The organism is Dyadobacter linearis (genome assembly GCF_907165045.1).
In the GTDB taxonomy this organism is placed as follows: domain Bacteria; phylum Bacteroidota; class Bacteroidia; order Cytophagales; family Spirosomataceae; genus Dyadobacter; species Dyadobacter linearis.
Genome location: NZ_CAJRAU010000004.1, coordinates 460414 through 518084 on the forward strand (window position 1 = coordinate 460414; position 57671 = coordinate 518084).

56 protein-coding genes and 1 riboswitch (2 of these 57 only partly in view) are annotated in these 57671 nt (G+C 46.7%); of the genes, 34 read left to right on the forward strand and 22 right to left on the reverse strand.

All coding sequences use genetic code 11. The annotated features are described in order from the left end of the window. Positions 1-859 carry the 3' portion of a S8 family serine peptidase gene (locus KOD92_RS16605; RefSeq protein WP_215234698.1) on the forward strand. 668 nt of this gene lie to the left of the window's left edge, so 859 of the gene's 1527 nt are visible here — the last part of the coding sequence; its start codon lies beyond the left edge, outside the window; the stop codon is at positions 857-859. Here KOD92_RS16605 and KOD92_RS16610 read toward each other — a convergent pair. Continuing rightward, the gene (locus tag KOD92_RS16610) at positions 856-2451 is read right to left on the reverse strand and encodes a Na+/H+ antiporter (protein WP_215234699.1); all 1596 of its coding nucleotides are present in this window, start codon (positions 2449-2451) and stop codon (positions 856-858) included. The genes KOD92_RS16605 and KOD92_RS16610 overlap by 4 nt on opposite strands. 253 nt (positions 2452-2704) lie before the next feature. Here KOD92_RS16610 and KOD92_RS16615 point away from each other — a divergent pair, with 253 nt between their 5' ends. The 5 genes from KOD92_RS16615 to KOD92_RS16635 all read left to right on the forward strand — a co-directional run bounded on the left by KOD92_RS16615 (position 2705) and on the right by KOD92_RS16635 (position 7841). Continuing rightward, a complete protein-coding gene (locus KOD92_RS16615; RefSeq protein ID WP_215234784.1) occupies positions 2705-3964 on the forward strand; it encodes a Gfo/Idh/MocA family protein in 1260 nt (419 codons plus the stop codon). A gap of 53 nt (positions 3965-4017) precedes the next feature. After that, positions 4018-4881, forward strand: a complete 864-nt coding sequence (locus KOD92_RS16620) for a sugar phosphate isomerase/epimerase family protein (protein WP_229254707.1) — start codon at positions 4018-4020, stop codon at positions 4879-4881. Between the two features lie 148 nt (positions 4882-5029). Then, positions 5030-5611: a Crp/Fnr family transcriptional regulator gene (locus KOD92_RS16625; RefSeq protein WP_215234701.1), complete on the forward strand. Its 582-nt coding sequence runs from the start codon at positions 5030-5032 to the stop codon at positions 5609-5611. A gap of 98 nt (positions 5612-5709) precedes the next feature. Further along, a complete protein-coding gene (locus KOD92_RS16630; RefSeq protein ID WP_215234702.1) occupies positions 5710-6360 on the forward strand; it encodes a hypothetical protein in 651 nt (216 codons plus the stop codon). A gap of 11 nt (positions 6361-6371) precedes the next feature. Beyond that, on the forward strand, positions 6372-7841 hold the full coding sequence (locus KOD92_RS16635; RefSeq protein WP_215234703.1) for a T9SS type A sorting domain-containing protein: 1470 nt from the start codon (positions 6372-6374) through the stop codon (positions 7839-7841). A 33-nt stretch (positions 7842-7874) separates the two neighbouring features. On the opposite strand, the gene KOD92_RS16640 is transcribed toward KOD92_RS16635, so the two are convergent. Continuing rightward, positions 7875-8342 (reverse strand): hypothetical protein, encoded by a 468-nt coding sequence (locus tag KOD92_RS16640; RefSeq protein ID WP_215234704.1) that lies wholly within the window; start codon positions 8340-8342, stop codon positions 7875-7877. 135 nt (positions 8343-8477) lie between these two features. Between KOD92_RS16640 and KOD92_RS16645 the strand changes: the two genes are divergently transcribed. From KOD92_RS16645 to KOD92_RS16665, 5 genes are all read left to right on the forward strand, one after another. Beyond that, positions 8478-9713, forward strand: coding sequence for a nucleoside recognition domain-containing protein (locus KOD92_RS16645; RefSeq protein WP_215234705.1), 1236 nt, complete (start codon positions 8478-8480; stop codon positions 9711-9713). Between the two features lie 115 nt (positions 9714-9828). After that, positions 9829-11322: a TolC family protein gene (locus tag KOD92_RS16650; protein ID WP_215234706.1), complete on the forward strand. Its 1494-nt coding sequence runs from the start codon at positions 9829-9831 to the stop codon at positions 11320-11322. 60 nt (positions 11323-11382) lie between these two features. After that, positions 11383-12810 (forward strand): efflux RND transporter periplasmic adaptor subunit, encoded by a 1428-nt coding sequence (locus tag KOD92_RS16655; protein WP_215234707.1) that lies wholly within the window; start codon positions 11383-11385, stop codon positions 12808-12810. A gap of 291 nt (positions 12811-13101) precedes the next feature. After that, the gene (locus KOD92_RS16660; RefSeq protein WP_215234708.1) at positions 13102-14109 is read left to right on the forward strand and encodes an NAD(P)H-dependent glycerol-3-phosphate dehydrogenase; all 1008 of its coding nucleotides are present in this window, start codon (positions 13102-13104) and stop codon (positions 14107-14109) included. Positions 14110-14166: 57 nt separating this feature from the next. Then, positions 14167-15282, forward strand: a complete 1116-nt coding sequence (locus KOD92_RS16665) for a sialidase family protein (protein WP_215234709.1) — start codon at positions 14167-14169, stop codon at positions 15280-15282. Here KOD92_RS16665 and KOD92_RS16670 read toward each other — a convergent pair. Further along, positions 15279-16421: a DEAD/DEAH box helicase gene (locus tag KOD92_RS16670; RefSeq protein ID WP_215234710.1), complete on the reverse strand. Its 1143-nt coding sequence runs from the start codon at positions 16419-16421 to the stop codon at positions 15279-15281. The two genes, KOD92_RS16665 and KOD92_RS16670, sit on opposite strands and share 4 nt — an antisense overlap. Positions 16422-16548: 127 nt before the next feature. On the opposite strand from KOD92_RS16670, the gene KOD92_RS16675 reads away from it, so the two are divergent. From KOD92_RS16675 to fabF, 8 genes are all read left to right on the forward strand, one after another. Further along, a complete protein-coding gene (locus tag KOD92_RS16675; RefSeq protein WP_215234711.1) occupies positions 16549-18141 on the forward strand; it encodes a serine hydrolase domain-containing protein in 1593 nt (530 codons plus the stop codon). A 59-nt stretch (positions 18142-18200) separates the two neighbouring features. Then, positions 18201-18755 (forward strand): DUF2911 domain-containing protein, encoded by a 555-nt coding sequence (locus KOD92_RS16680; protein WP_215234712.1) that lies wholly within the window; start codon positions 18201-18203, stop codon positions 18753-18755. A gap of 61 nt (positions 18756-18816) precedes the next feature. Beyond that, positions 18817-19254, forward strand: coding sequence for a hypothetical protein (locus KOD92_RS16685; RefSeq protein WP_215234713.1), 438 nt, complete (start codon positions 18817-18819; stop codon positions 19252-19254). A 94-nt stretch (positions 19255-19348) separates the two neighbouring features. After that, the gene (locus KOD92_RS16690) at positions 19349-20617 is read left to right on the forward strand and encodes a PQQ-dependent sugar dehydrogenase (RefSeq protein ID WP_215234714.1); all 1269 of its coding nucleotides are present in this window, start codon (positions 19349-19351) and stop codon (positions 20615-20617) included. A 137-nt stretch (positions 20618-20754) separates the two neighbouring features. Continuing rightward, positions 20755-21342: a TetR/AcrR family transcriptional regulator gene (locus tag KOD92_RS16695; protein WP_215234715.1), complete on the forward strand. Its 588-nt coding sequence runs from the start codon at positions 20755-20757 to the stop codon at positions 21340-21342. Between the two features lie 69 nt (positions 21343-21411). After that, entirely contained in the window at positions 21412-22164 is a 753-nt protein-coding gene (locus KOD92_RS16700) for an SDR family oxidoreductase (protein ID WP_215234716.1), read from the forward strand. A 38-nt stretch (positions 22165-22202) separates the two neighbouring features. After that, positions 22203-22436, forward strand: coding sequence for a DUF2798 domain-containing protein (locus KOD92_RS16705; RefSeq protein WP_215234717.1), 234 nt, complete (start codon positions 22203-22205; stop codon positions 22434-22436). A gap of 36 nt (positions 22437-22472) precedes the next feature. Continuing rightward, entirely contained in the window at positions 22473-23729 is a 1257-nt protein-coding gene (gene fabF, locus KOD92_RS16710; RefSeq protein WP_215234718.1) for a beta-ketoacyl-ACP synthase II, read from the forward strand. Here the strand turns inward: fabF and KOD92_RS16715 are convergent. Further along, on the reverse strand, positions 23726-24523 hold the full coding sequence (locus KOD92_RS16715) for an HAD family hydrolase (protein WP_215234719.1): 798 nt from the start codon (positions 24521-24523) through the stop codon (positions 23726-23728). The genes fabF and KOD92_RS16715 overlap by 4 nt on opposite strands. A 193-nt stretch (positions 24524-24716) precedes the next feature. Between KOD92_RS16715 and KOD92_RS16720 the strand changes: the two genes are divergently transcribed. Beyond that, on the forward strand, positions 24717-25616 hold the full coding sequence (locus tag KOD92_RS16720; RefSeq protein ID WP_215234720.1) for an EamA family transporter: 900 nt from the start codon (positions 24717-24719) through the stop codon (positions 25614-25616). Here KOD92_RS16720 and KOD92_RS16725 read toward each other — a convergent pair. Both KOD92_RS16725 and KOD92_RS16730 read right to left on the reverse strand, forming a co-directional pair. After that, positions 25613-26242, reverse strand: a complete 630-nt coding sequence (locus tag KOD92_RS16725; protein WP_215234721.1) for a class I SAM-dependent methyltransferase — start codon at positions 26240-26242, stop codon at positions 25613-25615. The two genes, KOD92_RS16720 and KOD92_RS16725, sit on opposite strands and share 4 nt — an antisense overlap. Positions 26243-26248: 6 nt before the next feature. Next, the gene (locus tag KOD92_RS16730) at positions 26249-27169 is read right to left on the reverse strand and encodes a UbiA family prenyltransferase (RefSeq protein WP_215234722.1); all 921 of its coding nucleotides are present in this window, start codon (positions 27167-27169) and stop codon (positions 26249-26251) included. Positions 27170-27304: 135 nt separating this feature from the next. Here KOD92_RS16730 and KOD92_RS16735 point away from each other — a divergent pair, with 135 nt between their 5' ends. From KOD92_RS16735 to KOD92_RS16750, 4 genes are all read left to right on the forward strand, one after another. Beyond that, positions 27305-28852 (forward strand): M20/M25/M40 family metallo-hydrolase, encoded by a 1548-nt coding sequence (locus KOD92_RS16735; protein ID WP_215234723.1) that lies wholly within the window; start codon positions 27305-27307, stop codon positions 28850-28852. A 67-nt stretch (positions 28853-28919) separates the two neighbouring features. Then, positions 28920-30320: a leucyl aminopeptidase family protein gene (locus KOD92_RS16740; protein ID WP_310589445.1), complete on the forward strand. Its 1401-nt coding sequence runs from the start codon at positions 28920-28922 to the stop codon at positions 30318-30320. A gap of 118 nt (positions 30321-30438) precedes the next feature. After that, positions 30439-31653, forward strand: a complete 1215-nt coding sequence (locus tag KOD92_RS16745; RefSeq protein WP_215234724.1) for an ATP-grasp domain-containing protein — start codon at positions 30439-30441, stop codon at positions 31651-31653. A 149-nt stretch (positions 31654-31802) separates the two neighbouring features. Next, positions 31803-32831, forward strand: coding sequence for a PDDEXK nuclease domain-containing protein (locus tag KOD92_RS16750; RefSeq protein ID WP_215234725.1), 1029 nt, complete (start codon positions 31803-31805; stop codon positions 32829-32831). Positions 32832-32841: 10 nt separating this feature from the next. Here KOD92_RS16750 and KOD92_RS16755 read toward each other — a convergent pair whose 3' ends face one another. Beyond that, positions 32842-34365: a tagaturonate reductase gene (locus KOD92_RS16755; RefSeq protein ID WP_215234726.1), complete on the reverse strand. Its 1524-nt coding sequence runs from the start codon at positions 34363-34365 to the stop codon at positions 32842-32844. A gap of 322 nt (positions 34366-34687) precedes the next feature. Here KOD92_RS16755 and KOD92_RS16760 point away from each other — a divergent pair, with 322 nt between their 5' ends. The 5 genes from KOD92_RS16760 to KOD92_RS16780 are packed head-to-tail and all read left to right on the forward strand — an operon-like array spanning position 34688 to position 38360. Next, positions 34688-35713 carry a LacI family DNA-binding transcriptional regulator gene (locus tag KOD92_RS16760; RefSeq protein WP_215234727.1) on the forward strand — a complete coding sequence of 342 codons (1026 nt, stop codon included), beginning with the start codon at positions 34688-34690 and terminating at the stop codon, positions 35711-35713. A gap of 29 nt (positions 35714-35742) precedes the next feature. Next, positions 35743-36216, forward strand: coding sequence for an NUDIX hydrolase (locus KOD92_RS16765; protein WP_215234728.1), 474 nt, complete (start codon positions 35743-35745; stop codon positions 36214-36216). Positions 36217-36259: 43 nt separating this feature from the next. Next, on the forward strand, positions 36260-37420 hold the full coding sequence (locus KOD92_RS16770; RefSeq protein WP_215234729.1) for a methionine aminotransferase: 1161 nt from the start codon (positions 36260-36262) through the stop codon (positions 37418-37420). 41 nt (positions 37421-37461) lie between these two features. Further along, positions 37462-37896, forward strand: coding sequence for a type II RES/Xre toxin-antitoxin system antitoxin (gene parS / locus KOD92_RS16775; protein WP_215234730.1), 435 nt, complete (start codon positions 37462-37464; stop codon positions 37894-37896). Then, a complete protein-coding gene (locus KOD92_RS16780) occupies positions 37893-38360 on the forward strand; it encodes an RES family NAD+ phosphorylase (RefSeq protein ID WP_215234731.1) in 468 nt (155 codons plus the stop codon). The genes parS and KOD92_RS16780 overlap by 4 nt, the downstream gene beginning before the upstream one ends. Before the next feature lie 3 nt (positions 38361-38363). Here the strand turns inward: KOD92_RS16780 and KOD92_RS16785 are convergent, their stop codons facing one another. Further along, positions 38364-39599: an ABC transporter permease gene (locus KOD92_RS16785; protein ID WP_215234732.1), complete on the reverse strand. Its 1236-nt coding sequence runs from the start codon at positions 39597-39599 to the stop codon at positions 38364-38366. Positions 39600-39737: 138 nt separating this feature from the next. Between KOD92_RS16785 and nadE the strand changes: the two genes are divergently transcribed. Continuing rightward, positions 39738-41798 carry an NAD(+) synthase gene (nadE, locus tag KOD92_RS16790; protein ID WP_215234733.1) on the forward strand — a complete coding sequence of 687 codons (2061 nt, stop codon included), beginning with the start codon at positions 39738-39740 and terminating at the stop codon, positions 41796-41798. Here nadE and KOD92_RS16795 read toward each other — a convergent pair. The 3 genes from KOD92_RS16795 to KOD92_RS16805 are packed head-to-tail and all read right to left on the reverse strand — an operon-like array spanning position 41795 to position 45241. After that, positions 41795-43642, reverse strand: coding sequence for a carboxypeptidase-like regulatory domain-containing protein (locus tag KOD92_RS16795; protein WP_229254708.1), 1848 nt, complete (start codon positions 43640-43642; stop codon positions 41795-41797). The two genes, nadE and KOD92_RS16795, sit on opposite strands and share 4 nt — an antisense overlap. Next, positions 43623-44645 (reverse strand): FecR family protein, encoded by a 1023-nt coding sequence (locus KOD92_RS16800; protein ID WP_215234734.1) that lies wholly within the window; start codon positions 44643-44645, stop codon positions 43623-43625. The genes KOD92_RS16795 and KOD92_RS16800 overlap by 20 nt, the downstream gene beginning before the upstream one ends. Further along, the gene (locus tag KOD92_RS16805; RefSeq protein ID WP_229254709.1) at positions 44642-45241 is read right to left on the reverse strand and encodes an RNA polymerase sigma-70 factor; all 600 of its coding nucleotides are present in this window, start codon (positions 45239-45241) and stop codon (positions 44642-44644) included. The genes KOD92_RS16800 and KOD92_RS16805 overlap by 4 nt, the downstream gene beginning before the upstream one ends. A gap of 247 nt (positions 45242-45488) precedes the next feature. Between KOD92_RS16805 and KOD92_RS16810 the strand changes: the two genes are divergently transcribed. Next, positions 45489-46199, forward strand: a complete 711-nt coding sequence (locus KOD92_RS16810) for a head GIN domain-containing protein (protein ID WP_215234735.1) — start codon at positions 45489-45491, stop codon at positions 46197-46199. Position 46200: 1 nt separating this feature from the next. Here KOD92_RS16810 and KOD92_RS16815 read toward each other — a convergent pair whose 3' ends face one another. The 11 genes from KOD92_RS16815 to fumC all read right to left on the reverse strand — a co-directional run bounded on the left by KOD92_RS16815 (position 46201) and on the right by fumC (position 55436). Further along, positions 46201-46935: a M15 family metallopeptidase gene (locus tag KOD92_RS16815; protein ID WP_229254710.1), complete on the reverse strand. Its 735-nt coding sequence runs from the start codon at positions 46933-46935 to the stop codon at positions 46201-46203. A 42-nt stretch (positions 46936-46977) separates the two neighbouring features. Beyond that, positions 46978-48039: a LiaF transmembrane domain-containing protein gene (locus KOD92_RS16820; protein ID WP_215234736.1), complete on the reverse strand. Its 1062-nt coding sequence runs from the start codon at positions 48037-48039 to the stop codon at positions 46978-46980. A gap of 3 nt (positions 48040-48042) precedes the next feature. Further along, complete coding sequence (locus KOD92_RS16825) at positions 48043-48228, reverse strand: LiaI-LiaF-like domain-containing protein (RefSeq protein ID WP_215234737.1); 186 nt, start codon at positions 48226-48228, stop codon at positions 48043-48045. 48 nt (positions 48229-48276) lie between these two features. Continuing rightward, on the reverse strand, positions 48277-48903 hold the full coding sequence (locus KOD92_RS16830) for a PspC domain-containing protein (protein ID WP_215234738.1): 627 nt from the start codon (positions 48901-48903) through the stop codon (positions 48277-48279). Between the two features lie 137 nt (positions 48904-49040). Then, positions 49041-49664, reverse strand: a complete 624-nt coding sequence (locus KOD92_RS16835; protein WP_215234739.1) for a hypothetical protein — start codon at positions 49662-49664, stop codon at positions 49041-49043. A gap of 25 nt (positions 49665-49689) precedes the next feature. Next, a complete protein-coding gene (locus KOD92_RS16840) occupies positions 49690-49953 on the reverse strand; it encodes a DUF2442 domain-containing protein (RefSeq protein WP_215234740.1) in 264 nt (87 codons plus the stop codon). 108 nt (positions 49954-50061) lie between these two features. Next, on the reverse strand, positions 50062-51204 hold the full coding sequence (locus KOD92_RS16845) for an aldose epimerase family protein (protein ID WP_215234741.1): 1143 nt from the start codon (positions 51202-51204) through the stop codon (positions 50062-50064). Positions 51205-51250: 46 nt separating this feature from the next. Then, entirely contained in the window at positions 51251-52426 is a 1176-nt protein-coding gene (gene galK, locus KOD92_RS16850; RefSeq protein ID WP_215234742.1) for a galactokinase, read from the reverse strand. Positions 52427-52444: 18 nt separating this feature from the next. After that, on the reverse strand, positions 52445-53383 hold the full coding sequence (locus tag KOD92_RS16855; protein ID WP_215234743.1) for a D-2-hydroxyacid dehydrogenase: 939 nt from the start codon (positions 53381-53383) through the stop codon (positions 52445-52447). 66 nt (positions 53384-53449) lie between these two features. Beyond that, positions 53450-53965, reverse strand: coding sequence for a hypothetical protein (locus KOD92_RS16860; RefSeq protein ID WP_215234744.1), 516 nt, complete (start codon positions 53963-53965; stop codon positions 53450-53452). A gap of 70 nt (positions 53966-54035) precedes the next feature. Beyond that, a complete protein-coding gene (fumC, locus tag KOD92_RS16865) occupies positions 54036-55436 on the reverse strand; it encodes a class II fumarate hydratase (RefSeq protein WP_215234745.1) in 1401 nt (466 codons plus the stop codon). A gap of 153 nt (positions 55437-55589) precedes the next feature. Between fumC and KOD92_RS16870 the strand changes: the two genes are divergently transcribed. From KOD92_RS16870 to metE, 3 genes are all read left to right on the forward strand, one after another. Further along, positions 55590-56330 (forward strand): 6-phosphogluconolactonase, encoded by a 741-nt coding sequence (locus tag KOD92_RS16870; RefSeq protein ID WP_215234746.1) that lies wholly within the window; start codon positions 55590-55592, stop codon positions 56328-56330. A gap of 21 nt (positions 56331-56351) precedes the next feature. Further along, positions 56352-56501, forward strand: coding sequence for a hypothetical protein (locus tag KOD92_RS16875; RefSeq protein ID WP_215234747.1), 150 nt, complete (start codon positions 56352-56354; stop codon positions 56499-56501). Positions 56502-56698: 197 nt separating this feature from the next. Further along, positions 56699-56943: riboswitch (cobalamin riboswitch) on the forward strand. 176 nt (positions 56944-57119) lie between these two features. Then, positions 57120-57671, forward strand: the start of a protein-coding gene (gene metE, locus KOD92_RS16880) for a 5-methyltetrahydropteroyltriglutamate--homocysteine S-methyltransferase (RefSeq protein ID WP_215234748.1). The gene runs 1767 nt beyond the window's last position; the window shows 552 of its 2319 coding nt (coding positions 1-552); the start codon lies at positions 57120-57122; its stop codon lies off the right edge, out of view.

Consider the following 57671-nt stretch of genomic DNA (forward strand, 5'->3'; position numbering starts at 1 on the left):
GGCGACCAATGCCAAGTTTTACCTCGCGCGCACCGATTATTCAATGCGTGAATACCGGGGCGAAGAGGATAACTGGATTGCGGCGATGGAATGGATGGACAGTCTGGGTGTGCGACTGATTAACACGTCGCTGGGTTATGCCAAAGGTTTTTCGGATCCAAAAGAAAATTATATTCCTTCCCAAATGGACGGTAAAACGAGCGCAATTACCCGGGCAGCGCAGATCGCTTCTGACAAAAAAGGTATTATGCTGATCGTTTCCGCAGGCAACGAAGGCGATGATAAAAGCTGGGGGATTGTTTCTGCTCCGGCCGATGCAAAAGGTGTATTGTCAGTAGGCGCTACGAATGGAAAGCTCTGGAACAGAATAGGGTACAGCAGTGTAGGTCCTGAGTTTTTGTCTTATGTAAAACCAAATGTGTCCTGCTTTTCCTTGTACGGTACTTCACTTTCGGCGCCGGTGATCACTGGTTTTGCGGCTTGCCTGTTGCAGGCTAACCCCAAACTTACCAACAAAGAGCTGATCTCGCTGATTGAAAAGTCTTCGCATTTATATCCCTACGGAAACAATTTTGTCGGCTATGGTGTGCCGCAGGCTTCCCGCGCGCTGGCATTGGCCAAAGCGCCTTATCTGCCGGATAGTGGAAAATTAGTGAGGGCAAAAGGTAGGTCAATCGATATTGAAGTTGCCAGTGCGGAGCCGGTAGTTGCTATTTACCGGAAAAAGAATGAAAAGGATGTGCTATCGCAGCAAGTTGCAAAGGTACAGAATGGTAAAATTTCGCTGAAACGTCAAAGCGGCGAGCATTTCACGACGATTGATCTCCAAAACAGTGTCATTGAAGTAGCATGGGATTAAGGTGACCTGCGGAGTCTTGCTTCTTCCAGATCCAGTTCCCTTTCTTTATTTTTGATCAATTCATCTGCGCAGGCCCTTTCCCTGCGCAGTTTTGTTATCTCCCCACGCTTCACATCAATAATCTCTAAAAGCATCGTGCGGTACTTCCTGACCGTGCTTTTGGCGGAATCGCTATCGGTATGCAGAAATTTAGAATCTGCCATTTCGATGATCTTTTCATAACGTTCTTTTAATAGTCGGAAGGGTTCGAAATCAGCGATTTCACCGTCGTAGTTAGATTTCATATAGTCAAGGCTGACAGTCGCCAATCTTGAATTCATCATCGCATTCTGTTCCTCCATATTCTCCCCGTCGTCCTCGATTTTAAGCCATTTAATAATAAAAGGAAGACTTAAACCCTGCAAAACGAGCGTAAACAGGATTACTACAAATGTGATGAACAGGAATAGGTCGCGGTGCGGAAATGTGCCGCCGTTGACAGTTAAGGGGACAGCCAATGCAGATGCGAGCGAAACTACCCCACGCATTCCACTCCAGGCTACAATGAACACAGGTTGCCAGCCGGGCCTTCTTTCTTTTTCGCGAATGGATTTAAATAAAACCCTTGGAATATAGGTACTTGGGAATACCCAGATAATACGGATCAGGATCGTAACCACACTGATGATGACCGCATAAGAGATCACTTCGCTCACTGTGTACGCGCCAAGACCAAGCATTACTTCGGGCAACTCCAACCCGATCATGATGAACACAATACCATTTAAAAGGAATATCACTGTTTCCCAAACGTAGTTGGTTTGCATTCTTGACTGGTAGCTGAACAGCTCATGCGCCCGGAAGCTCAGGAACAATCCGCCACTTACCACAGCCAGTACGCCGGAATAATGGTAATGTTCGGCGGCGATGTACATTAGGTAAGGCGAAATGAATGTAAGCGCCGTATCGATGCTGGGTGTAGTTGGGAAAAAGCGGTGGACTACGTACAACACGTGCGCAATCGCGAGTCCGATCAGGATACCCATAATTGCCACCAGCAGAAAATCCACGCCGGCTTTCCATAGTGTAAACTGGCCCGTGGCAACGGTGGCGAGCGCAACGCGGAAAACGATAAGCGAGGAAGCGTCGTTAACCAGACTTTCACCTTCCAGGATCGTAACCACGCGTTTTGGTACTTTCAAACCTTGTAAGACAGAGGTAGCCGCAACTGCGTCGGGCGGGGAAATGATACCGCCTAATACAAATCCCATTGCGAGCGTAAACCCCGGGATTAATGCATGTGAAAGATAAGCGACCGCAGTAGCAGTGAAAACGACCAGACCGATCGAAAGGAGCGAGATCGGTCGCTTGGCTTCCCAGAAATCTTTCCACGAAGTATTCCAGGCGGCACTGTATAAAAGGGGAGGCAGGAAGATCAGGAAAACCCAGTCAGGAGCGAGTTTCAAAACGGGCATTCCAGGAATGAAACTGATTAACAGACCGGCAATTACAAGAAATATCGGGTAAGAAACGCCAATTTTTTGGCTCACCATCGTGAGCATTGCAACTACAAAAAGAAGAGAAATTATAAGGAGTAAATTTTCCTGGACCATATTAAGATATAGAGATTCGGGCGTATAAAAGTATATAATAACGTTGATTTACATATTTAAACTTTTGTGTGTGGTCGAACACGCATTGGGAAATTTTGGTTTTACATTAGCAAAAAAATAACAGATTTGTTTATCTTTATTGCCTTGATATATGTTGAATCAGTGGCAGTATACTTAAAAAGTCTAAATTTTCGGTAATTCTATCACCTAATCCCTAATAACAATGAGTACTTCTCGAAGAGATGTCCTGAAAATGGCGAGCATGGCGCTGGCGGGTAGCACACTACCAACTATTGCCATTTTAAATCCTAACCGCGCGTTTGCGGGTGTGAATGCAGAAACGCTGAAAATTGGTTTGATCGGTTGTGGCGGACGTGGATCTGGCGCTGCAAATCAGGCTTTGAAAGCTGATCCGAACGTAGTTCTTCACGCTGTTGGAGATATTTTTAAAGATAAAATGGATTCTTCACTTGCCAACCTGACCAAAATTCACGGTCCGAAAGTGAAGGTAGAAGAAGGCAACAAATTTATCGGATTTGATGCATATAAAAAGGTTTTGGAATCTGGTGTGGATGTAGTGCTTCTTGCAACTCCTCCTCATTTCCGTCCGGAGCATTTGACAGCGGCTATCAATGCAGGCAAGCACGTATTCTGCGAAAAACCGGTGGCAGTAGACGCGCCGGGTGTTCGTAAAGTTCTTGACGCAGCTAAATTGGCGAAACAGAAAAATGTTTCGTTGATGTCAGGCTTCTGCTGGCGCTACCACGAGCCAAAGCGTGCGAGCTTTGGGAAAATCCTCGACGGCGCGGTAGGTGATATTTCTGCTATTTACAATACTTACGATACAGGTACATTATGGTCTTTCCCACGCGTACAAGGCTGGACAGACGCGGAATATGTACTGCGTAACTGGACTTACTATACCTGGCTTGCGGGTGACCATATTGTAGAACAGGCTGTGCACAGTATCGATATGATGTCGTGGGCAATGGGTGGAAAACTGCCGGTCTCTGCGGTAGGTACAGGCGGTCGCCAGGTGCGGACTGACTCTCTGTTCGGTAACATCTTCGACCACTTTTCAGTAGTTTACGATTATGACAATGGTGTGAAAGGGTTCCACCATTCAAGACAACAGGCTAACTGCGAAAACAGCTACCTCGTTGAAACGATCGGAACGAAAGGCCGCGCGATGGTGAACTGTGCACGTAACGTACACGAAATCACAGGAGCAAATCCGTGGAAATATGAAGGTGCACAGAACGATATGTATCAGACTGAGCATAATGAATTGTTCGCATCTATCAGAAGCGGCAAACTGATCAACGACGGCGAGTTCATGGCGCACAGCACATTGATCGCTATCATGGGAAGAATGGCTTCCTACACTGGCAAGCGTGTTACCTGGGACGAAGCGATGAACTCATCTGAAAAGCTGGGTCCTGACACTTACAGCTTTGATATGAAACCTCCGGTAGTTGAGGTAGCAAAACCAGGTATCACTGCATTCTCCTGATCTCCATGCAGCGTAGAGAATTTATAAAAAGTGCGGCCATAGCAACATCAGCTATGGCCGTTACTTCATCTGTGGTGTCCGGTGCGACATTGCAGACTGCACCTTTGGCCAAACCAATGATCAAGAAAAGCTTGAAATGGGGTATGGTTAAGGAAGATTTGTCGGTGATGGACAAATTCAAACTGCTGAAAGACCTTGGTTACGACGGCGTGGAGCTTGACTCTCCCGACGACAAGATCACGATGAAGGAGATCCTGGAAGCCCGAGACAAAACGGGACTGGAACTCCCGGGAACGGTTAATTCCATGCATTGGAAACTGCCCCTTTCGGATCCGGATCCTAAAAAGCGGGAGGAATGTGTGAAGTCGATTGAAAAGGCGTTGATCGATACCAAAGCAATGGGCGGCACCACGGTACTGGTCGTGCCGGGTGTTGTGAATGCAACTACCACTTATGCAGAAGCTTACGAGCGCTCCCAAAAAGAAATCAGAAAGCTGCTTCCGGTAGCTGAAAAGACGGGCGTGAAAATCGCATTTGAAAACGTTTGGAACCAGTTCCTGATCAGTCCGCTCGAAGCTGCGCGCTTCGTGGACGAATTCAAGCACCCGATGGTAGGCTGGTATTTCGACGTGGGCAATGTGCTGCGTTACGGCTGGCCGGTTTCATGGATCGAGGCGCTCGACAAGCGCATATTGAAGCTAGATCTGAAAGAATTCAGTTTCAAGAAACAAAATGACCTCGGTCTCTGGAAAGGCTTCGACGTGGAATTCATGGAAGGCGACTGCAACTGGGCCGAAGTGAACAAAGCACTGACCAAGATCGGTTACTCAGGCTGGGCATCCGCAGAAGTTTCCGGCGGCGACCGGAAGCGTTTGCTGACGATCCGCGAGAAAATGGATGAAGTTTTCAAAGCTTGATTTACAGATATTACTAATAGTATATTAGCCCGGAATATTCCGGGCTTTTTTTGTTTGTTTCTGAATACAAAAGTTAAGGTTTGTAGTATAAAAAAGCGGTGCAAAATTTTCATCTTGCATCGTTAAACCTTACCTCACACTATCATAAATGTACCCTGAATTCTTATCTCCCATCAAGGGCGTTCTGCCCATCAGCGATCAGGTTTTTACGCAATTTTCGCTTCGTTTAAAACTTCTGAAAGTTCAGAAAGGACAACTTTTGTTATCAGATGAAGAGATCTGTGATAAGTTATGGTTTGTAAAAGCCGGACTTGTCAGAGGTTACCAGTTGACCGATGATGGTTTCGGCAACTCTATCGAGTCAACGGAGTGGTTTGCTAAGGAGCTTGATTTCATTTATTCGGCCGACAGTTTCATCAATCAGGTTCCGGCCGGGGAATGCATTGAGGCATTGGAATGCTGTACCCTTATTTACATTACCCGCACAGACCTGTACCAACTTTACGCCAACCACCCCGAGATCTGCTGTTTTGGCAGGATCATTGCCGAGCGATCCTGGCAGGCGCACAAGGAATTGCTGCGCGATATGCGCCTGCTATCGGCCTCACAAAAGCTCGAAGCGTTCCGGCAGCGTTCAAAAGACCTCTTCAACCGCGTCCCCCAAAAGCATATCGCCTCCTATCTCGGCATTTCCGAAAACTACGTCAGCAAGCTCCGGGCAAAGCGCTGATTTTCTGGGTTTTTGCAGGTTGAAAGCTGGGTTTTTGTAGGATATCGACTGATCAATTATTGGTTGATTTGCATTATCAACTTAATGCAAATTAATCCATGAAAAAAACACTTCTTCTCGCATTCTTGACGATCTGCTGGTTGGGGCCCAACGCTTTCGGTCAGCAAACGACAAAGCCGCCAGAGAAAGCGGGCGATGCGAAACTGCCTTTCAAATGGGATCTAACGCTCCATTTAGTCCCTCACCTTTTGAATGGACACGTGGGATTTATGGTCAGATACTCGCCTAACCAAAAGGGAGCATTCAGGATGGCTATTGACAATATTGAGTTCGGAAAAATAAGGGTCACCCAGTACACCGGCACCATAGATGGTCCTCGCCTGGATACAGTTCTTGTCGCAAATATAAAATATGGCTATGGTCAGCAGCGGATAGGTTATGAAGTTCATTTCAATTCAGACCGGCACCAATTGTATTCTGGGGTGGATCTTGGTTTCGCATATAACTATGAAAGACACAACCCTGGCCTCGCCTATTCGGCCAGAAAATATAAATTTTCTGCACATCCATTCGTGGGCGTAAAGTATAGATTACTCAATCGCCTTTCTCTTTCGGCCGAACTGGGGGGCGCATTGAAATACAAACGCCATAGTCTGATCGCCCATAATAGAGATATTATCTCAAAGGATGAGCTGTGGGCATTTACAATGGATTCAATTCACTTGCTAAACATTTCGTATCACTTTTAACAACTACAATTATGAGCGCTTTATCACTTGCTAAGATCCTGCTTGTCAGCAGTTGTGTTTTTTTTCAGACAGTTGTTATGGGGCAAACTGTCAATATTAATTGCGGTCCAAATGGCTGCAATAGTGCATTGCCTGATCAAACAGCGTATAATTATGTCGCCAAAATTTCTAGTTTTGGAAATTGTAGCACGGGTGATTTTTGCAAGTTTAAGTGGGAGGTAACGAACGGAACTATCACTCAAACTAATTCAAGTACCTATGAGGGTGACGGATACATAGCTATTGATGTAAAGTGGCACAATGTGAATGGCAATGGCATAATCAAAGTAACAACTGCTAAGCCAGCAAGTACCGATGATAAATGCGAGACTTGCCCAGTAGGTTTGACGGTGACAAAAACGATCCCGATCAAATACCTCGGCACACCTGGCAATATCAAAATCAATGGCGTCGCCTATACAGGAAGTCACCAGTTCAGCTGCGGTACTGCGCCGATTACGGTTTCCGTAACCCCGGCCACTAATGCTACAAATTATGCCTGGACTTGTCCGGCAGGCTGGGTTAAAAGTGGTAGTGGAGCTTCAATTACGTTAACGCCCACCAAAAATACTGGCGGCACCATTAAAGTTGTTGCTTCGCGCGGCGATGTTTTGAATCTTGAAACAGTCTCGCAACTTACTATCACCAGACCGCTTCCAACCAAACCTGTCATCAATTCGGGAGATATCCTGCTTTGCAATCCTAAAACCATTACCGCCTCTGCAATCAATGCCAGCTCCTATAATTGGGTAACAACAGGAGGGATTACTGCTAATTCCGGGAATACCAATACGGCTCAAATCACTGGGGTATCCAGCGGAACTGTGAAGGTATCAGCGACGTCTGCTGTATGCGGGGTTACTTCGGCTTTTAGTAACACGATCAATGTAAAACGTAGCGCGCCACTTGCGGCAGCATTGCTGGTAACTGAAAATGGCGGCGGCTCGCCGGATTTTATGTGTAATGGATCCGGCGTTTCGCTTCATGCGGAAACTGCCGAGCCCGGTACAATTTTCAGTTCCTGGGTGAGCAGCGATCCGGCTAATACGATTCTGAATTTCAATGGCGGCTCGGCCTATTTCAATTCGTACGTAAACAGTTGCTATGGTGTGACTGTCGTTGCCAGCAACTGCTTTGGTTCTGTGCAAAAAGGCATTACTATCTGTGTTGATAATTGCATTAAGCCAACGCCTACTCCTGACATTTATCCGAACCCGGCCAGCGACTACATTGATATTGCATTGGACGAGCGTGACTCGGTTGAAATTCCTGAGCGTATTAAAATAGTCAGCGAAGTCGGATCCAGGGAGCTGAAATCTGTAAATGTAGTAACCGACGGAATGCTACGGCTCAACGTATCTGATTTGCCGCGCGGCGTTTATCAGGTCTTATTTATTTACAGGAACATCGAATCAAAAAATGCCCGTATTGTATTAGAGTAGCGATCAGGAAATCAGCAAAACCCAACGTTTCCATTATTTCTTTACCTTATAGCGCGTTCGCGCGTAGTGCCGGATCGTTGAGATTTTCAGTTGTCCGTCCTCGATCTTGACCAGCTTATATTCCTTGAATTCTCCTTTTTTATCCAGAAAACCAATAATGCAGGATTGCTCTTCCTTTCCTTTCTGAATTTCCACTTTCGGCTCAATACCAAAATTCGGTATCTTCAATGCATCTTCCGCTTCCAGTTCCTTATACTTCATTTTGATCAGGTAATCGAAGGTAGATTTGGTTTCGTACACTTCTACTGAAAACCGCCAGTCGTTTAAAGGATCCTTTACTTTCTCGCTGAAACTCGCCACCGGGCCGGTTTCCACTTCATTTCTTTCCAGCGCAATCGTGTCATTTACAACTATGTTCGATTGATCGCCCGTGTCATTTGCATCATTTTGCCCTTTGCATGCGAACAGTATTACCAGGACAAACAGGTAACAATATTTCATTTGAAAGTAAGGTTTGGTTTGAGATCAGTTCCAGCTTTGCAATATACTTTTGTTATTTGCATTAAATGCAATATTTTCCTTCCCGCATTGTAAACAAATCATGATCAATCCTGCTCCCTTTTCCCGATTCAGACTATGGCGTTGAACTATATTTTCGTAGGTTTTTTTGTCATCGCCTTTGTAATCGCCTTTCTAAAATTTGTGCTGACCGGGGATGTGCAGACATTCAAGGAGATAACCGAAGGAATGCTTAAAATGGCCGAAGTGGCGGTAATGGATATCGCATTGCCGCTGACGGGTGTTATGACATTCTTTCTTGGAATACTGAATGTGGGTGAAAAAGCAGGTATTATCAACCGGCTCGCCCGGATAATCGGTCCGTTTTTCAACAAGCTTTTCCCCGAAGTACCCAAAGATCACCCCGCGCACGGGCAGATGATCATGAATTTCTCCGCCAATTTTCTAGGTCTGGATAATGCAGCTACGCCGTTTGGTTTACGCGCGATGCAAAGTTTGCAGGACCTGAACCCCAGCAAGGATACCGCTTCCAATGCACAGATCATGTTTCTGGTTTTGCATACTTCCGGTTTACAGATCATCCCGCTGTCCATTATCGCGCAAAGGGCGATCCTGGGTGCCGAAAGTCCCTCCGATGTTTTTATTCCCTGTGTGGTAGGTACCTACATTACTACGGTGGTGGCGATGATAATCACCGCGAGCTGGCAGCGGATCAACCTTTTTAACAGGACTATTATGCTCTGGCTGGGCAGTATCACGGCACTTTTGGCGCTACTGCTCTGGTACCTGTCCGGGTTGCCAAAAGAACAGATCGAAACGATTTCCATTTTCGTCGGCAATTCTGTGTTGCTGGCGGTGATAGCGGGTTTTTTAGGTATTGCTTTGTATAAAAAGATCAATGTGTTCGAATCGTTTATCGACGGGGCGAAAGCCGGATTTACGACTACGGTCACTATTATTCCCTATCTCGTCGGGCTGCTCGTGGCGATCAGCGCATTCCGGGCCTGCGGGGCGATGGATTATCTGATCGATGGTTTGAAATACCTGTTTGCATTGACGGGCATGAACACTGATTTTACAGACGCACTGCCGGTCGCATTGATGAAACCACTGAGCGGGAGCGGCGCGCGGGCTTTAATGATCGACGCAATGAAGGAATTTGGCCCCGATTCATTTGTCGGCAGACTGGTATGTATTTTCCAGGGCTCGGCCGATACAACGCTTTATATTGTAGCACTTTATTTCGGTTCGGTAGGTATCAAGAATACGAGATATGCGATCGTAGCTGGGCTGATTGCTGACTTTGTGGGGGTTCTCGCGGGAATCTGGCTTGGATACTTATTTTTTCACTGATTTTGCTTCATTTTCAGCATGACCCTTTTACCCCTGTTATGCAACCGTCCGTATAAAATGGATGGTTGTTTTTTAGCCTAAACACTAATATTGATCAACTAACTCTGGACGGCCCATGTTAAAATCGTTACAAAAATCCGCACTATCACTTCTTCTAATTTGTGCGATTGTTCCAGTAGAAGCCACTTTTGCGCAAAAGGATGTGAACCAGCCTGCTAACACCTATTCGCTCGAAGATTGTATCCGCATTGCGCTCGAAACAAACCCGCAGATCAAGCAATCCGAGCTGACTGTTCAATCCAACAACAATATTTACCAGCAGTCCAAGTGGCAGCGGTGGCCGAGTATCAGCTTTAGCGCTGGCCAGGGGTTTAGTTTCGGTAGAAATATTGACCCTTTTACCAACCAGTTCGTACAGCAGAATATCAGCTCCAATAACTACCAGCTAGGTGGTCAGATCACGCTTTTCAACGGTTTTCAAATTAAGAATAATATCAAATTCAACGACGCCAATTACCAGGCAAGTGCGAAAGACCTTGACGCAGCCAGAAACGATATTATGCTCAATGTGGCGCTCTCGTATTTGCAGGTGATCACCAATCAGGAGCTGATCGAGGTGGCGCAGTTGCAGGTGAATGCATCTCAATTGCAGGTTGATCGCACCGCCAAACTGGTTGAGGCTGGAACACTGGCAGAAAGCAACCTGCTCGATCTGAAAGCGCAACTCGCCAACGATGAACTGACTTTGGTAAATGCTCAGAACAACCTGGAAACCGCTAAACTCAACCTGAAACAATACATGAATATTTCCGGCAGCGAGGATATCAATGTGGTTAAAATAGAAGTGAAAGACCCTACATTGCAAGCTTACGACGCTACGATCCAGGAGATTTATGAAACAGCATTAAACAATCTTCCCCAGATGCGCGCAGCCAATATGCGCATTGAAGCGGCCAAAACGAATGTGGAACTGGCCCGCGGCGCCGGAATGCCTTCCCTTACATTAAGCGGCGGTGTTTACACTACGTTTTCAAGTGCGGCGCCCAAAGAGCGTTTCGTCTCCGATGGTTCCGGGGAGTCAATCACCGAGGTAGTGTCGCCTACTGATTACATCCTTTATAATGAGGAACAACTGCCGATTGTACAGAAAGTACGCACGCCAAACGGTTCGCTGCGGACTTTCGGTTACCTGGATCAGCTTAACTTTAACAGGAACTCAGCACTTAACCTGAATCTGACAATACCCATTTTCTCCAATTTCAGGGTGAAATACAATATCGCAAATGCGAAAATTCAGCAGAAAACTTACGAATACCAGGCACAGCAGGTACAGCTTACAATCCGCAAAAATGTGGAACAGGCTTATATTGATATGACAAATGCGGCCAAGCGGTATTCGGCAACTGCGAATCAGGTGCAGGCTTTGGCGGAAACTTTCAGGGTGTCGCAGGTGCGTTTCGATGTGGGGGCGATCAATTCTGTGGAATTCAATATTGCCAAAGCCAATCTCGACCGGGCCAACGGAAATCTGGTCCAGACCAAATATGACTACGTTTTCAGGACCAAGATCCTCGATTTCTACATGAACCGACCGCTTTCAGATTTTTGATAAAAACATTACCCTCTGTCCTATTTCAATAAACAATCATTAATTGTAACCCCAAATTGTATGGCACGTAAATCTTCGAAACGAATCTGGTGGATTACAGCAGGTCTTGTATTACTTCTCATCGCCGGTTTGTTTGGAGCGAAACAGGCGGGCTACATAGGCAAGCCGAAAACCACGGAGGTTGAATATGCAACTGTGGGAAAAACGGATATTATCGAAAGGGTAACTGCGTCCGGCAAAGTACAGCCCGAGGTGGAGGTAAAGCTGAGCCCCGATGTATCCGGTGAAATTATCAGTCTGAATGTAGCTGAGGGCGATTCAGTTTCCAAAGGTCAGTTACTCTTGAAGATCCGCCCTGACAATTATGAATCACTCATGGCGCGCGCCCAGGCTTCGGTTAACTCGAGTAAAGCAAATTATGAGCAGACCAAAGCGATGGTAGCGCAGGCAGAAGCGAGACTGGTGCAAGCAAAAGCCAATTTTGACAGAAATAAAAAACTTTACAACGACAAAGTAATCTCGGCCGCAGATTTCGAACAATTTTCCTCCACTTATGGCGTAGCCCAGCAGGAACTTGAATCAGCGAAGGCGAACGTATCGGCGGCGCTATACAATATCAAAAGTGCCGAGGCAGGTATGCGCGACGCAGCCGAAAACCTTAGGAAAACGAGCATATTCGCTCCTGTTAGCGGTATTATCTCGCTGCTGAATGTGGAAGCCGGCGAGCGCGTGGTAGGTACTTCGCAAATGGCCGGTACCGAAATGATGCGCATTGCCAACCTGGCCAATATGGAAGTGCGGGTGAATGTTAATGAAAACGATATTGTGCGGGTTTCACTTGGCGACACCGCTGAAATCGATGTGGACGCTTACAGCTCGTCCGGGCGCAAGTTCAAGGGTATTGTGAAGGAAATTGCAAATACAGCAGCCGGGCTGGCTTCTTCCTCGGCTTCCGGGTCGTCGCTATCCAGCACTTCTGCGGATGCAGTGACGGAATTTGAAGTGAAGGTGAAGATATTGAATGAATCTTTCAGTGATTTGATGTCGTCGCGTTCGAAAAAATCCTATCCCTTCAAGCCGGGTATGACAGCTTCGGTTGATATTATCACCGACCGTAAGAACGGCGTTGTTTCGGTTCCGATCGCGGCTGTGACGACACGTAGTAACACACCTCCCGCAGCCCAGCCGGAAGGTCCGCCGCAGGAAAATGCGGAGTCGGAAGAAGATGATAAAAAGCCTAAGAAGGAAGTGGCTATCAAAGAGGTTGTTTTCGTGGATGTGAACGGAAAGGCGGAGTCGAGAGAAGTGAAAACGGGTATCAGCGATTTTGAAAACATCGAGATTCTTTCCGGCCTGAAACCTGGCGACAAGATCATTTCCGGACCTTACATTGCCGTGTCTAAAAATCTAAATAATGGCGACCTGGTAGAAAAAAAGAAGGAAGATGTGAAAAAAGACGAAAAAAAATCAAATGAAAACGCAAACTGATACGTTGTAAAAAAGTAATAAGTTCGATTTAGTTTAGGTTAAAAAGGAAAATCCTTGCGGCTTTGCTGCAAGGATTTTTTATGCTTAAACACTGAGGTTGTAAGTAAGATGTTAGAAATCAGCGGTTTATTTGATTTCGTCTTAAAAGCTTCGAAAGCCTCTGCAAATGCTCCGCCGAAAGCTCCGCAAAAACAATAGCCCCATTTTTGTAGTTTCTGTCAAAAACTTCTCATTTTTGAAACCGGCCCTGAACGTGATATTTCGGGCCAATTGGTTTAGAACATTTTCTGCATGAGTTTTTTAAATGGAACAAAAATAGCCGTAATAGGCGGCGGCAGCTGGGCAACTGCGCTGATCAAGATATTGTGCGAACAAAACAATGTACAGATCCGCTGGTGGCTCCGCAATCAGAAAGATATTGAGCACATCCGCAAGTACCACCACAATCCGAGCTACCTCAGCGACGTGGTATTACAGCCGAAAAAAATCAAAGTTTTCGAGAAAACGACCGACGCCGTAAAAGGAGCAGATTATGTGATCCTGGCTGTTCCCGCGGCATTTATAGAAGAAGCTTTGCAAGATCTTTCCGTCAAACATTTACAGGGAAAAAGGATTGTGTCTGCAATTAAGGGAATGATCCCGGGGCAGAATATCCTGATCACCGACTGGGCTTCCGAAAGATTTGGTATCGAACTGAAAGATACCTGTGTGATCGCCGGCCCCTGCCACGCCGAGGAAGTGGCGCTCGAAAAACAGTCTTACCTTTCCATTGCCTCCACCGAATGCCCGGCAGCGGAGGATTTTGCCAAATTAATGACCTGCCGCTACGTAGCCGCCAATCCGCTCGACGATCTGTACGGGGTGGAATATGCCGCGATCATGAAAAATATCATTGCATTGGCCTGCGGTATCACACACGGTTTGGGTTATGGAGACAATTTCCAGGCTGTACTTGTATCGAATGCAATGCAGGAAATCGGAAACCTCGTTACTGCGCTTGATAAACGCGAGCGGAACCTCAGTTCTTCTGCCTATCTCGGAGACCTGCTCGTAACTGCCTATTCGCAATTCAGCCGGAACAGGCTGTTTGGAAATATGATCGGGCGCGGATATAGTGTGAAGGTGGCGCAGCTGGAAATGAAAATGATCGCGGAGGGATATTATGCTACCAAAAGTATCTACGAAATCAACAAATTATATCACGTCAACCTGCCGATCACGCACGCCGTTTACAGGATCCTGTACGAAGAGCAGGCGCCGGGAATGGTAATGGACGATTTGAAGAAAGTGTTGAAGTAATAGCCCGTTTCCTTCGCAAAAAGGTATTTTCCAAACATCGTATCCTAAAACTATAATATGCGTATTACAAAAAATCTCTCTGCCGGACTGGCAGCGTCGCTTTTAGCCGGTACTATATTTCTCACTTCCTGCAACTCAAAAACTTCGGAAACGGCGATGGAAGAAGTGGCCGATTCGCTGTCATCGGATAAAGAATTCGTCTTTGGCGACGACCGCCCGTTCCCGCAATGTCACGCATCGACATTGGTCCGCCTGGACGATGGCCAGTTCCTGATCGCGTGGTTTGGCGGCACCGAGGAAAAGAACCCGGATGTGGGTATCTGGTTGTCAAAAGGCAGGCCTGGCAAATGGAGTACGCCCGTGGAAGTTGCTAAGATCCGGGAAGACGCACACTGGAATCCAGTCCTGCAAAAAACGGCGGACGGGAAAGTTATCCTGTATTTCAAAGTGGGCAAAGAGATCGCGCATTGGGAAACGTGGGTGAAAACATCTACCGACAATGGGAATACCTGGTCGGAAGCTTACGAGCTTGTGAAAGGAGATAAGGGTGGAAGAGGCCCGGTTAAAAATAAATTGATAGAACTCTCAAATGGCGACTGGCTGGCCGGTTCTTCGAATGAAATAAATCGGTGGGAGGTATTTGTGGACAGAAGTACGGACAAAGGTAAAACCTGGAAAGAAAGTCCCTATTTCAAGATCGATACAATGCAAATCAAAGGAAAAGGCGCCATTCAGCCCACGCTTTGGGAATCTGAACCTGGAAACGTTCATATGCTTGTGCGTACAACCGGAGGCGTGATCGCACGCAGCGATTCAAAAGATTATGGCAAAACCTGGTCTGAGATCAAAAAAACCGATCTGCCAAACCCGAACAGCGGCATTGATCTGGCTAAACTCACGGACGGAACATTGGTACTTGCCTACAATCCCGATAACGAAAACTGGGGCTCGCGCTCACCGCTTTCGCTGATCATGTCCTATGATAATGGAAAGAACTGGACCGATAAACTGGATATTGCTACCGGCAAAAAAGAGGATGAATATTCTTACCCGGCGATTGTCAGCTTCGGCGATTCTGTGGCAGTTACTTATACCTATAACCGCCAGAAAATCGCATTCTGGTCAGGTAGTAAAAAGGAAATTGTGGAGCTTGCTAAAAAGGGCAAAAACTAGTAGCCCATCAGTTCCAGATCGTAAGATTCGAACATTTCGACTTGCTTACCCATTTTTTTCTGGATGATCTTAAAATGGTGCACATCTTCGGGGCAGATCAGCGAAATCGCCTGTCCCGAAGCTTCGGCCCGCCCGGTCCGCCCGATCCTGTGTACATAATCCTTGGGCGAGCGCGGCAGCTCGAAATTGATCACGTAAGGCAGAAATTGAATATCAATACCCCGCGCCACCAGATCAGTTGCTACCAGCACCGTTAGTTTTCCCGATTTAAACTTATTCAAAGCCTCGGTCCGCGCACCCTGGCTTTTTTTGCTGTGCATCGCCATCGCCTGAATGCCATTTTTGTTTAGCTTTTCAACCAGATTGTCGGCAGTTCTCGTGGCGGAAACGAAGACCAATACCTGCTGCATTTCCTGTGTTTTGATCAGATATCTCAACAAAGGCCCGCGGCGGTCGGGATCGACGAAATAGGCGGTTTGTTTGATCTGGTCAATATGCTGCTCTTCCTCTTCAATCTCAATACGGACCGGATCTTTAAGCTGCGTTTTGTTGATCTGGTCGATTTCGTCGCCGAGTGTCGCAGAAAAGAGAATGCTCTGCCTGTTTTTGGGCAAAAGGAAAAAGATATCCTTCATTTCCTCCGCAAAGCCCAGGTTCAGCATTTTATCTGCTTCATCCAAAACCAGGATCTGAGTTTGAGAGATATTGAGCGCCTTGTATGAAAGCAGATCCAGTAATCTTCCCGGCGTGGCTACCAATATCTCAACTCCTTGCAGGCCAATCATTTGAGGGTTGATAGAAACGCCGCCATAAACCGCCATCGTTTTCACCTTACGAGGTAACCTCTCTCCAAAAGTCTGAAAAACAACACCTACCTGAACCGCGAGCTCTCTTGTGGGTACCAGGATCAATGCTGAAATGTGCCGGTTTGCCGCAGCTGGTTTATTTTGAAACAATTCCAGAATAGGCAAAACAAAACTGGCTGTCTTTCCCGAACCCGTTTTCGCAATGCCCAAAACATCATTTCCTTTCAATATGGCAGGAATTGCAGCCTCCTGAATAGGGTAAGGTTGAGTATAATTCTGTTCAGCAATGGTTTTTAGTAATGGTTCAGACAAGCCAAGAGATTCGAAAGACATAAGGTTTCAGCCGGTTAATCGGATTTTTTAGAAAGAGGGCAAAGATACCATTACCTGTAAACAAATTGGTCAAAACGTCTGGCCTTCGCCTGATACAGCACATTACGAACATTTTTCTCCTTATAATATGTCTTACAATCGCCGGGAGTTTTTACAGCAATTAGGATTTGGGGCCCTGCAACTGGGCGTATTGAGTGCAATACCTGCATCCTCCTGGGCGGCAGCGCCTTCTTACGGTCAGCTGGTGAGAAGTTCTCCGGAAACTCAGGGGATTTCCGCCAAAGGAATACTTGATTTTGTAAATGCGGTGGAAGCCGAAAAATTGAATCTGCACAGTTTAATGGTATTGCGGCAGGGAAAAGTGGTGGCCGAAGGGTGGTGGGCACCTTATAATCCTGATTTGCGGCACACTTTATATTCGCTGAGTAAAAGCTTCACATCCACCGCGATCGGACTGGCTGTGGCCGAAGGAAAATTGAAGGTGGACGATAAGGTAGTCTCCTTTTTCCCGGAAGATAAACCCGCTACGATCAGCGCCAATCTGGCTGCAATGCGGGTGAAAGACTTGCTCACAATGTCGACCGGGCACGATAAGGATACGACGGGATCGGTTCGCGGGGGCGATAGCAAGAACTGGGTGAAGTCATTTCTGGCGCTGCCGGTCGAGCACGAGCCGGGGACTTTCTTTGTGTATAACAGCGGCGCTACCTATATGCTTTCTGCCATTATCCAGAAACTCACGGGGCAAACGCTTCTGGAATATCTCAAACCCAGATTATTCGATCCGCTGGTGATCGAGGGAATGGATTGGGAAGTGGACCCGAACGGGATCAATACCGGTGGCTGGGGATTAAGGTTGAAGACGGAAGATATTGCCAAGTTTGGCCAGTTATATCTTCAGAAGGGCGAGTGGAATGGAAAGCAGTTGCTTCCTGCAGCCTGGGTTGAAGAAGCTACCCGCTCGCATATTCAATCCAAAGGCGGCTCGCGGCCAAAGGAGGAAAATGACTGGCTGCAAGGTTACGGCTATCAGTTCTGGCGGTGCCGGAATGACGCTTACCGCGGCGACGGGGCTTACGGGCAGTATTGCATCGTGCTTCCGAGAGAAGATATGGTCGTTGCGATTACGAGTGAAACCGGCAATATGCAGGCGATCCTGGATCACGTATGGAACCACATATTGAAATCGGTAAAAAGTACCCGCGTTCCTTCCGATAAAGAGGAGGTGGCGCAGTTGCAGAAAAAGTTGACTACCCTCGCATTGCCCCTTACCGCCGGTAAGCCAGCCGCCGACCTGGCAGCAAAGCTGAAAGAGAAAAGTTATACTATTGCTGACAATAGCCTGAATATCAAGAAAGTATCCTTTGATTTTGACAAAGGCTGGTGTCTTTTCCGATTACAGGATGATAAGGGTGAGCATTTAATGGTGAACGGACTTGGCAACTGGAAAGTAGGGCTGACAGATCTTTCAACCATGCCATTGAAACTGGTACTGACGCCGGTACCAGGCGAGAAAAGGACGAAGGTAGCCTGTAACGGAGCATGGGTCGACGACAGTACATTTGAAATGACCTGGCGGTTTATAGAAACGGCGCATTACGAAACGGTGCAATGCAAATTTGAAGGAGATAATGTACAGATCGAGTTCAAAAGAAGCCTGGCGATTCTCGGAAATACCAAAGATGCGCGGCCGGTTTTAAAAGGAAAAGCTTCGGCCTGACCTGCGTATATTTCACATTGCTTGAAAACAAACTTTTATCCAAATCAAAAATCCATTTTATGAAAAAGAACATTTTCCTGTCCCTGTTGCTGGTTATGATTGCCTTTGCGTCGCAAGCGCAGAAATTCAAAGGATTAGATAAAAGCCCGCGCGATGTTGCCTACTTCCCGGATGGATTTGCCCACGATCGGAAAGACGGCGATAAGGCGCTTGTGAAAGTCTCTTACAGCCGCCCGGCGCTGAAAGGCCGCGAGGTATTTGGCAAGCTGGAACCTTTCGGCAAAGTGTGGCGGGTAGGCGCGGATGAAGCAACCGAGATTAAATTCTATCAGGATGCCACATTCGGCGGTAAGAAAGTGAAAGCTGGTACCTATTCGCTGTTTGCGATTCCCAATGCGAAAGAGTGGACACTGATCCTGAGCTCGGACGTGGATTACTGGGGAGCTTATAAGTACAAGGAAGCGAACGATGTAGCGCGCGTAACTGTGCCGGTAAAATCAGCTGAGGCACCGATTGAAAATTTCTCCATTGTATTTGAAAAATCATCCGACACAGCAGCGAAGATGTTCCTGGGCTGGGACAAGACGATCGTTGAAGTGCCGGTCACATTCTGATCCCGGAATGTTGGCATAGTTCTTTGTCGTTAGCTAGCAGTTAACAAAGCGAAAAGGAACGATGGAAGACATAAATGATGATATTCAGGCGTTTTTTGAGGGGTATGAAAAGCGTTTTGAAGAAGGCCTGGCCGGACAGGCAGTAGCTGAGGATACAGCCAGGGTTTTCGCTGATTTTTTTGTGGAAGCCAGTCCGGTAGGTATTTCAGGCGGAAAAAACGACGCGCAGTTTCTCGAAGCTGTCCCGAAAGGTTACGAATTCTACCGCTCGATCGGGATTACTAAAATGGAGATCCGGCAGATCGATATTACGGAACTGAACGAGATGCATTACCTCGTCGACGTGCGGTGGGAATCCTTTTATGAAAAGGACGGGAGTGAAGATTCGATGGAGTTTAGTGTGATTTATTTTTTGCAAAACAGAAAAAGCGAACTCAAAATCTTCGCATACATTACCGGCGACGAGCAGGCTGTATTAAAGGAGAGAGGGTTGGTATAGCATATAGCTGGCGGTTACTGGCATTATTATTGCAAAAGCAGGTTGAGGTCGAAAGACTTTGACCTGTTTTTTTTTGCTTTAACCAAAACCAAATATGAACACCAACAAACTCGCCCTACTGTGCCTGCTTGCCGGATTTTCCGTAGTCGGATGCAACAGCAAGGTAAGCGAAAAGGAAAAAGAGGAGGCCCAACAACAAGGCCCCGATTCCGTCGCAACCCAGACCGATAAACTCACCTTACCAGCTCCGTTTGTGACCGAATCGGTAGAAAACCGGCCCGAGGAAGCTGGCTGGCCGGAAGGGAAAATGCCCACAGCGCCCGCAGGATTCACGGTGACCAAGTTTGCAGACAAGCTGGATAGCCCGAGGTGGACTTACATTGCGCCGAACGGAGACATTTTTGTAGCCGAATCTGCGACCAAGAAAAGTGCCGACAGGATCACATTATTGCGCGACGTGAACAAAGATGGTAAGCCTGAAATGCGTGAGATTTTCATGGAAAAACTGAATAAGCCGCTGGGAATGTTGGTGTTAAACAACTTTTTCTATGTTGCTAATACCGACGGGCTATACAGATATCCTTACAAACCGGGCGAAACCAAAATTACCAGCAAAGGTGAGAAGATAGTCGAATTGCCGGCTGGCGGATATAACAACCACTGGACGAGGAATTTGCTTGCAAATGCGGATGGTTCTAAAATCTATATTTCAGTTGGTTCTGCCAGTAATGTTGCTGATCACGGGATGGACGAGGAAAAACGACGGGCTAATATCCTGGAAGTGAATCCGGACGGAAGTGGCGAGCGGGTATATGCAAGCGGACTGCGAAATCCGGTCGGAATGGATTGGGCGCCGGGTACCAAAACACTTTGGACTGCGGTGAACGAAAGAGACAAGCTGGGCGACGAGCTCGTGCCTGACTATATTACAAGTGTGAAGGAAGGCGGATTTTACGGTTGGCCTTATGCATATTTTGGTCAAAATGAAGATCCGAGAAGAAAAGGAGAAAATCCTGCACTAGTTGCAAAAACGATCGTTCCGGATGTTCCGGTGGGGTCGCATACCGCTTCGCTGGGATTGGCTTTTTATGACAAGACCAAGTTTCCAGCGAAATATCAAAATGGTGCATTTGTAGGCCAGCACGGTTCGTGGAACCGTTCGGCGCTCTCGGGATATAAGGTAATGTTTGTTCCTTTCAAAAACGGAAAACCTGCCGGCAAACCAGAGGATTTTCTGACTGGTTTTGTCGAAAGTGAAAAGAAAGTATATGGTCGCCCGGTGGGAGTGACGATAATGGACGACGGTTCTATGCTGGTAAACGATGATACCGGCGGCACGATCTGGCGTGTTGCTGCTCAGTAAGCCGTTAATTATTGAAATAGAAAGTGACCTGGTCGATTGATCAGGCCACTTTTTTTTGTTTACGCAAAATAAATAACTGCGAATGTTTGCAAAAATATACCGGTCGGTATATTTTTGCGTTGTCAATACAAAACGAAATGAGCAAGGCAGAACGTACGCGACAATTTATCATCGAAAAAACGGCACCGATCTTCAATGTGAAAGGGTATGCCGGTACCTCGCTGAACGATATGATCAGCGCGACGGGGCTTACAAAAGGCAGTATTTACGGAAATTTTGAGAATAAAGATGAAGTTGCGCTGGCGGCATTTGAGCATAATCTGAAATGCATGTTTACGGCGGTACGTGTGGAAATGGACAAGAAATCTACCGCCCGGGAAAAATTGCTTGTGTATGTCGACATTTACGAAAACTTCCTGCATCACCCATTCCCGGCAGGCGGCTGTCCGATCCTTAATACCTCCACCGAAGCCGACGATACCCACCCAAGGCTGCGCGAAAAAGCATCTGATGCGATCACAAGCTGGAAAAACGCCATTTCTGGATTGATTAAAAAAGGGATTGTCGACAATGAATTCAGCAGTCATATTGACCCGGAAGAAACCGCGATCTCGATCATTGCATTGATTGAAGGCGGAATAATGATCGGCAAAGTGACAGGTAAGCTGAATTACAGGAAAGCGATCATGAAGGCTGTGCAGAAAATGATTAACGATTTAGAGTAAAAAATTTTAACCAGAAATATACCGATCGGTATATAATTAATTTTAAACGAAACTAATTTTAAAACAGAAATGAAAACTACAGGAAATACCATACTGATCACAGGCGGAAGTGCAGGAATCGGATTTGAGATCGCAAAAGCTTTCTCGGAACTTAATAATCAGGTAATTATCACAGGTCGAGACAAAGACCGGCTGGCCAATGCGGCGGCGAAACTTGAAAATGTGACAGGTATCGTCTCTGATGTCACCAACCCCGCAGATGTAGAGCAACTCGTATCCAGACTTCAAACCGAATTCCCGCAGCTGAATGTGGTGATCAATAATGCCGGGAAAGCGGCTTATTATGATCTGGACGAAGGAAAAGACCCGGCACAAATCGCCGAAGACGAAATGCTGACCAATTATTTGTCGGTCATCGGCCTGAACGATGCTTTGTTGCCACAACTGAAAAAAGCCGGAGAAGCGGCTATCGTGAATGTTTCGAGTATCGCTGCATTGGTACCGAACCACATTATCCCCACTTACGGTGCAAGCAAGGCAGCTTTGCATTCGTATACCCAGTCGCTGCGTATTTCGCTTGCCAAAAGCAGCTCGGTTCAGGTATTTGAATTGATTCCTCCGCTGGTTAATACGGATTTTTCGCAGGAAATAGGCGGCGCAAATGGTATTCCGCCAAAAGTGGTTGCTGACGAATTAGTAAATGCGTTTGAGACTAATACACTCGAAGTGCGGGTAGGGCAAACCGCTCAATTGTTCGAGCTGTTTCTCAGTTCTCCGGCTGAGGCACTGAGAGCGATGAATCCGGGCGTGACCGTATTCTGATCTGATCCGCCGGAAGACGCAATTTAAATGCATTAAAAATGAGACAGAAAATCGCATTTGCACTGATCATGGGAATCATTACAACGGGCATAATTTCCTTCACTTTGATTTCCATAAATATTGGATTTGTTGCCAATTTTTTGGTGATTTGGCTGAAATCTTGGAGCATGGCCTACCTCGTGGTGATACCCGCGATACTGATCGTCGGTCCGCAGGTGCAGAAGCTGGTGGCGACTATGTTTAAAGATGCAGTGACTGAGGAAGTTGACTAATTGCTTCCGGAGTCTGAGAAACCGTTAAAGATTTTTATGAAAAGAGTTGTTGTTACAGGAATGGGAGTCATTTCTCCCCTGGGGAATTCGGTAGATGAATTCTGGGAAAATATCGTGAATGGTAAAAGCGGTGCTGCCACCATTACTAAGAAGGATGTATCCAAGTTTAAGACGCAGTTCGGATGTGAAGTGAACAATTTCAATCCGGAAGAATTTATTGACAAAAAAGAACTGAAAAAGTACGATCTGCATACCCAGTACGCGATTGCGGCTTCGGATATGGCGATCAAAGACGCAGGGTTGGATTTTGCAACGATGGACATTACCGACCGTTACGACGCAGGTGTGATCTGGGCGACGGGAAATGGCGGAATGGGTACTTTCGAAGATCAGCTGATGGAATTCCATGCTTCCGACGGCGTGCCTCGTTTCAGCCCGTTCTTTATTCCTAAAATGATCGTGGATATTGCAGCAGGTGTGATTTCGATCCGCCATAAACTGCACGGTCCTAATTATTGCACCGTGTCAGCCTGCGCGTCTTCAAACACTGCATTGATAGCAGCATTTGATACGATCAGAATGGACAAGGCGAAAATAATGGTTGCAGGAGGCTCTGAGGCTGCTATTATCTATTCCGCATTGGGCGGTTTCGGCGCAGCGCAGGCACTTTCTAAAAGAAACGACGATCCGGCGACAGCCTCGCGGCCATTCGATAAAACGCGTGATGGATTCGTGATGGGCGAAGGCGCAGGAGCATTGATCCTGGAAGATTACGACTTCGCAGTAGCAAGAGGCGCGAAAATTTACGCCGAAATTGTCGGTGGCGGAATGGCGGCCGATGCGTATCACCTTACCGGCACACCTCCCGACGGAATGGGCGCGGCTTTGGGAATGAGAAAAGCATTGAAAGAAGCGGGTATCACGCCAGACAAGATCGATTATGTAAATGCGCACGCCACTTCGACAGGTCTGGGCGATATGAGCGAGCTGAATGCGATCAAATCCGTTTTCGGCGATCATACCGTGGCGATCAGCGCTACAAAATCGATGACCGGCCACTTACTAGGTGCTGCTGGTGCGATTGAAAGTATTGTGTGTGCACTGGCTGTCAAAAATGACATGATTCCGGGCACGATCAATACCAGAGAACTGGACGAAAATGTGCCGGAAGGATTGAATATCATTCTAGGAGATTCAGTGAACCAGACGATCAACTACGCGCTGAACAATACTTTCGGTTTCGGAGGTCACACAGCGACGTCTATTTTCAAGAAATATACCGAAGAGAATTAATCCGTTAATTCGGAGAGAACCTCAACTACCCCGTTTTCATCGTTGCTTTTGGCGATGAAACGGGCTATTTTTTTGATATCCGGGTGTGCATTCGCCATTGCGTAGGAATAATGTGCCTTTTCCAGCATTTCCAGGTCGTTCAGATAGTCTCCGAAAACCATCGTTTGCTCGGGTGTGACATTAAATTTTTCCTGTAAAACCTCCATGGCGCGACCCTTATTCGCTTTTTTATCCGAAATATCCAGCCAGATCGGCCCGGAAACTTTCACCTGTAAATCGTCCTCAAACTTTTTATAGTACGGGTAACTGTTCACCTCTGAGCCAGCCAGGTCGCAGAGCGTAAATTTCAGGAATTTGTCGTCTTCGATCGCAAGCAGGTCTTCTACCACTTCATATCTCTCAAAATAGAGTTTTAAGTGGTTGATAAACTCAGGCTCGTCGCTTTCCACATACGCTTTCTTTTTTCCGCAAATAATAGGGTAGGTATTCGGGATAGTCCGGCCGATCGTAATCAGTTCACGCACAATATCCTGCTCAATGGGCTGAATATGAATTTCTTCATCCTGAAAAACCACATAACTGCCATTTTCGGCGGCGAAAATTACCTGATCTTTGATCCGGGCAAGTGTTTTCGCGAGATTGAAATACTGGCGGCCGCTCGCTGCGACGAATACGATTCCGTGGTCTTTTATTTTCTGGAAAACGGGGTAAAAGGATTCGTGTACTTCGTGTTTTGAGTTCAAAAGCGTACCGTCCATGTCGGTAGCAATCAGCCTGATATCGGAAAAATTCATACTGGTTTTTATAAATACTTACATTAATGAAGGCAAATGTACCTTCTTAGGTTCCAGCGAAACGCGTTTTTTAGCGTAACCAGCAGAAAATGCCGGTCACTAAGTCTCCCAAATGCAGCCCGCAAATTTCAGCCGAAGCGAAACCCGCACCGATCTTTTACTGTTGGTTGACTATCCAAGTGACTTCAATAGCATGAAATTTTCAAAATATTACCTCGCCGCATTCATTTCATTTATGATCTGGGGGTTTTTTAGTCTGGCACTCAAACCGTTATCTGCCTACGCTTCGCTCGACATTTTGTTTTACAGGGTATTTCTCTGCGCCGTGATCATGTCGGTGATCTGCCTGTTTTTCAGGAAGCGGGTTTTAAGGGAGAATGTCAGGTTGTTAAAAGCATTACCCGCAAGGCAGCGGAACCGGGCCATTTTACTGACCTTATCGGGAGGTATCCTGCTCACAGCCAACTGGTTTTTCTTTATTTACGTGATGAACCATATCAGTATCAAGGCCGCGTCTTTCGCCTACCTGGTCTGCCCGATTATGACGACCGTGATCGCGTATTTTGTATTGCATGAAAAGCTCAGCAAGTGGCAGTGGACAGCGGTTGCAATAAGTGTTTTCAGTTGTATGTTATTGTCTTTTAATAACATAGCCGATATTGCTTACAGCATGATCGTGGCGGCTTCGTATGCTTTTTACCTGGTGAGTCAGCGGAAGAATGTGGGTTTGGATAAATTTCTGGTACTTACGGTGCAGATCCTATTTTCTGCGCTGATCCTGTTGCCATTTTATCCGGTTTACAGCGAGGGAGTTCCTACTGAACTTTCCTTTTACGCATTGATTTTTGTGATCGCGCTGCTCTTCACGATCATTCCGCTTTATATGAATTTGTATGCATTGCAGGGAGTTACTTCGTCGACGATGGGGATATTGCTTTACATTAATCCGCTCATGAACTTCGCGATCGCGCTGTTTTATTTCCATGAGCAAATCAACTCCATTCAAATTATCGGCTATTCGCTTATCCTGGTTTCCATCATCGTTTTCAACGAGCGGTTTATTTTCGGAAGGCGGCGGACTGCATTAGTTTAAGGCTTTTCCAAGACCTGCGAATAGATAAACCTATTGAAATGAAATTCTAGAAATACCTGTCGGTAACCAGCTGTTTTGAGCAAACTGGCTGTATCCGGCAGGTTTTTTGCTTCTATTTTTAAAAAGATATTGAAAAAAGCGTACATCGATTTGAGAAGTCGATTGCGCCAGTCCGTCGGTTTTTCGTTTTCAAGCCGGAAATCGGCAACTAGCCAGATTCCCTTCGAAACCAGCAGCTTATCGAGGATTCTGAATACTTGCGCAGCTCTTTCCTGACTAAAATTATCAAAAAGAAACGGGGTCAGGACCACATCGAATTCTTCTTCGGTATTGTAGTAATCAATGGGCATTAATAAAAAAGTGACCTTATTGTTGCCGCAGTTACGCTTCCGGGACTTTTCCAGCATTTTTTCAGATATCTCCACGTACACGATTGTTAATCCGCCTGGCTGTAATTTGGCAACTTCTTCCAAAATCCGTCCGGTACCGCCGCCCACGATCAGCACGCGCGCCGGTGCATGAATGAAGCTGATCAGCGATTTTTGCGAACGCATTAATGCTCCCTGAAAAACGATACCTCCCAGAAAATCGTAAAACCAGGCCACGCTGTCGTAGTTGTTCTTCATTGTTTTCTAGTAAATAGTGTCTGTAAAAAAACTTCCCAGGATACCGCAAATGGCTTTTACCAAAAGCAGTCCGTCAATCACAATCAGATAAAAAAGTACGTTTTTAGGTTTTTGCAGAGTAAATGCGACGATCAGATAAGAGACGAAAGGAATGAGATTAAAAAAAACAGTGACCGGACTGAAATCTGCAAACCAGGCGAGCGTCAGAAATGACAACAGACCAACCGAAAGGAGCGGTACCAATACATAAAAGATCGTATTCCGAAGCCCCATCGCGACCGCAAAGGTTTTCAGCTGGATATTCGCATCGTCCTCATAATCTTTCATATCGAACATAATTGCATTCGCGGACATCACCATCCAGTTTTTAACAAATAACCAAACCATAAATGCCGGCTCGTGAAGTATAATCCTGCCTTCAATTTTCAGCATTGCAACCGGAAAAACGTTCACAAAACCCGCCCATACAAAGCCGATCACGAATGCTTTCAGCCAGCCCGTGTTCCTCAGATTAAATGAAATGACAGACTTGGGCAGCAGCCCGTAATACAAAACTGCCGCGGTACAAATCGCCAGGATCATCAGCCACCAATATAATGGCAGCGCGACAATTCCAGCGAAATCATTTATCAAAAACCACGTGGCAATTATTAGGCAGAGCGCAAAGAGAAAATATTGGCTATACCGGACAAACCGATGGTGGGTGCGGTACCATTCCGTGCGGGGGTTTGGGGAAGTTTCGAGGCCCGGCGGACTGGAATAGGCGATCGTATAATAAAAGACCGTGGCGCTGAAAATCAGCAGGTAATAGGGAATTGAATTAAGTGGCAGGTGCAGCTGGGCAAGCGTTTCAATCGACAATGCAACCGCAAGTATCCCGACGAAGTAGTTTGCAAAAAAAATGAATGCGGGAAATTTCTTGAGCATTGCACGAAAATGAGTGGGATTCTGGCCGGATAACAGAATTAGTATATCGATTTATAATTTTTCAAGACCATTATCAAAGCGTCGGCGGTATTTTATACATTAGTTTAAAGAAACATTGTTTAATCCATTTATTACATGAAAAAAGTTTCCCTGTTAATTACCCTGATATTTTGCTTTCAGCTATCGGTAAGTTTTGGTCAAAAAGATCCGGTTGTTGAAAATATCGTAAAAGAAGCCACTGAGAATTCACAGCTGGAAAAGCTGGCGCACGAGTTGATGGACGTGATCGGGCCGCGGCTTGTAGGTTCGCCGCAAATGCAGCAGGCGCACGAGTGGGCTGTTGCGAAGTACAAAGGCTGGAATATCACTGCGAAAAACGAAAAGTGGGGCGAGTGGCGCGGCTGGGAACGCGGCATTTCGCATATCGATATGGTAGCGCCCCGCGTGAAATCGCTGGAAGGAATGCAGCTCGCTTGGAGCCCCGGAACCGGCGGCAAAACGGTAACTGCCGATGTGATTATCCTGCCAGATCTGGCCGATTCAGTAGCATTCCAGAAATGGCTGCCTACTGCGAAAGGTAAGTTTGTGATGATCAGCATGAACCAGCCAACCGGCCGCCCGGACTACAACTGGGAGGAATTCGGTACAAAAGAATCAATCGAAAAAATGAAAAAAGACCGTGATGCACAGACAGAAGCCTGGGCGAATCGCGTAAAGAAAACCGGTTATAATGGTCGCACTTTGCCTGTGGCGCTGGAAAAAGCAGGAGCTGCGGGTATTGTAATGAGCTATTGGTCAAAGGGTTTTGGAGCAAATAAGATATTTGGCGCTTACACTAAAAAGGTGCCTACTGTTGATATTGCGCTTGAAGATTATGGCCTGCTATATCGTTTGGCGGAGTCGGGCCACACGCCAAAAATCAGCGTGCGCGCCGATGCAAAAGAAACCGGCGTGGCGCAGACTTTCAATACAATCGGCGAGATCAAAGGCACCGAGAAACCGAATGAATACGTGATATTATCCGCGCACTTCGATTCGTGGGACGGCGGTACCGGCGCGACCGATAACGGAACGGGCACGATCGTGATGATGGAAGCCATGCGCATTCTGAAAAAAGTATATCCAAATCCAAAACGTACGATCCTGGTTGGACATTGGGGAAGTGAGGAGCAGGGGTTGAACGGTTCCCGTGCTTTCGTGGAGGATCATCCGGAAATTGTGCAGAACATCCAGGCACTTTTCAATCAGGACAATGGGACTGGCCGCGTGGTAAGTTTGCAGGGACAAGGTTTTGTGAATGCATACGATTACCTCGGCCGCTGGCTTTCCAAGGTGCCTGAAAATATCAAGGCACCGATCGATACAAGGTTTCCTGGCGCACCGGGCGGCGGCGGCTCCGACTTCGCTTCTTTCGTAGCAGCGGGCGCGCCGGCATTCTCACTGAGTTCGCTCGGCTGGTCTTACGGAACCTACACCTGGCACACCAACCGCGACACTTACGACAAGATCGTGTTTGACGATGTGCGCAGCAATGCGATACTGGCTGCGATTATGGCGTATCAGGCGAGTGAAGATCCTGCGAAAACTTCCCGCGACCGGATCGTAATGCCGCTGGATTCGAAAGGCGTACCAGGCACCTGGCCGGAGCAGAGAAAACCGACCCGACGGGGTGGATTAGATTAGAGACACTAACCTATTTGAAAGCAAAGACTTATATTGTCTTTGCTTTTTTTTATGAACTGTTATTTTGATGATGCAAATAGAACAGATATTCCACGCGACCGACGAGGTACTTATTATACACACGTTTGCACAGGGTTCCGAACCGGAGAACCAGTCGATGTTCAAGGCTGAGAAGGGCGAAATGTGGTGGTTTTCGTCCAGAGAACTTTGGGTAGGACTTGGAAAAGAGCCGAAAATACCGGCTATGATCAAATTATTCCGCTCGCTTTTTTTTAAAAGAAAAGATCGCTGGCCGGATCAGATCACATTGGATGCGCGCGGGAAAAGTCCCGAGTGGGTCGAGAATGCGGTAAATGGGATTATGTTGGGTGGATATAATCTGCAACTCTACAAGTCCGAGCCCAAGCCGCTGAGCAGTTTTTTTGAAAATGGAACGTTACGTATCCTGACCGAGGAAGGCGCGGCAATCAGCCCGGCGATTGCGCTGGGACAAAAAACGGCGGTGGTGCAAATGCGGATCATGGATCTGATGAATGCGCCTGGAAACTACAAAACGCCTGAAACACTTGCGGAGTGGGCGAAAAAATCGGGTTCAGAAAACGGTTATCAGGTAACAGTTTTGGATAAATCAAAATTGGAAAAACTGGGAATGCACGCGCTGCTGGCTGTTAGCAAAGGCAGTGAAGCGCCGCCAGTGATGATCATCTCCGAATATAACCCTGAAAACTATACCCAAACCGTCGCGCTGGTAGGCAAGGGAGTTACATTCGATACGGGCGGGATTTCTATTAAGAGCTCGGCCAATATGCATTTGATGAAAAGTGATATGGGAGGCGCTGGGGCCGTTTTGGGAATAGTGGAACTGGCCGCTCAGCTGAAATTACCCGTGCGTATTATCGGCGTGATTCCGTCTACTGAAAATAGCGTGGATGGAGCGGCGATGAAACCCGGTGATGTAATAGGTTCGTATTCAGGTAAAACCATTGAAGTGATAGATACTGATGCAGAAGGCAGACTAATCCTGGCCGACGGTCTGAGCTATGCTGTGCGTAACTTTAATCCAGATATTATCATCGACCTCGCCACATTGACGGGCAGTGTGATCCAAACGCTGGGCTACGAAGCAGCGGGGCTTTTTACGCCCAATGACCAGCTGGCGACAGATATTGCCAGATCAGGCGATACGACCGGCGAGCGTGTGTGGCGGCTGCCGGTTTGGGATGAATACAAAGAGGAGATCAACTCGGATATTGCCGATGTGAAAAACTACCACGGTAAGCCACTGGCCGGAGCTATTGTCGCTGCCAAGTTCCTGGAAGTATTCACAGATTCGCACCAGGCCTGGGCACATCTGGACATTGCAGGTACTGCTTTTGGTGATACTGAATTTGCGCCCGGACGCGCCGGTACGGCCTACGGGATCCGATTGTTGAGGCAATTTTTGTCGACCTTGCCAATCCGCGAATAGTAACTGCGGAGCGGCATTTTAACCAAAAAAACCTGAAATTTAATCCTGGCTTTACTTGCTCAATTGCTTCTTTTTGCTAGATTTACCAATACTACTTTCTACCAAAAAAAAGTTTGTTATGGCCCCGACGCTTACATTTCTTTGCATATCAACCTATTTCAAAGGCAACGATTTTCTCAAAGCCTGTAAGGAAGCCGGTAATAAAGTATTTCTGATTACGGCCAAAAAGCTTGAAAACAAACCGTGGGTCAGAGAGGCGGTAGATGAGTTTTTTTACATTGAAGAAGGCGAGGACGGGACTTATAATATGTCCGAGATCATCACCGGCCTGGCTTACGTAATGCGGACCCGAATGATCGACCGGGTTGTCGCGCTGGACGATTTTGACGTGGAAAAAGCGGCGCATATCCGCGAATATTTCAGAATACCCGGCATGGGGCAAACTACCGGCCGTTATTTCCGGGACAAGCTTGCGATGCGCACCAAAGCTGCCGAATCAGGCATATTGGTGCCCGGGTTTTCTTCCCTTTTCAATGACGATGATATTAACCGGTTTATCGAGAAATATCCGGGACCGTGGATGATCAAACCTCGTTCTGAGGCTTCTGCGACGGGTATTAAGAAACTCGAAACAGCCGATCAGCTTTGGGAAACGATCCATGAGCTGGGCGATAAAAGGCATTCCTACCTCGTTGAGCAATTCAAGCCAGGCGACGTTTACCACGTAGATTCGATCTCTTACAATGGGAGGGTGATATTCTCCTGGAACAGCAAATACCTCGCGCCACCTTTTGAAGTAGCACACGGCGGCGGGATTTTCCGCTCGGTGACCGTTACATTTGATTCTTCCGAAGAACACGCGCTGGAAACGCTGGCGATCGACCTTTTGAAAGCTTTTGGTTTAAAACACAGTGCGTCGCATACGGAGGTAATCCGCTGCCACGACGATGGGAAATACTACTTTCTGGAAACTTCCTCGCGCGTTGGCGGAGCGAATTTATCCGAAATGGTTGAAGCATCTTCCGGCATTAATCTCTGGAAAGAATGGGCGAAAATGGAGACTGCGGAGGCAAAAGGGGACAATTACAAGTTGCCGCCGGTCCGCAAGGAATACTCCGGCATCATCATTTCGCTTGCCCGCCAGGAGTGGCCGAATATGTCTGTCTTCGATGATCCCGAAATCGTGTGGCGAATGGAAGAACCTTACCACGTCGGGCTGGTAGTCCGCTCGAAATCACAGAGTAAGGTCATGGAGTTACTGGACAAATACGCCGCGATCATCCAAAAGAAATACCATGCTTCCGCCCCGGCCCCAAGCCGGCCTACGCATTAACTGATTTCTACGTCAACGACAAGCTAAGCTTGAAGGCTGAGGGTGCACTCGACCCTTTCAGTTTTAATAATCTTGTTTTATCATGTTACCAATGCAAGGATTGAACGTATCAATCACAAACAAACCTTTGTGCTTGATCCTCTCATTATATGGCAAATCCTGCAAAAACTGACCTTTTTGAATCAGTTAAATACCTGATTGAAGAAAGTAAAATGCGGCTCGCGGCGACCGTAAATGTATCCATAACAAAATTATATTGGAGCATTGGCAGAAAAATCAGCGCAGATATTCTGAATGCAAAACGGGCTGATTATGGCAAGCAAACCATTATCCGACTGGCAAAGCAGCTGGAACAAGATTACGGGAATTCGTTTTCCGAGAAGAACTTGCGAAGAATGGTCCAGTTTGCAGAAATTTTTCCCGCGGAGGAGATTGTCGTTTCAATGATACGACAATTGAGCTGGACTCACATTCTGGTAATATTGCCCATAAGGGACACTGTCAAAAGAGACTTTTATTTGCAATTGTGCATACACGAAAGATGGTCTGTGCGGACTTTTCGTGAACGGATCAACTCTATGCTATTTGAACGCACAGCTATCAGTAAAAGTCCCGAAGAGACTATTATCAGTGACCTCGCATTATTGCGCTCTGAAAATAGGGTGAACCCGGACTTGGTGTTTCGTGACCCCTATGTGCTGGACTTTCTGGGACTATCAGGCGCCTATTCTGAGAGGGATCTTGAAGCTTCAATCATTGCCGAGCTTCAAAAATTTATGGCTGAAATGGGTACCGACTTTGCTTTTCTGGCCAAACAAAAGCGCATTATCATCGACAATTGCGACTATTACATCGATCTGCTATTCTATCATCGAAGATTAAAATGCCTGATTGCTATCGACCTGAAGATCGGGGAGTTTGAGGCCGGATTCAAAGGACAGATGGAGCTATATCTCCGGTATTTAGAAAAGTATGAGCTGATTGAAGGCGAAAATCCTCCAATCGGACTAATTCTGTGTACCGGGAAAAAGGAAGAACATATTGAATTGATGCAGTTAGACAAAAGCAATATCAGGGTTGCAGATTATCTGATAGCACTTCCTTCTCAAAAAATGTTACAAGAAAAGCTTCATAAAGCCGTAAAAATAGCACGGCAAAAACTGGGCAAAAACATCTAAACGACTAATATCACGCATACTCCACTTCCGCCAAAAACATTTTCAGCGTTTCCATGGCGCCGTTTTGTTTTATTGAATTTAAATGTCCGGCAATTGCTGTGACAAGCGCTTCCGACTTGCTCAGGTCTTTGCCCCAGATTGAAGTGTCTTTCAGTATGATTCTTACCATGTCTTCGAGAGACGACATTTGCCATTTTTGATGGAAAAATGCCGCTTTTTCATCCCGGATGAAATAATATTCCCCATTTGACAAGCCAAAATACTGATCCCCGTCCCGGCGCGCGGGCTTCATATAGTAGATATAAGCCGCATAACCAAAGGTGGCATATTCCGGGAAAGTTGCTTCCTGCTTTTCGTAGTTCAAGAAAGTCGGAGCTACCCGCGCGTGTATTTTAGCTGAATAATTTTGTGTGATATTCAGCCACTTATGCTGGATGTAGGGATTTTTGAAACGTTCCAATACTTGCCGGCTGAAATTCGCAGCCATTCCCTCGGGAACAGGATAGGGGATTGAAGGCGCAATTTCGGTGCGCATCAGGTTTGCAATGAATGTAGAGAAATCCGCATCTGACATCGCTTCAACGACCGTACTAAACCCGCACAAATGCGCCAGCCCGCTTCCTAATGTATGCGCGCCATTGAGTAAACGCAGTTTCAGCTCCCTGTACAGTTCAATATCCGGCTCGATCACCAAACCTTCATCAATCCCATAAAAAGGAATTTTCTTGCGAATATTTTCATCCCCTTCAATCGCCCAAAGGTGGTAATGCTCGGCCGTGATAAGCAGCTCGTCTTTATAGCCCAGTTCTTCTTCCAGCTTTTTATGCAAAATTTCCTCCGGCTTTCCTGGTACTATTCTGTCTACCAGTGAATTGCAAAAATGATTATGATGTTCGATCCAGTCGATAAATGCCGGTTCCAGTCCATTCCGGTGGGCCAGTTCGAGTACGATCGATTCCAGTTTTTTTCCATTGTCAGTGATCAGTTCGGTTGGGATAATCACCACGCCGGCCTCCGTACTTCCCGAAAACGCGACATAACGCGCATATAAAAACGCCAGCAGCTTGCCCGGAAAAGATACTGGCGGCCACTGGTAAATATCGTCCTGAACGAGTTGAATGCCCGTTTCAGTAGTATTTGAGATCACGATACCAATTGCAGGATTGCGTGCCAGATCGAGCACAAGCGACCATTGTGATTTGGCATAAATAACACGGCTGATCGCGGAGGAAATGATATTTTCCTCTTCCACATTCCCGTTCACAATCCCGCGGGTGCAAAGTGTATAGAGGTTATTTTGTCGGTCGAATGCTTTTAAATCGCCTTTGTCGGTGGATTTAACCACGACGATACGCCCATTAAAAACGCCTTGCCTGTTGGCTTTATCTATAAAAAAATCAGCAAGCCCGCGCAGAAAAGCGCCGGTGCCGAATTGAAGTACTTTTTCGGGCAGTTGAAAAACCGAATCCTGCGGAACCGTCACGCCAGGGTGATTTTTGAGCTGCCGCAACTTCTCGCGAAAAAGATAGTTCATGGTATTTGCATTGTTGCGCCGGAACGGATGCAGTGTCTTTGGTCCGCCTGGTTGAGAAAATTGATTTGTCTTTTTCGGGGTAAGGGCTAAATTTAACGTCTGTTCTACTATGACTGCACCTGAACGAGTTTAGACCGAATAATTAGAAATATCAAATACTGAATTGTCTTTTTTTGTGCAATCGTTATCGGGAACGTTGCCAGTTGACAGGATAAATCCTGAACTTACCCTCTATTTATAATTCAATAGTGATTTTACTTGAAACGGATCGGAGATTTGATTTCTCAGGTCTATTCATAAGTTGGAATAAACCAATTTTCTTTTGGAAGCAATTACAATCAAGGATATTGCAAAAGCGCTGAATTTGTCCACTTCAACCGTTTCGCGCGCGCTGCGTAACAGTTATGAGATCAATCCGGAGACCAAGAAGCTGGTCATGGAATATGCGGAGCGAATGAACTACCGGCCCAATCCGATCGCATTGAGTTTGAAGGATAGCAAGAGTAAATCGATCGGCGTAATCATTCCGGAAATCGCAAACCATTTTTTTTCACAACTCATAAATGGTATTGAATCTATTGCGTATAATCTTGGCTATCACGTAGTTATATTTCAAAGTCACGATTCCTACGAGCGGGAAGTGGCTAATACCAATTACCTGGTTTCAAGAAAAGTGGACGGTTTGCTCGTTTCACTGGCAAGTTTGACCACCGATCTTTTTCACTTTCAGGACCTGATGGAAAGAGGGTTACCGATCGTCTTTCTGGATCGGGTACCCAAGGAAATTGAGACGCATAAAGTGGTAGCCGATAATTTTGCCGGAGCTTACGAGGCGACGAAGCATTTGATCCAGTCGGGCAGAAAACGCATTGCGCATTTAACCAGCCCGATTTATTTGTCAAATACGACCGAGCGTTTGGCTGGATACAAGCAGGCTTTGGAGGATCATCAGCTTCCTTTTGATGAATCTTATGTAAAATATTGCCACTACGGCGGCAAGATCGTGAGTGAAAATGAGGCGGCTATTCAGGAAATGCTGAGCCTGCCCGAGCCGCCAGATGCTATTTTTACAGCAAGCGATAAGCTCACTACGGGCTGTATGGCGGTTTTACAACAAAAAAAGATCAGGATTCCCGATGAAATTGCGATCGTAGGTTTCACCAATATTGGTGTTGCAGACCTGCTAAATCCGCCGCTGACGGCCGTTGTCCAGCCTGCGATGGATATGGGGCAGCAGGCTGTGGAACTGCTGATCCGGCTGATCGAACATCCGCAGAAAAACGCCGAATTCGAAATCCGCTCTCTTAAAACTTCGCTGATTATCCGTCAGTCTTCCGGGCATTCGTAAATTCGCTTTTTGTATCAATCAAAAAGAATATGATCAGTCTACCTGTCGGCGACGCCCTGTTTAATTACCGCGTTGCGGGAGTTGCCGTTTTGAACGGAAAGCTACTTCTACACAAAACTCCCTCCGACAAATTTTGGAGCCTGCCGGGCGGAAGAGCCGAGATTTTCGAATTTTCAAATGATACCCTCGCGCGCGAAATGCAGGAGGAAACCGGGTTAAAAGTCGCAGTCGGCGAGCTGATCTGGATATCTGAAAACTTTTTTGTCTACAACGGGACGCGGTACCATGAACTCGGTTTCTATTATCTGATGGAAATTCAGGGCCTGACCGATCAGTCCGATTTCGTCGGTGCGGAGGGGCAGGACGAGCTGCTGTTCAAATGGATTGATGTGGAAGAGCTGAAATTCAATCGCATTTATCCGGAATTTGTGGCAGAAGAACTTTCAAAATCACCGCTTGAACACAGGCATTTCACCTCCGGTTTTATTGATTTGGACAAATAAAGTCTAGCTTACCTGCCGAAACTTCACTCCAAAATACGATACAATGCATTTCACTTCCGGGCTGAAATCCAAACTGCCCCATATAGGAACGACGATTTTTACCAGAATGTCCAAGCTCGCCGAGGAGCACCGCGCGCTGAACCTGTCGCAGGGTTTCCCCGAGTTCGACTGCTCACCCGATTTACAGCGATTGGTTGATAAATATATCAGGTCTGGGAAAAATCAATATGCGCCGATGGCGGGCGTAATGCCTCTTCGTGAGGCTATTGCGAAGAAAACGTTTGAGCTAACCGGCAGGGAATATCATCCCGAAACAGAAGTTACAATCACCAGCGGCGCTACCGAAGCTTTGTATGTGGCGATCACGACGGTCGTCAATCCTGGCGATGAGGTGATCGTTTTTGAACCTGCGTATGATAGTTACGTTCCTGCGATCGAGTTGAGTGGCGGTATTCCGGTGTTTGTTACGCTCGATCCGCAATATGATTCCATTGACTGGCAGCTGGTTGCAACTAAGATCACTAAGAAAACGGTCGCCATATTAGTCAATACGCCGCACAATCCAACTGGTAATGTATTCACAGCGAGCGACATACAAAGTTTAGCTAAGTTAGCCGAAGACCACAATCTGTACGTGATCAGCGACGAGGTTTACGAGCATATTATCTTCGACGGCCGGGCGCACGTTTCTGCGGCTTCAATTCCTTCACTTGCTTCGCGTACTTTTCTTTGTGGTTCTTTTGGCAAAACATTTCACACTACCGGCTGGAAATTGGGCTATTTCCTGGCACCAGCTGCATTAACTGCGGAATTTCGTAAAATCCACCAGTTTCTGGTTTTCAGTGTGGTAACCCCATTTCAGTTTGCAGTGGCAGAATACCTTTCGGAGCCGGAGCATTATTTAAGATTATCTGATTTTTACCAACAGAAAAGAGACCTGTTTTTGAAGGCTGTGGAAGGTATTGGATTTATAACAAAACCTTCGGGAGGCACTTTCTTTCAAAATCTCTCTTATCAGAATTTGTCCGACGAAAACGACGTAGCTCTTGCGGAGCGGCTGACAAGGGAGTTCAAAGTAGCGTCTATCCCGGTATCTGCATTTTACAGTCAAACGGTTGACTACAAGACGCTAAGGTTCTGTTTTGCGAAAAATGACGATACGCTGTTGAAGGGAGCCGAATATTTGCAGGGTGTGATTTGGTAGCCCGGAAAAAAGTCGTACATTGGTGTGACAATATTCGGATTATGAAAAAGATCTCCTATGATAAGCTCGATGAAGGCACGCCGCTGCGGATTGCGGCCGAGCCCGAGGTACTGTACCTGGCGCACCGAACCAGGCAAGGGTTTTCAACTGGTCAGTTTCAGCAACTCGCTGACAAGCTGCCATTTACCCAGCTCGAATGGGCGGATATTCTGCATATCAGTGACAGGACTTTGCAGCGGTATATGAAGGATAGTAAGCCTTTTGAAGGCTTGTATGCCGAGCATCTTTACCAGCTCGAAAATATGGCCGATCTGGGTTTACAGGTATTTCTTTCCCCCAAAGCATTGGAAGAATGGCTCCGGAAGCCCCGCCTGGTACTGGGAGAAATGCAGGATTTTAACACATTGAAATCCTTCTGGGGCGTGAAGCTGATCGCTAATGAACTGGGAAGGATCGAGCACGGGGTTTATATATGATCGTGTACCGCCTGGCAGCAAAGCAGTATATTGATGATCTGACAGGTACCGGCGCGAAACTTTTCGGCGGCAGGTGGAATCCGGTCGGGAAGGCTTGCATTTACACCAGTGCCCATATTTCACTCGCTTTGCTCGAAAAATTCGTCCATGCCAATCATCAGGAAAATATGCAGCGGATCGCATTGCTGCGCCTCGAACTACCGGACAACAGCGACCTTATTTTTCATGCTGACGAAAAATTGCTGAAAGAATCCTGGCCAGACGACGTTTCCTATTCGCAATGGATCGGAGAGCAGGTTTTGAGCGACGCGTCGGTGATCGGGTTTTCGGTCCCTTCTGCAATTGTCCCCTCAGAAAGGAACTACATTTTGAACCCGCTGGCGAAAGATTTTAATAGGGTCAAAACAATGGCGATTACGGATTTTACCGCAGATTTCCGTTTGCTCTCTAAGCTACTTCCCTGAGTATTACTTCTTGAATAACAGTGCTTTAATCGGCTGTATTTTGGTGATGATCAAGGTAGGTATCAACAGGATCAAAGCTGATATTACCACCGTGGCGATATTGACTGCAAGGAAAATGGGCCAGTCGAAGACGATAGGTACCGTGTCCATGTAATAATTTACCGGATCGAGCGAGATCAGTTTGAATTGATATTGCAGCCAGCAAAGCAGCAGGCCGGTGACATTTCCAATGATCAATCCCAGTCTGACCATATATAAGCCCACACTAAAAAATACCCTGCGGATCTGACCATTCGGACTTCCCAATGTTTTCAAAAGCCCGATCAAAGGTGTTCTTTCCATGATCATCACCAGCAAGATGGAGATCATATTGAAACAGGCGACGAATAATATCAATGTGAGAAAAACGGCTGTATTGCGGTCTAAAAGGATCAGCCAGTCGAAGATCTGCGGATAGGTGCTGGTCACTTTTTGAAGGAATATCCCTGGCGGAAGTGTTGTTCTGAGCTGGTTTGCAACCCTGTCGAGGTCGCGGAAATCTTTTAAATAGATCTCATAAGTACCTACCGAATCTTTACCCCAACCATTGAGCCGCTGCACCAGACCGAGGTCGCCGATGATCAGGTTGTTATCAAACTCCTCCATTTGGGTATCGTAAATGCCGCAGATCGTCAGCTTGCGGGGGCGGGGAGGATTTTGCAAAGAGTACATGATCACATCGTCGCCAATTTTCAAACGGAGCTCGGCGGCAATTTTCCGGCTGATCAGAATTTCCGAAGAGTAACCGTATTTGATAGAAGACGAATCGTTGTGACTGATCAGTTTGCCTTCTTTCAGGCTGCTTTTGAAGGTTTGCCAATCGTAATCTTTGCCCACACCTTTTAAAATCACCCCCTTGATCTCCTCCGGCGTTTTCAATATCCCCGACTTATGCGCGACAGTTTGCCACCGTTTGATCTCGGGAATCTGCGGCAATGCAATCGAAACAGGATTGGGGATGGACATTGGGCCTTCCTCGTACGAATTTCCCTGCGAATAGGATGTTATGTTAATATGTGCGCCAAAAAGAAAGATCTTTTCCTGGATAGTCTGCTTGAAACCGAGCAGCACGGCGAAAGCGATGATCCCTACGGAAATCCCGATCGCGATACTGGCGACGCCAATCCTGGAAACGGTTGCAGAAAACGACCCTGCTTCGTTGTGACGGATGCGTTTGGCGATGAAGGAGGGGAATTGCAAGAGGAATCTGTTGGTTAATTTATATGTTGACAAAAATAAGGGAAAAACTTTACCGGTACGAAAAGGCAAATTTTATTAAGTTGCCGGCATGTAGTTTTTAGGGAGAGTCAAAAAAGTCCTTCAACAGAATAAGTCTTCATGCCACTAATCAAAGTAGCTTCCGGAACAGTTAACCAAACGCCGATGGCGTGGGAATCCAATACGCGCAACATCATCGGGGCGATTCGCGAAGCCCGGAAACAGCAGGTAAGCCTGCTTTGTCTGCCCGAATTGTGTATCACCGGCTACAATTGCGACGATTATTTTTTCGCGCCCGACCTGATGGTTCAGGCTGAAAAATGCCTGTTGGAAATTGTGCAGGAAACCTCGGGGATGATCGTCGCTGTGGGACTTCCGCTAAGACACAATAACAGCATTTATAATGCGGCCTGTTTGATTTCCAATAAACAGATCGCTGGTTTTTATTGCAAGCAAAATTTAGCAAATAACGGGATTCACTACGAGGCGCGCTGGTTTCGTCCCTGGCAGCCTGGTCATGTTGAGAGCATTGAAATAAACCAGATGTTTTACCCGATCGGCGATGTGATCTTCGACCTCAGTACCGGCCCGATCCAGGGCGGTTCGAACGGGGTGAAGGTGGCATTTGAGATTTGTGAAGATGGCTGGGTATCCAACCGGCCTGCCCGCAGGCATTACGAGCGCGGCGTGGATATTATCCTGAATCCCAGCGCCAGCCACTTCGCATTCAATAAATTTGTGACGCGTGAAAAGCTGGTAGTAGACGCTTCCAGGACCTTTTCTTGCAGCTATATTTATACAAACCTACTGGGTAACGAGGCCGGCCGCGCCATTTACGACGGCGACGCGATGATCGCTTCGAATGGGGAGCTGCTTGCTTCGAGCCAGCGTTTCAGTTACGAAGATTTCCTGATCACGACCGCGGTGATCGATACCGATTATACGAGATTAAGCCAGGTGCAGAGCAAAATCACAGTTGCGATCAAGGACAAAACGTGGCGCGTTCCGGCGCGGTATGATTTCCCTGAGATCGAGCCTGTGCTACCTCAGGTGCCTGATATCGAGCCTTTTGAAAAAGGAGGTGCGCTAAAAGAAGAGGAATTTGCGCGTGCGGTTTGTCTGGCCTTGTTTGATTATCTGAGAAAAAGCCGCTCGAACGGTTTCACGATCTCACTTTCGGGAGGTGCTGATTCCTGCGCTTGTACTGCACTTTGCGGGTTGATGATCCGGCTGGCCGATGAAAGTATCGGTATGGACCGATTGAAGGAAAAGCTATCTTATATTAAAGAGATACAATCGGCTGAAACGGAAGAAGATTTGGCAAAAGCATTGATCCATAACATTTATCAGGGAACAGAAAACAGCTCCACCGACACGCTGGAATCCGCTCAAACGCTCGCGGAATCTATTGGTTCCACCTTCTATAATATCAATATCAATGGATTGGTTGAAACTTATAAATCGCTGATAGAAGGACAAATAGGCAGGGAACTTACGTGGGAGCAGGATGATATCGCACTGCAAAATATCCAGGCGCGGGTTCGTGCCCCGGGTGTCTGGTTACTTACTAATTTGTCAAATCACCTGTTACTTTCCACATCCAACCGCTCGGAAGCTGCGGTGGGGTATGCGACTATGGATGGGGATACGGCGGGGAGCATTAGTCCGCTGGCAGGTATCGATAAATTTTACCTGCGGCAATGGTTGCGCTGGCTGGAAACGGCCGGCTGTGAGGTAAAAGGCAAGCATATTAAAATCGAAGGCCTCAAAAAAGTCAATAGCCTGCAACCGACTGCCGAATTGCGCCCACTTGCCCAGACGCAGACCGACGAGGTGGACCTGATGCCTTACGAGTTTTTGAATGATCTTGAAAGATTGTCGATCCGGGATAAGAAGTCACCGCTGGAATCGTACAGAAATCTGCATGTGCGTTACAAAGGTTTGTATGCCGATGAGCAGATTCTTGCCTGGACTGAGCGGTTTTTCAAGCTATGGAGCCGGAACCAGTGGAAACGCGAACGTTACGCGCCTTCCTTCCATCTCGATGATCTGAACCTTGATCCACGATCGTGGTGCCGGTTCCCGATACTTTCGGGCGGTTTTGAGCGCGAACTTGAAGAATTGAGAGCATATTTCGAAGGTAACCCGGTGCAGAACGGAAGAAAGCGTATCGGATTTTAGTTGCAAAACCGAATACCGGCCTGAAAGCCCAGCCAATGATAAACTTGCTGGGCAGGCCCAGCACTCGTTCCCAGCCAAATCGGTTGTAACCCCTTTTTGTCTGTTGTTTTCAAGATATTTGGGGTCGCGGAGGTGAGCAGGCTCAGGGCTGGGCCGGCGAAAAGTGCAAATTTATTAGTCAGCTTTTTTTCAATAGATACTGATAATCTGAATATGCCGGTATCGATATCCTCTATTTCTTGATTTTTGAAAAACACGACGCTGCCTGTCAGATCCGCATTTGCGGCCCAGCCTTTACCAAGTGGCTGAGCTGTTCCGAAGCCATAACCTAAACTTCCCAGCGGCTTGCCTGTTGCTGTTCCATTGAAGCTCAACGCGAAAATGTTATAAAACCGGCTGACACCCGTTTTGAATGCAGTACTAAAATAGCTGAACTCGTCCGTCGCAAACTCGTAACGCCGGTAACCGTTGCGGCGCACGTAACTGAATAGACCGAAAGGCACCGTCGCCGAGGAGTCGGCATAATTGACAATCCCGATCTGGTGGCCTGAGCGCACCGTATTGGCGTAATTGTAACTCAACGAAAGTTGGTAACCTCTCAAAGTCCCGACCACCACATTGCCCACACCAGCCAGCTGAAAACCGGAAAAATTCCCGCCCGTGTAGTTGATTACATTTGTACCCTGAAATCCATGAAAATTACCGAGCGTCAGGTTGAGAAAATTGGCATACTGAAACCCGCTTACATTTCTGCCGACGATGTTACTGATACCCGCCAGCTGGAATCCCTTCACATTTCCCCGGACTACATTGACAAAACTGCCGACTTCCAACTTGTTGACTCCCAGTGAATAACCGGCGATAAAGTTGATGGAATAATCATTCACGATATTCCCGCTTAACTCGTGGTTCGTGCCCAGAAACGGTAAAACCGACGCCTGAAAAGGTCGGTAAAGTGTGTCGGTAATGTTTCGCGTGTGCACAGCCTGCTTGGCCGAGGCGAATGCATTCACGAAGCTGTTCTGGACTTTTTGGTATGTTTTTACAAATCGCTCATATTCCCTTCCGATCACGCGATCTTCGGCGTCGCGGACTGGTACTGTATCTGGAATAGATTCATTTTGAGCAATCTGCGTTTTGGGAATTGCTATTTTATGGTGGAGGGAATCCTCACGAACGCTGATGAATGTCTGGGACTTGGGTGAAATGGGGCGGAGCGTGTCCGGATTCAGGTTGATTTGCAGGTAAGTATCCTGCTTGCTGGTAATCGAAATACTCTTGCCCACATATTCCTCTTTCCTGACTTCCAGCCGGATCGCGCCGGGCGAAGCAGGCAGCCGGATTTTGTAATAACCATATTGATTACTAACCGCTGAGGCAAGTGTGGCCGACTCGTAAATACTCGCATTGGCTAGTTTATTTCCCGTGCGATTGTCGATAATATAGCCGTTCAGATTAAATTCCTCCGGCTCTTTCGGCTTCTCGGGCTCGTCGTTTTTTTGCAGGATAATATATTTCCGGCGCTCTTTGAATGTGACTTTATTTTTGAAAAGCGCATTCAAAATGTCCCTTATGCGCTCACCGGAAGCATTAATGCTAACCCGCGATTTGATGTCGATCATATCCGGGCTGTACGAAAAGCTGAAATTGCCCAACTCGGCGATCTGCTGCAAAGTTTCGTCCAGGGGCTGATTATTGACCCGGATCGAAATGCGTTTTTCCAAAAGATCCTGCGCGGAAACTGAATTACTAAAAGTCAGCGTAAACAGCAGCAAGATGAGTGGTAAGGAATATATCCTGATCGTCAGTAACCGAATATGATATTTACTGACAACCATCTCCATCCAGCCAATATACTTTTCCTTCTTTTCTCAGATCGAGATTCAGCGTTTCGGCGATCACGGCCAGCGTCGCATCAAGTGGTTCTTTTTCGAACTTGATCGTCAACCTGCATTGCGCGATCTGCTGGTTGGTCAGCCTCACATCCACATGGTAACCGTCCCGGATCGTGGCTATTACTTCATTCAGGTTGGTAGCCGTGAAATCAAATACCTGTGTGCGGTAGCCCATCACATTCATATTGGCCTGCAAGCTTTTGATCGTGTCCGACAAAACTTCCGCGCTCTGGCCTTTCACCAGTTCTACTTTTTTTGAATCTTTACTTACCAGCACTTTTCCAGTAGCTACATCCACCCGCACCGGCGCTTTCGCGTAAGCTTTTACATTAAACGACGTGCCTAAAACGCGGATCTCAGTACCATTTGCATTGATTACAAAAGGATGTTCCTTATCCGGCGTCACATCAAAAAACGCTTCACCTTGCAGGGAAACTGTCCGCAGGTCGCCCTTGAAATTCTTGGGATAAGTAATTGCAGAGTTGTAGTTCAAAAAAACTTTGGTACCGTCGGGCAAAAGCTGCTCCTTAGTGTTATTGGTAGTCGCGACGGTAAGCGGGGTGGATTGTTTTTGATTAATATAAAACCATCCGAATGCCATTACCAGCAGCGCCACCACCGCCGCCGCCCAGATCGTTACGGGGAATTTTTTGCTTGCAGGTCTTTGGTCAAAATCAATGCGGCGCGGCTCCCGGGATACAGGCGGAACTGTCGCGGCATTTTGCTCCATTTTCTTTTTTACCTTATTCCAGGCCAGGTCCGTATTCACTTCTTTCCTTTGCGGAATAGAAGCCGAATGCATCCAAATGAAGCGATAGGCGGCAAGTTCCTGCTCGTTTTCAAGGGATATTGCCCGCCAGTTGTCGACGATATTTCTTTCTTCCTCCGTTGCGGTTTCTGCCAGGTAACGTGCCAGCAGCTCTTCCGATATATTTTCGTGAAACTGGCTCATGACAAAGACGCGATTAACTGTTCAACAAATAAATAAACCGGCCAAAGCATGGAAGGCAGATAATCCGCCAGTTCAAGACGTAAAATTTTAAGTGCTTTCCCTATCTGATTTTCAACGGTTTTAATAGAAATCCCTAACTGATCCGCGATTTCCTGGTATTTCAATTCTTCGAAGCGGCTCATCCTGAATGCTTTCTGGCATTGTTCGGGAAGGGTACTTACTGCTTTTTCAATCCGCTCTTCCAACTCATTCGCATGGATTACTTCGGTAACAGAATCGTAGGATCCGCTTGAAAAATACATGGTATGTTCCCGGTGTACTTCGCGCACAGAAGCGTGTTTGAAACGGTTAAGACAGTGATTATGGACCGCCCGGTACAAGTATGATTTGAGTGAGAGGGTGATTTCAAGATCTTCCCTTTTCTCCCAGATCGTCAGGAAAACGGTTTGCACAGCCTCTTCTGCTTCCTCATCATCTTTGAGCAGCGAGGCGGCATAATTGCAAAGCCGGGGGTAATACAGACGAAAAGTCTTTTCGAAGGCCTCTTCATCGCCCCGCCTGATCGCAGCAACAATATCTGGGTCGGAAGGTTGCACAGATTTCTGTTTTTGATTTTCGGTCAAAAATAGAAAATCTCTTTCGATTAGCGGCTGAGGATATGTTTGAGCGGTCGAAGTCAAGCTTAAATTCCTTTTTTCTACGACAATCCACGCTGCCGTTACCCCTATTTAGAAAAAGAATATTCTTGAATAGGGGGATTGCAGGAAGCAGTTGTCTTTGTAAAAAGGGGCATTACCTGCTCCCAAGCAATTATTCCACATGCAGATTTATTATTTATTAGCCATGAAAAAAGTTATTTCCTCAGTTCTGTTCTCATTTGTTTGTCTGCAATCCTGCGTTTACGTCGAGTCCGATGATAATATTCCGCCGCGCGGAACGCATACGGAAACGTATGATCTCAAAAATTTCGATGAGCTGGAAATGGGTGACGCGTTCCAGGTAAAGGTCGTTGCCGGGCCCGGATTCTCGGTTTCTGCCACAGGTGAACTGAATGATCTGGATGATCTTGACATTTTCGTTCATGACGGAAAGCTGGTAGCCCGCTACGATGGCTGGCGTAATAATCGCAAGCGTATGGATATTGAAATCGTCATGCCGGCTGTTGAGGAAGTAAATTTCTCCGGTGCTGTGAATGCAAAACTGCTCGGTTTTGAAAACCTGCCTTCCCTGAATATCGAACTTTCTGGCGCGTCACGCTGCGAATTTGACGGATCAGCCAGGGAAATGGACTTTGAACTTACCGGCGCGTCGCGGCTCAAACTCTTCGGGAACAGCAAATTTCTGGACGGGGAATTATCCGGAGCTTCACAATTGCATGCATTTGACCTGCCGGTGGAAGAGTCGGAACTTAACGTGTCGGGGGCAAGCCAGGCGGAGGTAAGTGTTTCAAGATTGCTGAAAGTGGATGCAAGCGGCGCCAGCGCTGTGCGTTATAAGGGTAACCCTGCGATTGACAAACGGCTGTCGGGCGGAAGCACGCTCAGAGCCGAATAGGCTATTTGATCATGCCATATCTGGCCCTTGCCTGGCTTTTCGACATACCATCAAAATGCCACCATTCGGTCGTATTCGCACGAAATCCTGCCTGGACCATTACTTTCCTGAGAAGCTGGCGATTTTCAACCTGTTTGATCGTCAGCTTTCCTTTTTGCAGCATTTCCTGCTCTGATCGTGGGTAAGCCAGCGGCCCGAAAAAGTCGAATTTAGTGCCCATATCCAATGGTTTCCCGTTTTCGTCCGCGACTGTCAGGTCTACTGCGCAGCCGAAATTGTGATTGGAGCCTATCTTTGGGTCAGCCACGTACATCGTTTTTTTACGGGCTGGAATTTTGAGATCATCTAATGCATCCCACAACGCATATTGAGCGGAATTAGGGCGGGCGGCGTCGTAAACAAGCAGCTTATAGCCTGGCTTCAATTTCGCCAGCTGCGCATTTGCCTTCGCCAGCCGCTTTGCCATTTCGGGTTGGAGGTAAGCGCGGTCAAGGTCTGCGTAAATGTCTTTTTTGAGAAAATTATCTGTCGTAGAATATTTCAGCTCGACCAATATGCCGGGATCAACATTGCGGATATTGACAAGTCCCTGCGCGATCATACTTTGCTCTGCTTTCGGAAGCTCCTGTTTCTGTGCAAAAACACTCGTTGAAAGCAGCAACAGCGATATAGTTTTGTTGATTTTATCAAACATAAAAAAATGAATACCCTTGCGAAAAGCTGCAAAGATATTCATTTGTATCAACCCTGATCAATAGGGTTAAAATTGTGACGGGTATTAGTATCTGTTGATATTGATGCTCGTTAAGCCGCCTTCAAAGTCGATAATGATCTTCTTTTCAGCGCTTTCATAACCTTGTGAGCGATACAAGCCGCTGCCGACTTTATCCAGTCCGTCAATATTTTTTGCATTCAATGCGCCGTCAATCCGCAATTCACATCCTACTGATCTCGGGATATCAATGGTAACCGACGCAACGCCTGCCTCAATATCAATCTGCGAAGAAGCCAGCTTGTCGCCCATTTTAATATCCATATCGGCAACTCCGGTACTTACTTTCAGCTTTTCAACTTTATAATCACTGAAATCGAAATCACCTTTTCCAGCTCCGATGCCCAGGTCAATGCTCCATACCGGTTTGTCATTCAGCTGAATTTTAGCCTGGTTGGAAATCTCGCCATTCTTGATCTTGACATTTCCTTCTTCCATTTTCAAGTTAACGGTAGCAGATTTGTCGAGCCTGTTCACCGAAGTATTTGATAGGAAACCGACGATCGTACTTTTCGTGCTGGCCTCAAAAAGCTTGGCGGTATTGCCTTCCAGTTTGAAAGAGCCGGCGCCACCTTCGAGGTTGAAGTTTGCTTTTTGAATAAAATCCTCCATTTCATATTTGTAGCTACCATTGATCGGCCGGCTGCTGCCTGATGATCTGTGCTCACGTTCGTAGTCAGCATCTTTTTCTTCGTCAGACTTTTCACCATCGTGACCATTATCCCCGTTGTGATAACCCAGATCTTCGTCGTCATTATGATTATCATTATCGTAATCATCCCAACCAAAATTCCAGTTGTTATTCCGGTTATCGAAAGCGCGATGCGTTCTGTTGACAATCCCTCCGAATACTGCCAGCGTAATCAGCAAAGCAACCAAACCACCTACCGCCGAGCCACGTTCCCGTCCACCTGCAAGTAGCAATGCACCTGCAATTATCAGCAAGACAGGCCAGTAGGGAAGCACTTCATCCCAGTTGATGTTGACAAGATTCAGGTTTCGGAGCAGCCAGATCATCCCAAAAATGATCAGCACACCACCCCACACCAGGCCTCTGTTGGTTTTCATAAATTAGATATTTGATCTGTTAGAAGAATCAGTATGCAGGAAGTTCCGAAGCAGCAGTAAGCCACCGGTTGTGATCAGGATGATCGGCCAGAAGAAACGTCCGAAATCGAATGCGGTCAGTTCCTCGACCAGGAATAGCGAGCCCGTTATGATCAGGATTACGCCCCAGAAAATGTTCTTAAAGTTCATGGCTAAAATATATTAAAGTGTTGATTTACTTAAACTTAACTTAAATATCTAGTTTACCTTGATCACCGGATTGTCGTCTTCGTCATCTTTTTTCGGACTTTCAGGATCTTCCGGAAAATTTGTCTCCGGCGTAGTGTTCACAGGTGTAAAAGGTGTGTAAGGCTGCGGATCAGGTTCTGGTGTTACCGGAGTTATCGGATCGGCCGGCGGAGGTGTGGTAGGGTACACCGTCGTATTGTTTTCCTGGTTTTTATCACGCTGGCGCAGGATCAGGAATGCACCTATTGCTATGAAAACGATCGGCCAGAAATACCTTTTGAATTCGTACCAGATCGGGAAATCGTCAAGCAACATTACCGCACCAAAAACGACCAGTACGCCGCCGAGGATCATCACAGTCTGATCCGAATTCTTCTTGTCAAAGAACGGTTCCGATGGTTTCGAAGGTTCGCCGGTTACAGGATAAACATCCACTGCGGGCCCGGTTGGCAATACTGCCCATAGAATGATATATAAAATACCTGTCCAGCCAAAGCTTGGAGGAATAGGCAGCAGCAGCAGCACCACGAATAACACACGGACTATGACAACATCAATTTGAAGATATTGAGCAATTCCGGATGCTACTCCGCCAAAAACTGCCTGTTCGGGTATACGATGCAATTTCTTTTCCATGATTCGTTTAGCGTTTATTTGTATTCAAAGGTAGTAGGTAATACAAGATACTGTAAACCGGAAAATTATTATCGGTAAAACGGCGTGTTAAGCGGATAAATTCGGTGAAAACGAAAAAATAGGGGAGTTACGGGGGGCTATTGTTCTTCCAATGCTTCCAAAATGTCCATCATACTTCCGAAATCCTTGTATCCGGGACGTATTTCTTCGCTGCCTCTCAATGCGATGCCGATGTTTTCGGGCAGGTTGTTCAATGCGATGATCGCGGAGTCGGTATCAAGTCCGAAACCAATCAGAAGTGGATGTTCTTCGGCGAGAGAAGGTAGTATTTGCAGCCAGTTCAGTGACAATTCGGCGTCCTGATCACTTTCTAAAAGGAAATGCGTTGCAGCATCTTCGTACCGGTTAAGCAGGGACTGGATCTCGTCGGCTTCATATTGATCGACGCTGATGCGCAGAATGAGAGGCAATGCAAGTTCACTTTTCAGGTAGCCTAGCAGTCCCGGATCTTCCACCTGAACCGCGTGCACGGGGTATTGCTGCAATTGTAAAAGAATAGCCTCTGCGCTGGATTGCGCCGTTTCAGCTACGAGGGTCACGCCAGCCAGCCAGGAACAGATGTCCTCAAATTTCTTTGGAGAAATATAATTTGGAGAATCTTCGTCAATAGAAAAACCGAGCATTTCCACCCCCATTCCCGCACAATAACGCGCGTCGGACAAGTTAGTAACATTGCTGATTTTGACTGTTCTGGTTAGCATTGTTGATGATTTTTGAAAAGGATATTTATAATATTGAATCGATCTTTCCTGAATAAAGTTGCTCTACCGGAAAAATCAGGTCCCAATCTTTTCCCCAGACTAAATTCCCGCGCTCAATCTTGAATTTTTTGAATTGCGCCGGTTGCCGGTACTTATTAAATTGAGGATGTGAATGCTTTGTCAGAAACTCTTCAAAATCGACAATCCGCTCATTTTCATCTGAAAATTTCACAAGAATGCGATATTCTGACAAATAAGTCGCGTCGGTCAATTCGATGATTATGCTCATATTGTAAGTCAAAATTACCAAAAAGATCCGGAATTGAGCAAAAATAAAGCACCGCGCTGGGCCTTGCTTGGCTGCGCGGTGCTGATAATATTTATTTTGGAATGTGCCTTATTTCGCTGAAAAGCGATATTTCGTTGTTGTTTCATAAGTATCTCCCGGGTTCAACACAGTTGATGGAAACTGTGGCTGATTGGGTGAGTCGGGGTAATGCTCGGTTTCGAGGCAAAGTCCGAAACGTTTGGCAAAGGTTGCGTTTTTGCCTTTCAGGCTGCCATCCAAAAAGTTACCTGTGTAAAATTGAACCGCAGGTTCGGTCGTGAATACTTCCATAAAACGTCCGCTTTCAGGATCTTTCACCGTAGCGAAAAGCATCAAGCCAGGTTCTGTTCTTTTAAGAACCCAGCAGTGGTCATAACCGCCACCGTTCTTGATCTGCTCATCATCAATTTTGTTAATACCCGCATTGATTTTTGTTGGTTTCCTGAAATCAAATGGCGTCCCTTCCACAGCCCGCAGCTTGCCGGTAGGGATCAAATTCGCGTCGACCGGTACAATGCTGTCAGACATAATCGAAACTTCATGGTCCAGAATATCCCTTTTCAAACCTGTCAGGTTGAAGTAGGAGTGATTGGTGAGGTTCACAACTGTGGCTTTGTCTGTGGTAGCATTGTAATTGATAGACAATGCATTATCGTTGTCAAGGGTGTAAGTTACTTTGACAGTCAAAGTGCCCGGGTAGCCCTCTTCCATATCTTTACTAACATATTCCAGCTGCAATCCTACAACCGAATCTTCCTTCACCTCGGTCGCTTTCCAGATCACTTTATCAAAACCTTTGATTCCGCCATGCAATGCATTCGGCCCGTTATTGATCGCCAGTTTATAGTCCTGCCCGTTCAGCGTGAACTTCCCTTTCGCAATCCGGTTTCCATACCGCCCGACCAGCGCACCAAAAAACGGGTGGCCGCTCACATAAGGTTGCAGCGAATCAAAGCCCAGCACCACATCCGTCCATTCCCCTTTTTTATCAGGCGCAGTCAGTTTTGTGATGATACCGCCGTAATTCGTAATGTTGACGGTCATGCCGTTTCCATTAGTTAGGGTGTACAGGTCGGCTTTCTGGCCGTCGGGAAGTTCGCCGAATGCTTCTTTGGAAATTGTGCTGATCATTTTTTCTTCATTCTTGGTTTGAGAGCATCCGAAAATCGTGAGACCGATCACAGCTGTGAGTACAAGTGGTAGTTTTTTCATAAATAAAGGTTAGCAGTTTGCGACAATTGTTTCACGCAGGTTTAGATCACAAAACTTCTCCCGTACCGTCGGTAATTTTCACCCGGTAACAGGGAAGGTCAATATCATATTCCTTTTTATAAGCAAGTATCATTTCTTCTTCAAAGGCATCAACAGCGTTTTTCTTTACCAAATTAATGGTACATCCGCCAAAACCGCCTCCCATCATGCGCGAACCCACTACGTCGGCGTTTTCTCTTGTTTTTAAAACAAGAAAATCCAGCTCGGGGCAGCTCACTTCATATTCATGTTGCAGACCATCGTGGGTTTCATACATTTTTGCTCCAAAAGCAGGCAAATTGCCCTGAACAAGCAGATCGCAGGCATCCAGTACACGTTGGATTTCTTCGGTAATGAATTTGCAGCGGCGGTAAACTACGTCGCCAAGTTCGTCTTTGTGGGCTTCGACCAGCTCGGGCGAAGCGTCGCGCAAACTTTGAATAGCAGGATCATATTTTCTCAATATCGCCACTCCCTTTTCACATTCCAGCCGCCGGGTATTGTATTCCGAGCTCGCCAGCGAATGTTTCACGCTTGTGTCGCAGAGGACGATCATATATTCATCCATCGGAAAAGGAAAATATTCCATATCCAGCGACCGGCAGTCGAGGCGCATCACCGATTCGCTCACGCCAAAAGCAGAAGCAAACTGGTCCATAATGCCGCATTGCACACCAACATATTCGTTTTCAGCCTTTTGCGACATTTTGACAATATCCAGCCGGCCCAGTCCAAGTCCGAAAATGTCATTTAAAGCAAATAACAAGCAGCATTCCAGTGCAGCAGAAGAGGATAAACCCGCCCCAACAGGTACATTTCCACCAAAAGCAGCCTGAAATCCGGAGATCTCCAAGCCGCGTTTCTGAATCTGTTCCACGATCCCGAGCTGGTAATGCGGCCAGGAACTTTCCGGTTTGGAAAGATCGTCCAGAGAAAAGGAATAGGTTTCGTCAAGATCGGCCGCGTACAGCTTTACCTGATTGTCGTCCCGGGACGATATTGCGAAATAAACCGCCTTATCGACACTAGCGGGCAACACAAAACCATTGTTATAATCCGTATGCTCGCCGATCAGGTTGATGCGCCCGGGAGAGCGGAATACCTGGAAGTCGTGGTCGCTTCCAAATTTCTCAACGTATTTCTCTTTGATCGATGCTATTAAACTTGAATCCGTGGCTGCCATTTTTGTTTTTGTAATTAATCAATAACCTTTCAACAGGTTCACTTCATTGGCTGGGCTGCTATTTGCTTCAACTGCCAAAATATTATTCAGGAACAAATCTACTTTGCCCATATGTTCGTTTCGGTGACCTCCGCCGGTATGTTGGGTCAATATTACATTGTCCAGTTTCCAGAGCGGGCTGTCTTCGGGCAGTGGTTCAATTTCGGTCACATCCAGTACCGCACCGTCCAGCTGTCCAGCATTTAAAACTTCCAGCAGCGCATTTTCATCCGTCGTACTTCCTCTTCCCACACTCGCATAAACGCTTCCTTTTTTCATTTTAGAAAAGAACTCAGCATTTACAAAATGAGTAGCGGTTCCCGGTAAAGTGTTGATAACCAGGTCGGCATTAGGCAGTGCGTCGAGCAATTCTTCACGGCTGTGTATATCGGCATCCGGTGAAGTGCGGGCCAGCATATGCGTGGTGCATCCCAGTCCTTTCAGAATCGCATTCACCGCCTGACCGATCGTTCCTGCGCCCAGTACGATCGTGTTTTGCATGTACAATAATTTCAGGTCGGTCCGCAGCTTGCTCCCTACCCATTCTGATTTTTGTTTTAATAAAGTCAATGTATCCAGCCCGCGATAGAGTGCCAGTACGCCGCCTACGATACTTTCGGCACACGGGCGCGCAAACCAGTCGCCCATATTGGCCACTTTTACATTGTCGCGCAAAGGAATGGACGCATACTGATCAAAACCAGCCGAGTCCAGCTGCCAGAATTTTAGATTTTCCGGTGCATTATTGAACCAGTCTCCGGGCGGATTGCCGAGAATGTAATCGGCCTGTGCAAAGTAGGCACGTGCTTCTTCCTCGCTGGTGTCTTCTGTACGGTAATTGATAACGTGCTGCGACAAAGTTTCGGTAAGCTTGTCCCTTAATGCATTGTCCAGCATGGAGTGGCAATAAATGATCATTGTCTTTATAGAGTTTGAAAAAGCAAGGTAAAATGATTTCCCCGAATATGTCAGCAAAATGTCGCTCTAAATACGTGCCAAAATCTTCCGGCCCCTGGAAATGAACGCGGGACCTTCATAATCTATCCGCTCCTGGATCTCATACCTCAGCTCGTTTTTAAGCTCGGGATAAATCAGCGTAAGATTGTACAAAATTGTGAGACAAAAAGCCCGTATCGCAATGGCTGTCTGCGTGTTACGGACGTGCTTGAATGCAGTATCGATCAGCTCGCCGTGGTATTCTTCGGGAATAATTACGTCTTCCAGGATCCGTGCGCTGTTCCTCAAAATGGCATCGTGCACGTCTTCGCGACCGAGTCGTTTTACTAAAATACCAATATAAGGCTTGATCAGCTCCGGCTCTTTTTGCGCTGCGAAAGTCAGGCTATGCGCTGCGCGCTGGGCGAGGCGGTAGTCTCCCGAAATGAAGCAATTGAACAGTTCGTCAAATGTTTCCCGCGACGAACAGGCATGATCGGCAATGCGCATTGCAGCGATCCTGGATTGTTTCTCGTCAGCCAGCAGTTGGTTTTTGATACCCATTTTTCCTTCAAAAAAATAAATGCCCCGAAATGGTATCACGGAGCATTTGTATCCAAAAAAAGAGAAAAAACTACTTGTTATCGCCTACCATTTCTTCTGGCTTCACCCAGGCATCGAACTCTTCCGGTGTCAGGTAACCTAGTGAAACAGCCGTTTCTTTCAGCGTAGAGCCATTTTTGTGAGCAGTTTGCGCAATCTCGGCCGCTTTGTAGTAACCTATTTTTGTATTCAGTGCAGTCACCAGCATCAGCGAGTTGTTCACGTGCTTTTTGATATTCTCGTGCAGCGGCTCAATTCCCACTGCGCAATTATCATTAAATGAAACACAAACATCGCCGATCAATCTTGCCGAATGCAGGAAGTTATACGCCATTAAAGGTTTGAAAACATTCAGTTCAAAATGTCCGTTTGAGCCGCCGATACCGATCGCCACGTCATTTCCCATTACCTGCGCCGCCACCATTGTCATCGCCTCGCATTGCGTCGGGTTCACTTTACCCGGCATAATGGAGCTTCCCGGCTCATTGTCTGGGATATGTATCTCGCCAATTCCCGAGCGCGGGCCCGAAGAAAGCATTCTGATATCGTTTCCGATTTTCATCAGACTTACCGCCACCGTTTTCAATGCCCCGTGCGCTTCCACGATCGCGTCGTGCGCGGCCAAAGCTTCAAATTTGTTTTCAGCCGTGATAAAAGGTAATCCTGTCAGGGAAGCAATATGTTTTGCTACGTTTTCAGAATATCCTTCTGGTGTATTAATCCCGGTACCCACGGCAGTTCCGCCCAATGCAAGCTCAGAAAGGTGGGCCAAGGTATTGTAAATCGCGCGCAGACCGTGGTCGAGCTGGGAAGCATATCCCGAAAATTCCTGACCCAATGTCAGCGGCGTAGCATCCATAAAGTGGGTACGGCCGATTTTTACCACATTCCTGAAAGCCTCGGATTTTGCTTTCAATGTATCGCGTAGCTTGGTAATGCCCGGAATTGTAACATCTACCAGTATTTTATAAGCTGCAATGTGCATTGCAGTCGGGTAGGTATCGTTCGAAGATTGCGACTTATTTACATCATCATTCGGGTGCAAAAATTTCGTTTTATCAGCCAGGTCGCCTCCCTGCAATACGTGGCCGCGATAAGCAATCACCTCGTTACAGTTCATATTCGACTGCGTACCAGAGCCGGTTTGCCACACAACCAGCGGGAATTGATCATCAAGCTGCTCTGTCAATATCTCGTCACAAACCTGTCCGATCAAATCACTTTTTGCCTGATCCAGAATGCCGGCTTCATAGTTGGTAATCGCGGCAGCTTTTTTCAGATACGCAAATGCCTTGATAATTTCTTTCGGCATTTTATTGATATCCTGCGCGATGGGGAAGTTCTGGATAGAGCGTTGCGTCTGGGCACCCCAGTATACATGAGCAGGAACCTGCACTTCGCCCATGGTATCTTTTTCTATACGGTATTCCATTTTATTTTGAGAAGTAATGAAAAAATGAATTGTCGATTGAAAGGTAAAGTTAGGTTTGGAAGGCTAGTTTTTAGTGTTTTTTAAAGATAAATGTTCACCACTTTGAAAAGAATGTTTAGATTGGAATGCTTTAAAAATCAAGATTAGAACACTATGGTGCCCAAAATTAGCATTTACCCAGACTACAATACGATGAGCAGCGCCGCCGCCGACCGGGTGATCGCGCTGCTTTCCAAAAAACCGAATGCGGTAATTTGCCTGCCTTCGGGGAGTACGCCGCTGGGGATGTTCCGGGCGCTCGCCGCAGCAAATCAGAAAGGATTGGTTGATTTTTCTCAATGCGTTTATATTGGTCTGGATGAATGGATCGGAATGGGCGCCGACGATGATGGAAGCTGCCGCGATCTGCTGGACAAGGATTTTTTGAAACCGATCGGCTTCCGTGAAAACCAGATCGTTTTCTTCGACGGAAAGGCGATGGATCCGGAAGCGGAATGCGTGCGGGTCAACAAAATCGTGGAAAGCCTCGGCGGGCTGGACCTGATCGTACTTGGGATCGGCATGAACGGACATTTGGCATTAAACGAACCCGGCACGCCCTGGGATACCTACGCCCACATTTCCGAACTCGACGCGCTGACTGCCGAAGTAGGGCAAAAATATTTCCAAAAGCCAACTACATTGACAAAAGGGATCACAGTAGGAATCCGTCACATTCTCGAATCAAAAACAGCGATATTGATCGGCGCCGGAGCTGCCAAAGCACCCGTAATAGCCCGCGCACTCGCCTTCCCGGTAACTTCGGAATTCCCCGCGACGGTTTTGCAAAATCATTTAAATGCAGAATTTATATTGGATGCGGAGGCTGGGAAGGAATTGAATCAAAACGCATAATTGACATTAATTGAGACCATTATGACGAAAAGCGAGGATCATATTCTTTCCGAAGACGAGGAAGATTTGGCATTAGGGATTGCAATGGAAGAAGGCAAAAGAGAAGGTGTCGCGAGTATGGAGGAAAAGCAGCAGTTTGAAGCTTATCTTTTTGACATCAACACAATATGAATACTATAAATTAAAGCTTTACCTCAATTTGTAGAAGCTCAAGGCTTCAAAAAATCACTTTTGAAGCCTTTTATTTTTTGGTTAAAAAGATAAAATATCCCTCGCTGTAAACGATTATTCGCTTGCTTCACTTAAATCGGGGGCGTTTCTCAGGTGCTTGGATTTTCAATTTAAATTTGAGCTGTTCTTTGTGAACGCCCGTCAATCGGGGTAGTGGTTTTGCTTTTGGAACCCTCATCCAATAACAGCAAACTAAAAAGGAACCGTGTGCAAATCACGGGCAGTCGTGCTACTGTAAGTATCAGTTCAGATTATCGGAACAGGTTTTTGCCCAGGTGTCCCATTGTTGTAGATGTTAATTAGCTTATAATGAGACAAAAACGACGAGAAGGGCGGCAAAAATGATACAAGCCAGGAGACTTGCCGCTACTCTCAATGTCCATTCTCTCACGGTTGGAGGCTGGTCAGGCATTGATTTACCATGCATATTTTTGAACTACCCGGGTGCAGACTTTTCGTCGCCTCCCGGAATAGCTTCACGTATGTTACGTACTGATCTTGAATCAGGATGGGAGGGTGTTTTCAGAGGGTTTTTATTAACTCTTAAACACTAGTAACATGTTATCACACAATCTCGGCTACCCGCGTATCGGGAGCCAGCGCGAGCTGAAAAGAGCCAGCGAAAAGTTCTGGGCAGGTAAGATCGACCGGGACGAACTGCAAAAAGTTGCCCGCAAGATCCGTCACGAAAACTGGGCGATCCAGCAAGCGGCCAGAATAGGGCTGATCCCTTCCAATGATTTTTCACTTTATGATCAGGTGCTGGACATTTCTCTGACAGTCGGCGCCATTCCCGAGCGTTACCACCAGCTGCTCGATGGTAAGTCTAATAAAGAGCTTGATCTCTACTTTGCGATGGCGCGCGGTTACCAGCGCGACGGGCACGATATCAAGGCTATGGAAATGACGAAATGGTTTGATACCAACTACCACTATCTCGTTCCTGAATTCACTAAAAATCAGCAGTTTAAACAGTATTCCGATAAGATATTACTTGAATTTGAGGATGCATTGCAAAAGGGTATTGTCACGAAGCCAGTGCTGCTGGGGCCGGTTACTTATCTTTTGTTGGGTAAAGAAAAGGAAGAGGGTTTTGATAAAATCGATCTG

What these genes read in the sequence shown, in the direction of transcription:
- KOD92_RS16845 (WP_215234741.1), bottom strand. Translation starts at nt 51,204, where the DNA reads ATGAAAAAACTACCACTTGTACTCACAGCTGTGATCGGTCTCACGATT.
- KOD92_RS16665 (WP_215234709.1), top strand. Translation starts at nt 14,167, where the DNA reads ATGCGTATTACAAAAAATCTCTCTGCCGGACTGGCAGCGTCGCTTTTA.
- KOD92_RS16840 (WP_215234740.1), bottom strand. Translation starts at nt 49,953, where the DNA reads ATGAGCATAATCATCGAATTGACCGACGCGACTTATTTGTCAGAATAT.
- KOD92_RS16675 (WP_215234711.1), top strand. Translation starts at nt 16,549, where the DNA reads ATGTCTTACAATCGCCGGGAGTTTTTACAGCAATTAGGATTTGGGGCC.
- KOD92_RS16800 (WP_215234734.1), bottom strand. Translation starts at nt 44,645, where the DNA reads ATGAGCCAGTTTCACGAAAATATATCGGAAGAGCTGCTGGCACGTTAC.
- KOD92_RS16735 (WP_215234723.1), top strand. Translation starts at nt 27,305, where the DNA reads ATGAAAAAAGTTTCCCTGTTAATTACCCTGATATTTTGCTTTCAGCTA.
- parS (WP_215234730.1), top strand. Translation starts at nt 37,462, where the DNA reads ATGAAAAAGATCTCCTATGATAAGCTCGATGAAGGCACGCCGCTGCGG.
- KOD92_RS16870 (WP_215234746.1), top strand. Translation starts at nt 55,590, where the DNA reads ATGGTGCCCAAAATTAGCATTTACCCAGACTACAATACGATGAGCAGC.
- KOD92_RS16705 (WP_215234717.1), top strand. Translation starts at nt 22,203, where the DNA reads ATGAGACAGAAAATCGCATTTGCACTGATCATGGGAATCATTACAACG.
- KOD92_RS16630 (WP_215234702.1), top strand. Translation starts at nt 5,710, where the DNA reads ATGAAAAAAACACTTCTTCTCGCATTCTTGACGATCTGCTGGTTGGGG.
- KOD92_RS16655 (WP_215234707.1), top strand. Translation starts at nt 11,383, where the DNA reads ATGGCACGTAAATCTTCGAAACGAATCTGGTGGATTACAGCAGGTCTT.
- KOD92_RS16810 (WP_215234735.1), top strand. Translation starts at nt 45,489, where the DNA reads ATGAAAAAAGTTATTTCCTCAGTTCTGTTCTCATTTGTTTGTCTGCAA.
- KOD92_RS16695 (WP_215234715.1), top strand. Translation starts at nt 20,755, where the DNA reads ATGAGCAAGGCAGAACGTACGCGACAATTTATCATCGAAAAAACGGCA.
- KOD92_RS16680 (WP_215234712.1), top strand. Translation starts at nt 18,201, where the DNA reads ATGAAAAAGAACATTTTCCTGTCCCTGTTGCTGGTTATGATTGCCTTT.
- KOD92_RS16860 (WP_215234744.1), bottom strand. Translation starts at nt 53,965, where the DNA reads ATGGGTATCAAAAACCAACTGCTGGCTGACGAGAAACAATCCAGGATC.
- KOD92_RS16795 (WP_229254708.1), bottom strand. Translation starts at nt 43,642, where the DNA reads ATGGAGATGGTTGTCAGTAAATATCATATTCGGTTACTGACGATCAGG.
- KOD92_RS16635 (WP_215234703.1), top strand. Translation starts at nt 6,372, where the DNA reads ATGAGCGCTTTATCACTTGCTAAGATCCTGCTTGTCAGCAGTTGTGTT.
- KOD92_RS16830 (WP_215234738.1), bottom strand. Translation starts at nt 48,903, where the DNA reads ATGGAAAAGAAATTGCATCGTATACCCGAACAGGCAGTTTTTGGCGGA.
- KOD92_RS16625 (WP_215234701.1), top strand. Translation starts at nt 5,030, where the DNA reads ATGTACCCTGAATTCTTATCTCCCATCAAGGGCGTTCTGCCCATCAGC.
- KOD92_RS16725 (WP_215234721.1), bottom strand. Translation starts at nt 26,242, where the DNA reads ATGAAGAACAACTACGACAGCGTGGCCTGGTTTTACGATTTTCTGGGA.
- KOD92_RS16740 (WP_310589445.1), top strand. Translation starts at nt 28,920, where the DNA reads ATGATGCAAATAGAACAGATATTCCACGCGACCGACGAGGTACTTATT.
- KOD92_RS16660 (WP_215234708.1), top strand. Translation starts at nt 13,102, where the DNA reads ATGAGTTTTTTAAATGGAACAAAAATAGCCGTAATAGGCGGCGGCAGC.
- KOD92_RS16650 (WP_215234706.1), top strand. Translation starts at nt 9,829, where the DNA reads ATGTTAAAATCGTTACAAAAATCCGCACTATCACTTCTTCTAATTTGT.
- KOD92_RS16825 (WP_215234737.1), bottom strand. Translation starts at nt 48,228, where the DNA reads ATGAACTTTAAGAACATTTTCTGGGGCGTAATCCTGATCATAACGGGC.
- KOD92_RS16745 (WP_215234724.1), top strand. Translation starts at nt 30,439, where the DNA reads ATGGCCCCGACGCTTACATTTCTTTGCATATCAACCTATTTCAAAGGC.
- KOD92_RS16815 (WP_229254710.1), bottom strand. Translation starts at nt 46,935, where the DNA reads ATGAATATCTTTGCAGCTTTTCGCAAGGGTATTCATTTTTTTATGTTT.
- KOD92_RS16855 (WP_215234743.1), bottom strand. Translation starts at nt 53,383, where the DNA reads ATGATCATTTATTGCCACTCCATGCTGGACAATGCATTAAGGGACAAG.
- KOD92_RS16755 (WP_215234726.1), bottom strand. Translation starts at nt 34,365, where the DNA reads ATGAACTATCTTTTTCGCGAGAAGTTGCGGCAGCTCAAAAATCACCCT.
- KOD92_RS16670 (WP_215234710.1), bottom strand. Translation starts at nt 16,421, where the DNA reads ATGTCTTTCGAATCTCTTGGCTTGTCTGAACCATTACTAAAAACCATT.
- KOD92_RS16750 (WP_215234725.1), top strand. Translation starts at nt 31,803, where the DNA reads ATGGCAAATCCTGCAAAAACTGACCTTTTTGAATCAGTTAAATACCTG.
- KOD92_RS16615 (WP_215234784.1), top strand. Translation starts at nt 2,705, where the DNA reads ATGGCGAGCATGGCGCTGGCGGGTAGCACACTACCAACTATTGCCATT.
- KOD92_RS16620 (WP_229254707.1), top strand. Translation starts at nt 4,018, where the DNA reads ATGGCCGTTACTTCATCTGTGGTGTCCGGTGCGACATTGCAGACTGCA.
- KOD92_RS16700 (WP_215234716.1), top strand. Translation starts at nt 21,412, where the DNA reads ATGAAAACTACAGGAAATACCATACTGATCACAGGCGGAAGTGCAGGA.
- KOD92_RS16685 (WP_215234713.1), top strand. Translation starts at nt 18,817, where the DNA reads ATGGAAGACATAAATGATGATATTCAGGCGTTTTTTGAGGGGTATGAA.
- KOD92_RS16690 (WP_215234714.1), top strand. Translation starts at nt 19,349, where the DNA reads ATGAACACCAACAAACTCGCCCTACTGTGCCTGCTTGCCGGATTTTCC.
- KOD92_RS16765 (WP_215234728.1), top strand. Translation starts at nt 35,743, where the DNA reads ATGATCAGTCTACCTGTCGGCGACGCCCTGTTTAATTACCGCGTTGCG.
- galK (WP_215234742.1), bottom strand. Translation starts at nt 52,426, where the DNA reads ATGGCAGCCACGGATTCAAGTTTAATAGCATCGATCAAAGAGAAATAC.
- KOD92_RS16875 (WP_215234747.1), top strand. Translation starts at nt 56,352, where the DNA reads ATGACGAAAAGCGAGGATCATATTCTTTCCGAAGACGAGGAAGATTTG.
- KOD92_RS16730 (WP_215234722.1), bottom strand. Translation starts at nt 27,169, where the DNA reads ATGCTCAAGAAATTTCCCGCATTCATTTTTTTTGCAAACTACTTCGTC.
- KOD92_RS16610 (WP_215234699.1), bottom strand. Translation starts at nt 2,451, where the DNA reads ATGGTCCAGGAAAATTTACTCCTTATAATTTCTCTTCTTTTTGTAGTT.
- KOD92_RS16640 (WP_215234704.1), bottom strand. Translation starts at nt 8,342, where the DNA reads ATGAAATATTGTTACCTGTTTGTCCTGGTAATACTGTTCGCATGCAAA.
- nadE (WP_215234733.1), top strand. Translation starts at nt 39,738, where the DNA reads ATGCCACTAATCAAAGTAGCTTCCGGAACAGTTAACCAAACGCCGATG.
- KOD92_RS16820 (WP_215234736.1), bottom strand. Translation starts at nt 48,039, where the DNA reads ATGAAAACCAACAGAGGCCTGGTGTGGGGTGGTGTGCTGATCATTTTT.
- KOD92_RS16770 (WP_215234729.1), top strand. Translation starts at nt 36,260, where the DNA reads ATGCATTTCACTTCCGGGCTGAAATCCAAACTGCCCCATATAGGAACG.
- fabF (WP_215234718.1), top strand. Translation starts at nt 22,473, where the DNA reads ATGAAAAGAGTTGTTGTTACAGGAATGGGAGTCATTTCTCCCCTGGGG.
- KOD92_RS16720 (WP_215234720.1), top strand. Translation starts at nt 24,717, where the DNA reads ATGAAATTTTCAAAATATTACCTCGCCGCATTCATTTCATTTATGATC.
- fumC (WP_215234745.1), bottom strand. Translation starts at nt 55,436, where the DNA reads ATGGAATACCGTATAGAAAAAGATACCATGGGCGAAGTGCAGGTTCCT.
- KOD92_RS16645 (WP_215234705.1), top strand. Translation starts at nt 8,478, where the DNA reads ATGGCGTTGAACTATATTTTCGTAGGTTTTTTTGTCATCGCCTTTGTA.
- KOD92_RS16835 (WP_215234739.1), bottom strand. Translation starts at nt 49,664, where the DNA reads ATGCTAACCAGAACAGTCAAAATCAGCAATGTTACTAACTTGTCCGAC.
- KOD92_RS16780 (WP_215234731.1), top strand. Translation starts at nt 37,893, where the DNA reads ATGATCGTGTACCGCCTGGCAGCAAAGCAGTATATTGATGATCTGACA.
- KOD92_RS16715 (WP_215234719.1), bottom strand. Translation starts at nt 24,523, where the DNA reads ATGAATTTTTCCGATATCAGGCTGATTGCTACCGACATGGACGGTACG.